Here is a 56,846-nt window from a genome sequence, read left to right as displayed (position 1 = left end):
GTCCAGCGCGCCGAGCGGTTCGTCCATCAGCAGGATGCGTGGCTCGTACACCAGCGCGCGGGCGATCGCCACGCGCTGCTGCTGGCCGCCGGACATCTGCGACGGCTTGCGGTGGGCGAATTTCTCCAGCTGCACCAGCTTGAGCATGGCGTCGACCCGCTTGTTGATCTCGGCGGCGCCGAGCTTGCGGATGGCCAGCGGGAAGGCGATGTTGTCGCGCACGTTCAGGTGCGGGAACAGCGAGTAGCGCTGGAACACCATGCCGATGTCACGTTTGTGCGGCGGCACGTTCACCAGCGACTGGCCCTCGACCAGGATCTCGCCGCTGCTGGGCGTTTCGAAACCGGCCAGCATCGACAGGGTGGTGGACTTGCCCGAACCGCTGGAGCCGAGGAAGGTGAGGAACTCGCCGTCCTGGATTTCGAGGTCCAGGTTGTCCACGGCGGTGAAGTCGCCGTAGTGCTTGTTCAGGCCGCGCAGGCTGACCAGGGTCTTGTTGTGCGCGTTGTCTTTGATCACTGCACTCATTGTTGTTGTCTCCGGGCACTCAGGCGTTGACTTCGGTGCGCCGGCGCAAGGCGGCGGCAATAACCATGACCATCAGCGACAGGCCGATCAGCAGCGTCGAAGCGACGGCGATCACCGGGCTCAGGTCCTGGCGCAGGGTGGTCCACATTTTCACCGGCAGGGTCTGCAGATCGGGGCTGGCCATCATCACGCTGAGCACCACCTCGTCCCACGAGACCAGGAAGGCGAACAGGCCGCCGGCGATCATCCCCGGGCGAATCGCCGGGAAGGTCACCTTGAAGATCGCCTGCAGGCGCGACGCCCCACAGATCACCGCGGCATCCTCGATCGACTGATCGAACAGCTTCAGCGAGTTGATGATCGAGATGATGGTGAAGGGCAGGGCGACGATTACGTGGCTGACCACGAAGGCGAACAGCGTGCCGGTGTAGCCCAGCTTGAGGAACAGCGCATACACCGCCACCGCGATGATCACCAGCGGCACGATCATCGGCATGGTGAACAGGCCGTAGAGCATCTCACGGCCGGGGAAGCGGCCGCGTACCAGCGCGAACGCGGTGGGCAGGCCCAGCAGCACGGCGAACACGGTGGTCAGTACGGCGACCTTGAGGCTGGCCAGGGCAGCGTCCATCCACTCCGGGTTGGCGAAGAACTGGGTGTACCACTTGAAGGTCCAGCCCGGTGGCGGGAACACCAGCCACTGGGACGAGCCGAACGACAGCAGCACGATGAACACCACCGGCAGCAGCAGGAACGCGGCGATGACCCCGGTGGTCAGGTACAGGCCCGTGCGCAGTGGGCGGCCCATGGCATTGGGTGACAGAAGCATGGCGGATTACCTCGCGTTGCCGACCGGGGATTCCGGCTGCAGCTTCAGGTACAGGTAGAAGAGCACCAGGGTGATCACCACCAGCAGTGCGGCGGCGGCGCTGGCCAGGCCCCAGTTGAGGAACGACTGCACCTGCTGGATGATGAATTCGGGCAGCATCATGTTCTGCGCACCGCCGAGCAGGGCCGGGGTGACGTAGTAACCGAGCGACATCACGAACACCATCAGCGCACCGGAGAACAGCCCCGAGCGGCACAACGGCAGGAACACCTTCCAGAAGTTGGTCCAGGGGCTGGCGCCGCAGATCGAGCCGGCCTGCAGCACCATCGGGTCGATGGCATGCATGGTCGCCTGCAGCGGCAGCACGATGAACGGGATCATGATGTAGCTCATGCCGATCACCACACCGGTCAGGTTGTGCACCATCTCCAGCGGGGTATCGATGATGCCCAGGGCCATCAACACCTTGTTGATCACCCCCGAGCTCTGCAGCAGCACCAGCCACGAGTAGGTGCGCGCCAACAGGCTAGTCCACATCGACAGCAGCACGATGTTCAGCAGCCAGCGGCCCCAGCCCTTGGGCACCAGGGTGATCGCCCAGGCCAGCGGGAAGCCCAGCAGCACGCTGATCAGGGTGACCACGCCGGCCACCGAGAAGGTGTTGAACAGCACCCGCGCATAGGCCGAGTTGGCGAACAGCTGCTCGTAGTTGCCCAGCCCCGGCACCGGTTCCAGCACGCCGCGCAGCAGCAGGCCGATCAGCGGGGCGAAGAAGAACAGACCAAGGAACAGCAGGGCGGGCAGCAGGTTGCGGCTGCCTTTCCAACGGCGGTTCAGCGGTTCGCGGCGAGGGGCCGCTCCCGGGGCGCCGGCGCCCGTGGGGGCACCTTGCGCGTTGTGCAGGGCGTTGATGGCGACTTTCATTTCACCAGCCACTCATTCCAGCGCGCGGCGATGGCCTGGCCGTTCTTCGCCCAGTAGGCGAAGTCCAGGGTGACCTGGTCCTGGGCGTAGGCGGTCGGCAGGTTTTGCGCGAGGTCTTTGTCGAGCTTGGTTACGCTGTCGATGTTCACCGGGGCGTAGGCGGTCTTGTTGGCGAACTCGGCCTGGCCCTCGGCGCTGCTGGCATTGGCCAGGAACTTCATGGCCGCGTCCTTGTTCTTGGCGCCTTTGGGGATGACCAGGAAATCGGCCATGACCAGGTTCTGCTTCCAGCTCACGCCCACCGGTGCGCCGTCTTGCTGCAGGGCGTAGACGCGGCCGTTCCAGAACTGGCCGAGCGAGGCTTCACCGGAGGCCAGCAGCTGCTGCGACTGGGCGCCGCCGCCCCACCAGACGATGTCTTTCTTGATGGTGTCGAGCTTCTTGAAGGCGCGGTCCAGGTCCAGCGGATAGAGCTTGTCGGCAGGGACGCCATCAGCCAGCAGGGCCAGTTCCAGCACGCCGGGGCTTGGCCACTTGTACAGGGCGCGCTTGCCGGGGTAGGTCTTGGTGTCGAACAGCGCGGTCCAGTCCACCGGCTTGTTGGCGCCGAGCTTGCCTTCGTTGTAGCCGAGCACGAAGGAGAAGAAGAACGAACCGACGCCATGGTCGGAGACGAAACGCGGGTCGATCTTGTCGCGTTGGATGGTGTTGAAGTCCAGGGGCTCGAGCAGGCCTTCGCTGGCGGCGCGCAAGGCAAAGTCGGCTTCGACGTCGACCACGTCCCACTGCACGTTGCCGCTCTCGACCATGGCCTTGAGCTTGCCGTAGTCGGTTGGGCCGTCCTGCACCACCTTGATGTCGGTCGCCTTGCTGAAGGGTACGGCCCATGCTTCTTTCTGGGCGTCCTGGGTGGTCCCGCCCCAGCTGACGAAGTTGAGGCTGTCGGCGGCCTGGGTGGCCTGACAAGCCAGGGTCAGCAGGCTGGCGGACAGCACTGCGGTTACACGTTTGCTCAACAGCATGGTTACGCCCTCGTTGCTTTTGTTATTCGAGGCGGGGCTGGGTGTGCGCCCGCCAACAGTATTCGGGGAGCAGCTCTGACAATGTGTGGTGGCCGTTTTTTGAGTCTAGGCGGCGGCCTGAGAATTCAAGGTCTACGGGATATCATATTATGGTATTCCAAACTTTTCGCAAGAGGGGGAGGCGACCGGCCATCACTCCGTGGGCTTTGGGCTTGCGCAGTCCCCTGTGGGAGCATCTCTTTTGCTTGTGGGAGCGGGCTTGCCCCGCGAACACCGGCGAAGCCGGTGCCATCCACCGCGCTGCCTGTTTCGCGGGACAAGCCCGCTCCCACAAGATCCCCGCCTATTCAGGTAGCCAAGGACGGCTCGAACGGAATGCTCTGCACCACCTCCAGCTCATACCCCGCCAGCCCCGCATACTTGAGCGGCGGCCCCAAGTGGCGCAGCTTGCCCACGCCCAGGTCCTGCAGAATCTGCGCGCCAGTCCCGACCTCCGAATACACCTTCGACTGCCCACGCTGGTACGGCCGCACGGGCTGGGTCAGTTGCGGCACCCGCTCCAGCAGTGCCTGCGAGGACTCGTGGTTGGCCAGGATCACCACCACCCCAACGCCTTCCTCGGCCACCTTCTGCAGCGCCGCCCACAACGTCCAGTTGGCCGGCCCTGCGTACTCGGCCCCGACCAGGTCGCGCAGCGGGTCGATCACATGCACGCGCACCAGCGTCGGCTGCTCGCGGCGGATATCGCCCATCACCATGGCCATGTGCACACCGCCTTCGATGCGATCCTCGTAGGTGACCAGGCGGAAGGTGCCATGCACGGTCGGCAGTTCGCGCTCGCCGATGCGCTTGATGGTCTGCTCGGTGCTCAGGCGGTAGTGGATCAGGTCGGCGATGGTGCCGATCTTGATGCCATGTTGGGCGGCGAATACTTCAAGGTCGGGGCGGCGGGCCATGGTGCCGTCGTCGTTGAGCACCTCGACGATCACCGAAGCCGGGGTAAAGCCGGCCAGGCGGGCCAGGTCGCAACCGGCCTCGGTGTGGCCGGCGCGGGTCAGCACGCCGCCTTCGCGGGCGCGCAGGGGGAAGATGTGGCCGGGCTGCACCAGGTCTTCGGGGCGGGCATCGGCGGCCATCGCCGCGGCCACGGTGCGCGCCCGGTCGGCGGCGGAGATACCGGTGGTGACGCCGCTGGCGGCTTCGATCGACACGGTGAAGGCGGTGCTGAACACGCTGCCGTTCGCCGGGACCATCTGCTCAAGGCCCAAGCGCTGGCAGTGTTCGTCGGTCAGCGTCAGGCAGATCAGCCCACGCGCTTGGCGGGCCATGAAGTTGATGGCCTGGGCGTCACAGCACTCGGCGGCGATCAGCAGGTCGCCTTCGTTTTCCCGGTCTTCGTCGTCCACCAGCAGCACCATCTTGCCTTGCCGGTAGTCCTCGAGGAGTTCTTCGATGGTGTTGAAAGCCATGCTGCACGCTCACTGTGATGGGGGTGGTTTTATGGTATACCATCATACACAAATAGTTTTGCAACAGGAGAGCAGCGGATGAAAGCCTATTGGATCGCCCATGTGGACGTGACCGACCCTGAGCAGTACCAGCAGTACACCCAGCGCGCGCCGGCGGCGTTTGCGGCATTTGGCGGCCGGTTTCTGGCCCGGGGCGGGCGTAGCGAGGCGATGGAAGGGCGGCAGACGCCGCAGCGCAGCGTGGTGATCGAGTTCGATTCGTATGAGCAGGCGGTGGCCTGTTATCGGTCCGAGCTGTATCAGGAAGCCTGCAGCCACCGGCAAGGGGTGGCGAAGGCTGAGGTGATCATTGTGGAAGGGTTCGAGTCTTGAGCCGTGCTTGATGGCCCTATCGCTGGCAAGCCAGCTCCCACAGATACTCCGCCGTTCTTGAAACCGGTGGTGTACCTGTGGGAGCCGGCTTGCCGGCGATAGGGCCAGCTCAGGCTATGCTTGCCCCATGAGCACACCTCCACCTCTACGCCAACCGTGCCCCCCTGGCGCCTGCGACTGCGGCCGAGAAAACCTGGCCGAGAGCCCGCCAGCGGCCCAGCGCATCCTGCTGCTTACCCGGCAGGAAGAAAAACGCCTGGTCGAACGCCTTGAGAATTTGAAGGATCTGGAAGACCTGCAGCGCCTGCAGGTGCGGATGTTCGAGAACCTTGGCATTCGCGTGCGCATTGCTCCGGGGTTCAACGAAGTGCGGACCATGCGCGGGATCGTCATCGAGCTCGATGCCCAGCCTGGGTTGTGCCGCAAGACCCGTCAATCGATTCCGGCGGCGATTCGGCGAGGGTTGGAACGCAATCCTGAGGTCGCGTTTCGGTTGCTGGATGCGCATGACTTGCTACGGGATGCGTGAGGGCTGGCGGGTGTTCGGCGGGCTTTTTGGGGTGGGGCGGAAATCGAGCGCCGCCCGCGCGGCGCATCGCGGATGAATCCGCTCCTACATTTGTTGCAACGCGCCTTTGTCTGATAGGCCATGGTTGCCTGCCTTGGTGGTACGACGCGATTTTTGTGGTTGGCGCGTGGCACGCCTCGAATTTTGGGCGGGCGCCAATGGTGGACAATCATGGCCTGACAGACCGTGGCACGTTGCAACAAATGTAGGAGCGGATTCATCCGCGATGCGCCGCGCGGGCGGCGCTTGATCTCAACCCCACCGCAAGACTCAAATCGAGCCCCTAATTTTTCCGAATCTTCCTACGTCTACCTGAGAGCCCTCCCACGCCAAGCGCGTACCGGCATCCCTCACTCAAGGAGACAGGCAATGACTTCCGTATTCGACCGCGACGATATCCAGTTCCAGGTAGTGGTCAACCACGAAGAGCAGTATTCCATCTGGCCCGACTACAAGGCGATTCCCAACGGCTGGCGCGCCGTGGGCAAGAAAGGCCTGAAGCAGGACTGCCTGGCCTACATCGACGAAGTCTGGACCGACATGCGCCCTCTGAGCCTGCGCCAGAAGATGGCCGAAGTCGCCGCCCAGTGACCCCCCTCAACCTGCTGTGCCTGCCGTATTCCGGTGCCAGTGCGATGGTCTACAGCCGCTGGCGGCGCAAGCTGCCGGCCTGGCTGCAGGTGCACCCGGTCGAGCTGCCCGGGCGCGGTGCGCGCATGGCCGAGCCGTTGCACACCGACCTGCAGGCCCTGGCCCGGCAACTGGCCGCCGAACAACGCCTGGCCACCGCCGCGCCCTATGCGCTGCTCGGCCACAGCCTGGGCGCGCTGCTGGCTTTCGAGCTGGCCCACGAGCTGCGCGCGTTGGGATGCCCGGAGCCGGTGGCGCTGTTCGCCTGCGGGACGGCGGCGCCAACCCGGCGTGAGGGCTATGACGGAAAGGACTGGCGCGAACCGAAGAGCGATGACGCGCTGAAAAGCGAGTTGCGCGCGCTCAATGGCACGCCGGAAGAAGTGCTGGCCAACGACGAACTGATGAGCCTGACCCTGCCCATCCTGCGCGCCGACTTCCTGCTCTGTGGCCGTTATGCCTATCGTCAGCGGCCCGCGTTGTCCTGCCCGCTGTATGTGCTGGGAGCAGATGCTGACCGCGCCAGTGAGGCGCAACTGTTGGCCTGGAGGCAGGAAAGCTGCGGCCATTTCTCGTTGGAAATGTTCCCCGGTGGCCATTTCTTCATTCATGAGCAGGAAGACGCAATCCTTGAGACATTGACCTTGCGCTTGCAATCCGCCCTTCAAGCAGCACCTCAGGTGTCTGTCATCTGACCAGGATTGCAGCGACATACGTGTGCTCGCCACACCGACTTAATGGCACCTCACTTGATCATGGCGAGGTACCTTCATGACGCTGCATCGCGCTGTTTCCCACCTTGGCTTGTTGAATGCTTCCTTGCCCCTGCCTGTTTGTTCCCCCAAAGGCTGTCGACTGCTGGCCATGGGTAACGTGCTGTATTGCTTCTACTTGGGTGACGGCAATGAGGTGATGATGACCTCAAGGCTCGCGACGGGTGCCTGGAGCGTCCCGGTCGATCTGAAGTTCCCGAGTCTTTCGGGATTGCCAGCAGTCTATGGCTACAACGGCCGCATTCATGTATTCACCAGTGCCGAAGCCAATAACCCGATCACCCGTACCAACGGGTCGAAAGTACTGCACTGGCAATCGGGCGAGGACATTCGGATTCATTTGAACCTGAGCATGAATGTCTTTGGCTCCCCATCCGTAGCCGAGCTCAATGGCAAATTGTATGTTTTCTGGCGAGAGCCTGGGTACGGCGAGTTACGGTGGGGCAACTCGACGACAGGAATTGACTGGCTCCGTCAGGGGCATGTGCATCCGGAGGGGCAGAGCAGACTGGCACGCTCGCTCTGGGACCCAGTCGTTTGTACCTACCAGCGGCTCCTGCATGTTTTCTACCAGAGTGAACAGGGCCTGTCGTTGATCAGGTTCGACGGTGACAGCGGCTGGAGCCGTGGGCAACTTTTGGTCGACAAACCCTACCACTGCATGCCTGCCGTGTTTGTGCATGATGGCCTGCTGACGCTGGCATACGCCAACCTGCAATCCGCTGATCAAACCCTGTCGGTGACCGCGCCAACCGAGCAAAGCATGGGCGATCTGCACGACGGAGACGTCGAGGGCACGCTAGACCTCTATCGTTATGACGGCAATGTGTTGGGCCGGGTCGACCGGAGTATTGGCATGGTGGTCAAAGGCGTCCCCGCTGCGGCAGTGGTGGATGGCGAACTGAACCTCATCTTCCCATCGGTCTGAGTCGATCACGCCTTTGAAAGCAGGAGTGGGTCATGCCAGTCAATATTCGCATTCGAGGGGGCGCCGGGCTTTTGCTGCGCTCGCTCAGCGACACCGAATTCAATGCCGAACTTGAGCGCCTTTTTCGTGAGTTGTTTCAACTGCTGACCACAGCCCCGGCCGATGCGCCTCATTCGGCGGCCTATGTCAGCTATCACATCTCCAGCGAGTTCATGCGCAGCAGCAACTGGGGTGAACAGGCAGATGCAGCACAACGCCTGACGACACTGTTGCAGCGCCTGTACAACGAGCCGGGCATCATCGCCGGACTTCAGGCGGCACGTCGTGAGCAGAGCCTGGCGGTGTTGCTGCGGGTGTACAACATTCATCAGGCATTGATCATGTCCGGGCTGCACAGCGACCATGGGCCGCAGAGGCTTGATTCCAGCGATGCATTGCGCCTGTTGCGGATTGCAGTCACCGCTGCCTGGGGGCCTTGGCGTGCGAGCATCGAACTGCGGGGAAGCATTACCCGTTACCACCGGACACGGCTGCACGACCCAGGCACCGGTGTGCAGGCGATAATCGGCTGGCAGCGCGGAACAAACCCGCCTGTTCAATTGCGTGCGGCAACCTTCAACATGCAAGGCACCTCGGCAACGCAGACCGACAAGTTCCGCGCTCATTTGCTACATCGTATTCGCCAGCACCATGTGATCGCGCTGCAGGAAGCGGGCGAGCCGCCAACCTCTGCCCGGCATGAGGCACAGCTCAGCGTCAGTGACCAGTTTGGTGGTGCGCATGAAGTCAATCGCTGGCGCTGGGAAGTCGGGACCTCCGGTCGCCCGGAGAACTACATGCTGTATTACCTGGAAGTCGGCAGGCAACGCGTGCGCGTGGCGATGATGGTGAACAGCGATGTGAGCGTGACGGGCGTGACGGTAATCGCCGACGGCGCCCAGTCACCCTCGGGGCTGCTGTCGCCAAGGCCGGTGCTGGGGCTGCGCATTCGCTTGCCAGGGCTGCGTACCGATATGACCGCCTACAGTTTCCATGCCATTTCTGGCGGTGGCCCGAACAGCCCGAGAGTGCTGCGTGAAGTGGTCTGGCACACGGATACACCTTTCATCTTGCTGGGCGACTTCAACCGTGACCCTCGTGAGCCAACACCTGAGCATCCAGACAGCAGGAACTGGATCGCTCCACAGGGTATTGCCGAGCTGGTGCTTGCCCAGGGCCCAACCCACCCGAGCAACCGACCGGTGTCCATGCTCAACTATTCGCTTACCTCTGACCTGGCGCAGGTACCTGAGCCTGGACAAGTGCTGGATCTGATGGACTCGGACCATCGCATGGTGTCATTCAACTTCATGCTCTGTGACTGATTGACGGCGTGCCCTGCCTGCGAGAGCCTTAGGCTTTTCAGGCAGGGTAGAGCATGTTGATCGATTACCAGAAGGCCGCGCTGCTGGCCGTCGACATTCAGGAAAAACTCATCGGCGCCATGAGCGACCCCGAAGGCACCCGTGCACGCGCACGCTGGTTGCTGGCGGCTTGCGCCGACCTGGAATTGCCGACAGTGATTTCCGAACAGTACCCCAAAGGCCTGGGGCACACGCTGCCTGAGCTGCTCGCGGTTGCTCCGAGCGCCAAGGTGGTGGAGAAAACCCATTTTTCCTGCGTGACTGCCCAGTGCCTGCCCGACAGCCTGCTGGCGCGCGAGCAGGTGGTCGTCTGCGGCATGGAAACCCATGTCTGTGTATTGCAAACCGTGCTCGGCCTGCTGGGCCTGGGCAAGCAGGTTTTCGTGGTCGAGGACGCTTGCGACAGCCGCACCCCGGCCAACAAGGCTGCAGGGCTGGCGCGCATGGCCCAGGCGGGCGCGCAGTTGGTGACCCGTGAAATGGTCCTGTTCGAACTGCTGGGCAATGCCAGCCATCCCCAGTTCCGCCACATCAGCAAGACCTACCTGGTCGGTGAGCAGCCCTGAACGCTCGGCTCCTCACCGCGGGCCTGACGGTCCTGGCGCTGCTGCAAGGTTGTGTCGGGCGGCGCGAAGAAGAAGTCGAAGCCGACCCTGCGAAAGTGCAGGCCCAGCTGTTGCGCCTGCTGCCGGCCCAGGCCAAGGACCGCGAAGGCTGGGCCAGGGATATCCAGCAGGCGTTCGAGGCCCAGCGCATCGCACCGAGCAAGCGCAACCTGTGTGCGGTGCTGGCGGTCACCGAGCAGGAGTCGACCTTCAACGCCGACCCGCAGGTGCCCAACCTGGGCCGCATCGCCCGCGCGGAAATCGACCGCCGTGCCGCAGGGATGCATGTGCCGCGCCTGCTGGTCGACGGTGCGTTGAACACCCCTTCAGGCAACGGCCAGACCTACCAACAGCGCTTGCTCGCGGTACGCAGCGAGAAACAGCTGAGCGCGCTCTACGACGAAGTCACCGCCCGCTTGCCGCTGGGCAAGACCTTGCTCGGTGGGCTCAACCCGGTGCACACGGGCGGGCCGATGCAAGTCAGCGTCGAGTTCGCCGAGCAACACGCCAAAGACTATCCCTACACCTATGAAGGCACGATTCGCCAGGAAGTGTTCACTCGCCGAGGTGGCATGTACTTCGGCATCGCTCACTTGTTGGGTTACCCCGCCTCTTATGAGCGTCAGCTCTACCGCTTCGCCGATTTCAATGCTGGCTGGTATGCCAGCCGCAACGCCGCGTTTCAGGCGGCGTTGAGCAAGGCGACGGGGATCAAGCTGGCGCTCGATGGCGACCTGATCGCGCCGGGCTCGATCATGCCCGGCAGCACCGAGCAGGCGGCGCGCAAGCTGGGGGTGAAGCTGGGGCTGCGCAATACGCAGATCCGCAACCAGCTGGAGCTGGGTGACCGCCTGGCGTTCGAGGACAGCAAGCTGTACAGCGGGGTGTTCGCCTTGGCCGATGCGGCCGCGGGCAAACCGGTGCCGCGGGCGGTGTTGCCGGGGATCGAGCTGAAGAGCCCGAAGATTACTCGCAAGCTGACTACCGCGTGGTTTGCTGGGCGGGTGGATGAGCGTTATCAGCGCTGCATGAAGCGCTAGCAGTCTGTACAGGCCCTTTCGCGGGACAAGCCCGCTCCCACAGGTACACCACTGCTCTCAAGGGCTGTGGGGTCCCTGTGGGAGCGGGCTTGTCCCGCGAAAGGGCCGGTGAAGGCGGCATCAACCCTCGCTCAATGCCCCAACCACTTGATCGACACTGGCCTTGAGCCCGGTCACGGCATCCTCCGGATCACTCTCCACCACCAGCAGCTTCGCCCCGCTGGCCTTGATCACCTCGGCCACCGCCGCCTCCGGCTGCCGATGGTCCAGCACCAGCGCCACATCCTGCTCCTTCAGGTTGTCGCCCAACGCCTTGAGCGCGGCCTCATCCCACTTGCCATCGGCCGGCAACGGCTGTTCCACCACATCCAGGTTCAGGCCGCTGGCCAGGTATCCCAGACGCTCGGACAAGCTCACCACAGACAGGTTATCGACCTGTGCCAACTGCGTCTGGCTGTCGGCCGTCAGCGCCAGCAACTGACGCTTGAGCCCCGCCAGGTTGCCCTGGATTTTGACCTTTTCGGCCGGCGCCAGGCGCTCCAGGTCGTTGGCCAGCACATCGGCCATGCGCCCCAGGTTGGTCGGATTCAGCCAAGGGTACGCACTGTAGGCATCGTCGCCGGTCACCGCGATGCCCGGTAACGCACCGTCCACCGGGCGCGCGGCGTCAATCTCGACGATGCGGATGTTGCTGCGCCTGGCCATCGGGTAAAGCGGGTCATCGCGCCAGATCGAACGCACGCCGATCACCGCGTCGGCCTGCTGCGCGGCCTTGGCCAGGCTGGCGCCACCACGGCTGCTGAAGTACGCAGGCTGGCGGCTGGCCGGCAGGTTGGCCGGGGCGGCGCGGGTGAGCGCTACCGACGTACCGGCGAGCAAGGCCGTGGCCAGGCTGTGAGTGACGGGCAGGGTGGTCAGCACTTGCGTGGCAGCGGCCAGCGAGGGCAGGCCGGCCAAGGCCAGGGCCAGGGTCAGTCGTTTCAGGTTCATGCCGGGTTTCCTTGCAGGCGTGGAACGAGGGCGCGCGCCAGGGCGGCGAGGGCGAAGCAGATACCCGCAACCAGAATGATCGCGGCGCCGGACGGCACCGGCAGGTCGAACATGATCGGCAGCAGAATGCCCAGCAGCGTGCTCAGGGTGGCGATCAGCACCGAGATGAAGAAAAAGCCCTTGAGCGACTGGCTGACCAGCCGTGCAGCCGCCGCTGGAATCACCAGCAAGGCTCCGACCAGAATCGCCCCGATCACCTTCACCGAGGCCACGGTGACCAGGGTCACCAGCACCACGAACAGGTAGTCCAGGGTCTTCACCGCCACGCCGCGCACCGCCGCCAGCTGCGGGTTGAAGCTGGCCAGCACGATGCGGTTGTACAGCGGCAGGGACAGCGCGAGCACCAGCACCGCGACGATGCCCAGTACTACCAGGTCCTGGGCACTGACGGTCAGTACCGAGCCGAACAGCACGTTCTCGAGGATGTGCACGTTGATCTTGCCGGCCAGCATCAGCAGCAGGCTGGCGCCCAGGGCCAGGGACACTGAAAGGAACACGCCGATCAGCGTATCGGGCGACAGTCCGGTGCGGTTACGCAGGAAGTTGAGCAGGATGCCGAACAGCAGGCAGTAGCCGAACAGGCTGCCGTAAGGGCCGGTGTAGGGTTCGCCGAGCAGGATGCCGATGGCAACGCCCGTCAGCGCGGCATGGCCGACGGCTTCGGAGAAGAAGGCAAAACGCTTGACCACCACCAGGGTACCCAGGCCGCCCAGCACCGGGCCGATCATCAGCCCGGCCAGCAGCGCGTTGATCACGAAACCGTAGGCCAGCGCCTCCGGCAGGTAGCCAGCGCCGGCCCATTCCTGGACCAGTTGGCGGAATGCTTCATAACTCATGAGGCGAGGCTCTCGCTGCGCGGGTGAACGGAGAACAGGCCGAGCAGGCGCTCGGGCGTCAGGGCCTGGGCGGGTGGGGCATCGAACAGCACCCGGCGGTTCAGCCCTGTGACCCGGTCGGCCAGGCGCAATACCGCTTCCAGGTCATGCTCGATCCACAACACGGTGGTGCCGGCCTGGCGCCAGCCATTGAGCAGCTGTTCGAACACTTGAATCCCGGCTTCGTCGAGCGCCGACATCGGCTCGTCGAGTACCAGCAATTGCGGCTCCGGGATCAAACCTTGGGCCAGCAGCACGCGCTGGCGCTCGCCGCCAGACAGTGCACCCATGCGCCGTTTGCGTTTGTCGAGCATGCCCACCCGCGCCAACGCTGCGTCGACGGCCGGCCGCACGTGGCGCGACAGGCCGAGGAAACCCGGACGGCGTTGGCACATGGCGGCCATGAAGTCGTCCACAGTCATCGGCAGGCCACGGTCGAACTCCAGCGCCTGGGGCACGTAGCCGACCACCTGGTGCTCGCCGGGCCAGTGCAGGGTCAGTTGGCCCTGGTGTGGCATCTGCCCGAGCAGGGTCTTGATCAGCGAACTCTTGCCCCCGCCATTGGGCCCGACGATGGCATGCACGCTGCCAGTGGCGACGCTGAAACTGACCTGCTCGAGGATGCGCGTGCGGCCCAGGGTCAGGTCGATGCCGGCGAAGTCGATGCGCGGGCCGCTGGACGTGACAAGGTTGGCGGCGGCGGTCATGCGCGGTTCTCCTGGATGGCGCGCACCACCGTGTCGAGGTTGCGCTTCATCTCCACTTCGTACTTTTCCTTGGTGTATTCGCCATAGGAAATGTGCGTCAGCGGGTACAGGCGCACGCCGGATTCGCGCTGGATGGTCTCGACGTAGGCCGACGGGAAATCCATCTCCGAGAAGATCACCTTGACGTCCAGCGCCTTGAGTTGGTCGATGGTCTTTTTCAGCTGTGCCGGGCTCGGCTCGATCCCGTGGGCCGGCTCGACCACTGCGGTCACTTCCAGGCCGAAGTCACGCACCAGGTAGTCGTAGGCGGCATGGATGGTGGCCACGCGAAAGGTGGCATCCGGGGCTTCGGTGACCTTGGCCAGCGCCTCGGCGCGCAGCGCGCGCAGGCGCTTGGCATAGGCGCGGGCATTTTGCGTGTAGAACTTGGCGTTGTCCGGGTCGAGCTTGCCCAGCTCGCGGGCGATGTTGTTGACTTGGGCGATGGTGGTGCTGATCGACAGGAAGGTGTGCGGGTTGACCACCTTGCCGGCGCCGCGGGCAGCGATGCCGGTGGCCGCCAGCAGCGGCACGTTCTGGTTGGCCTCGATGGTCTTGATGTCGGGTTTTTCGCTGGCGGCGATCATGCGGTCGGCGAAGTCGTCATGGCCGACGCCGTTGAGCACCACGACATCCAGGGTGCCGATGCGCTTGATGTCCTCGGCCCGTGGTTCATAGGCATGGGGGTTGAAACCCGCCGGAATCAGCGGCACCACCTCGGCCTTGTCGCCGACGATGTTGCTCACGTAGCTGTAGTAAGGGTGCAGGGTGATACCAATGCGCAGGGGTTTGCCGGTGTCGGCCAGGGCCATCAGGGGGAAGGCGCAGGCCAGCAGCAGGGCGAAGGCGGAACGGAACATGGAAGAATTCCTTGGGTTCAGTGACGGTGCTCGCGGGTTACCCCGGCGTCGTAATGGCTGACCACTTGCTGCCAGCCCGCGGCGATCAACGCTGCCTGGCCGAGGTCGTCCGGGGCCAGCGCTGCGCTGTCGCGGCGTAGCCAGACATCGACCTGGCCGTTGCTGTCGCTCGGCAGGATCAGCAGAAAGCTGCCCGCTACCTGCGGCGCCTTGCTCAGGCCGAGGTAGGCGCCGATCGGCAACCACGACCACCGGTGGCCACCACGGCTCTGGCTGCCGGCGTCCACCACGAACGGTGGCAGGCCTTCCTCGGCCAGCATGCCCACGGGGGGAATGCTGGCGGTTTCTTCGCGCAGCAGCTGGATCTCGTCGAACGCCACCCGCAGGTCGGTGTAGATGCCTTGCTCGGCGGCGCTCAGGTCACGGCGTGCGTCGATCTGGTGGCTGGCGATGACCTGTTCGTCCTCCCGTTCGCCACGCAGCAGCACCACCGTGGTGGCGAGGGCGACGATCAGCAGGCTGACCAGCAGCACATAAAGGGTTTCATGCCCGGCACCGGCGGGGCGTACCACCTGGGTACGGCTCAGGGTCGGGCCGTTCATTGTTGTGCGATGTCGGCGTAGTCGACTTCCACCACGTGCCCGGGGCCTGCGTCGAACAGCACGTAGAACTCGCCGTCGGGGCGTTTGAAGGTCAGGGTCGAGTCCTGGCCGAGCTTGCCGCCGACCAGTACCTGCTCGTCGTAGCCGATCACGTCCAGGGTTACCCCCGGCGCGCCGCTGCCATCGGAGAAGCCACCGGTGCATTTGACCTGGTCTCCCGCGACCTCTTCACATTCGCACATCGGGTTGTGGGCCAGGGCCGGGCCTGCGGCCAGGGCCAGCAGCGGCAGGGCGAGCTTGCGCATCAGGTGCTTCATTTCTTGCCTCCTTGTGTTTCGAGCCAGGCCACAGTGGCGGGGGACGCCTTGGCCAGGGGGACCGACGCCTGGTGCATGCTGCCGTCCCAGCCTTCGAGGGTGATCCAGACCTCTGCATCAGGCCGGGTGCGTGGCGGTATCGGCAGGTTGGTGCCCATGCGGTACGGGGCGCCGAAGAAGATGGTGCCGGCGGCGCGCAGGCTGCGTGGTTTGCCGATGCGCAGGTAGACGGCCTTGACGTCGTTGATGCAGGCCTTGCACAGGGCGGCGTTGAAGGCCTTGAAGTGGCCGGCCGGGCCGTCGGCGCGAGGGGCTTCGTTGCGCAGTTCGGCAAGATCCAGGCTATACGGGCCGACCTGGATGTCGCTGATCGGGTTGACGCCCAGGCCGGCATCGCCGCGAAACAGCGCTGCATCGGCAAAGTACTTGGGCATGAAGCCCAGCGGGATCAGGATCAGCAGGATGTTCAGGTGGAAGCGCCACTTCAGCCACCACTGTTTGAGCGGGCTGCTGGGCAGGGTCTGGGCGTGGCTCATTGGGGGATCTCCACGGTGGTTTCCTTACGGGCCTTGCGCGGCGCGCGTTCGCTGCGCTTGATGGCGGCGGCGGTGGCCTGGGCGGTGCGCTTGGTCCAGATCAGCAAGCCGCTGAACACCATCAGGGTCAGCACCAGGCCGAAGAAGAACCAGATCAGCTTGACCGGCAGGCCGCCGAAATCGCCGGTGTGCAGCGGGCGCATGGACTCGGTGACGAACTCCAGGGCGGAGCGGTCGCTGATCACGAACTGGCTGTCGACGTTGCGGGTATAGGGGTTGACGTCGGCGCTCTGGAACATCAGCGGATACCAGCCGGGTCCACCCAGGCTGATATGGCTGTAGGCGGTGGCCGGCAGCATGACGAAGTTGATGTCCAGGCCCGGTACCGCAAGGCCGGCCAGGCGCGCTGCTTCATCCACGTCGATGCGTGGGGCAGGGCTGCCATCGGCGGTTTGCGGTACATCTTCGCGTGCGATTACCGGCACGATCGGTTCGCTGGAAATCGAGATGTGGTTATCGGACAGGATGGCCTGGATCAGGAACCAGGTGCCGGTGATGGAAATGACCGCGATGAACCAGATCGACCAGACCCCCGCCAGGCGGTGCAGGTCACCCCAGAAGATGCGTGAGCCGTGGCCGGTGCGCACCGGTTTGAAGAAGCCCTTCCAGAACTTCTTGTACACCACAAGCCCCGTCACCAGCGACGCCAGCATCGGCAGGCCGAGCAACGACACCAGGTACCAGCCCCAGCTGAAGCCATTGGTGAAGGGCACCAGCCACCAGCCGTGCAGGGCGCGGGTGAACGCTTCGAAGTTGAAGTCCGGGACCTTGCCCTGGATCGCGCCGGTGTAGGGGTTCACATAAAGCGTGGGGCTGCTGCCGTCGGGGTAGGTCACGCCGGCATTGATGGCGAAGTGCGAACCGTCCGGCTGGCGCAACGTGCGCACCACCATGTCCGGTTCGGCCTTGTGCAGTTCATCGAGCACCTGCTGGAAGCTCAGGCGTTCGGCGCTGTCGTCAGGCTTGCTGGCCCGTACATCGGGGTTGGCCAGCCAGACGATTTCCTGGCTGACTACCGCGAGCATGCCGGTGAAGCAGACGATCAGGACGAAGAACCAGATCGGCAGGGCGAGCCAGCTGTGGACCAGGAACCACAGCCTGGACTTGGATTTTTTCGGTGATTTGGCCATCGGTCGTCTTCTGAAAATGAGGGTCGAGCACAGGCCCAACCACTGGGGCTGCATTAATAAAGACGAATGAGAATGAAAATCCTGCGTAGTTAATTGAAAGCAAATGTTTCAAGAAGTACAAAAACCGGCCAAGCGCGAGGCGCCTGGCCGGTTTTTGCGGTGCGTCGAGGGGTCAGGCGCTGGTGAGCGCTACTGGCGCTTTCAGGCTGCCATGCAGGTGGGACAGGTCGTGGTAGAGGGCCTGGCCGATCTCGGCCGCGCGCGACGGCAGTACCGACAGCAAGGTGTCGCTCAGACCGTGGCTGTTCTCGCAGAAACCTTGCAGGTAGACAGAGGCCTGCAGCTCGGGGCTGGCCAGCACCCGGTAGTTGCGGTCGACCGCGAAGTCTTCCAGGTAGCCGACCAACGGCGCCAGCAGGTCACGGTGCGAGCGGCGCTCGTAGCCGGTGGCGAGAATCACGGCGTCGTAACGGTGGGTTTGCTGCTGGCCGGTGGCGAGGTCGCGCAGGGTCAGCTCGATGCCCTCGCGGGTCGCCACCACCGCTTCCACCTGGCGGCGGCAGAGCACGTTGTGGCGGAACTGGTGGGCGACCTTCTGGCGGTAGAGGATGCCGTAGATGCGCTCGATCAGGTCGAGGTCGACCACCGAGTAGTTGGTGTTGTGGTACTCGCCCAGCAGCTTGGCGCGCTGGTCAGCCGGCTCGTTGTAGACCAGGTCGGTGTAGTCCGGGGAGAAGATCTCGTTGACGAACGGGCTGTCGTCGGCCGGCTTGAGCGCCGAACCGCGCAGCACCATGTCGACCTTCACCGACGGGTAGCTGTCGTTGAGATCGATGAACGCCTCGGCGGCGCTCTGGCCTGAACCAATCACTGCAATGCGCATCGGCTTGCCCTCGGTGCAGGGCAGTTTGTTCAGGCTGCTCAGGTACTGGGAGTGGTGAAAGACGCGCGGATCGTCCTTGAACGCGCCGAATTTTTCGGGGATTTTCGGCGTGCCGCCGGTGCCGACCACTACCGAACGGGTACGGCGGCTGACTTCACGGCCCTGGGCATTGCGCGACACCAGGCGCAGATGCTCCACGCGGCCGGCTTTTACTTCAGGTTCGATGCGCAGTACCTGCTCGCCGTACACCGCTTGGGTGGCGAAGTGCTCGGCGGCCCAGCGCAGGTAGTCGTTGTACTCCAATCGGCACGGGTAGAAGGTGCCGAGGTTGATGAAGTCGGCCAGGCGCTGCTTCTGGTGCAGGTAATTGACGAAGCTGTAGGGGCTGGTGGGGTTGCGCAGCGAGACCAGGTCCTTGAGGAAGGAGATCTGCAGCTCGCTCTGGGTGGCCAGGGTTTCACCGTGCCAGCGGTATTCCTGCTGCTTGTCGATGAACAGCGCGTCGAGGGCATGGCCCTGAGTCTGGGCGAGCTCTTCCAGGGCGATGGCCAAGGCCAGGTTGGACGGGCCGAAGCCCACGCCGATCAGATCTTTGATGGTTTCCGGGTTCGAAGACTGGCTCATGGCTGCGATTCCATAATGGTCGAATGTGGACGCCCGCCGGTACTCCGGCTCCTGCGTAGGTACATGGGTTGGAACGAGCCAAGGTGTGGGGAATTTACTGATCGGCCGTATGCCGGCTGGTCGCCAGTGCTAAAGGTCTGTGTGGGGCTGCCGATAGGGAAGTCGACGCAAGGACCATTTCAGCACAGGGACAAACACATGGTAGGTATCGCAGCGATCACCCTCAGCGGGGCCTCACCCGCCGCCACGGCTGCCGTCAGTAGCGAGGCGCAGAAGGTCGAAGGCGGGCAGGGCACCAGCGTTCAGGCCGACACTTCCAAGTTGCGCAAAAGCGACCAGGCGCAAAGCGCACAGGGCAGCGAAGACAGTGGCGAGCCCGCGCACATCAAGCAATTGCGCGAAATGATCAAGAAGCTGCAGAAGCAGTTGGCCGAGGAGCAGAAGCAACTGGCTGCACTGATGGCGCAGAAAATGGATGAGACGACCAAGTTGGCGGCGGTGGGGGCCAAGCAGGCCAGTATCGCCACGCTCAACGGCCAGATCTTGCAGGCGACCGCACAGTTGCTCGAAGCCTTGCAGACGACGGGCGGCAGCAGTGCTGGCGGGATGGTCAGCACCCAGGCCTGATCAGGCTCGCTTGATCGGTGTAGGAGCGGCCTTGTGTCACGAAAGGGCCGCGAAGCGGCCCCAGGGTTTTTGCAGCGCTGCTGATATTGCTGGGGCCGCTTCGCGGCCCTTTCGCGACACAAGGCCGCTCCTACAGCACGACCGCGTTGGCAGGTTACTCGGCCGCCAGGCGAGTCTTGGTCTGTCGATCCGACTTGTACTGCATGGCGACTGCCGGCGCAGGCTTCGCGGCACCGGTTTCCAGCCACTGACGCATGCGGCTGGCATCGGCGAAGTGGGTGTACTTGCCGAAGGCGTCGAGAATCACCATGGCCACCGGGCGGTTGTCCATGCGGGTCAGCAGCACCAGGCAATGGCCCGCTTCATTGGTGAAGCCGGTCTTGGTCAGCTTGATGTCCCAGTTGCTCTTGTTCACCAGGTGGTCGGTGTTGCGAAAGCCCAGCGTGTAGTTGGGCTTGCGGAAGGCAACGGTCTTCTCGCGGGTGGTCGACAGCTCGCTCAACAGCGGGTACTTGCGCGAGGCCATCAACAGCTTGCCGAGGTCACGTGCGGTGGACACGTTCAGCGTCGACAGGCCGGTAGGCTCGACATAGCGGGTATGGCTCATGCCCAGGCTGCGGGCCTTGGCGTTCATCGCCTTGATGAAGGCCGGATAGCCCCCGGGGTAGTGGTTGGCCAGGGTGGTGGCGGCACGGTTTTCCGATGACATCAGGGTAATCAGCAAGGTTTCGCGGCGGTTCAGCTCGCTGCCCAGGCGCACCCGCGAGTAGACGCCTTTCATCTCCGGGTTGTTGGCGATGGTCATGGTGAGCATGTCATCCATGGGCTGCTTGGCATCCAGCACCACCATTGCGGTCATCAGCTTGGTGACCGAAGCAATGGGTACCACACGGTCGGCGTGGCTCGAATACAGTTCTTGATTGGTATTCAGGTCGATCAGCAGGGCGCTGCCGGAAGCCAGGTGCAGCTTGGAGGGGTCGCGTTGAACCTGGGCTGGGGGTTGTGCAGCAGCGGTCGACGGAAGGGTCGCAGTTCCTGTGAGCAACAGCAGCAGGCTGAGGATGGACAGGGATGTTTTCACGTTGAGGCTCACTAAAGGTTGGTATGTCGTTGGCTGTGCAAGGGTTTTCCCCCAAAAAACGCTCGCATTCTGGAGTATGGCTCAGCGGCTGTCGATTGCTCGTTGCACCGGCCTGTCGAAATGAAAAAAGCTTCATGCTGTAACGGTTATCCTGCGTCCGTTCGTCGGTTAGTTCGGGGCAAAAAAAGACCCGCCAGAGGCGGGTCAGAAGAGGCGTAGGGAGCAACGCACAACAAATTCGGTCAAGCGAGCAGGCTATTGGCCTGGAGCTGTTCGGCCAGGGACTGGGCCGACGCGCGGGTGGTCAGCGGGCCACTCACGGCTTCGCCGTTGCGCATCAGGTACCAACATGCCAGCAGCCCTTGCTCACGCAGTGTAGACGGGACGGCGCTGCCGATGACGGACATGATCTGAATAGTGGCCATGGGGACCTCCTGTAAAACATGGCCCTACCTTACGCAGCAGCCAACGCGGTTTGAAATCAACTTGCTCAATAGTGCTCATCAGGTTTTTCAACGGTCACCAACGCGGCGGGCCGTAATACACCGGGGGCGGGCCGTAGACGCGATACACCGGTGGGGGTGGCCCCTGCACGTAGTACGGCTGGTAGTAAACCGGTGGCGGTGGCGGTGCCTGCACATACACCGGAGGCGGGCCGTAGTAGACCGGTTGGCGCTCTACATACACCGTGCGGTCGTGGCCAGCGGAAACCGTAGCCCCGACCACCGCCCCAACCACCGCTGCCCCGAGCAGCGGGCCTGGGCCATACCAGCCACCACCGCCACCGTGGGCGGATGCTTGCCCGCTGATGGCCAGGGCAACGACCAGCAGGGCGATTCCGGGGATGAGACGCTTCATGACGGTTCCTCGCAAGAAACCCCACGCTCGGGGTCCTACTACTATGAGCTGCGCTCTGTCAGCTGAGCACAGGGGAACGGTAAAGGTTGTGTAAGGGACGACCAGTGGTGGTCTCTGTTACGCTGAACAAACGTTTCAGTTATGAAAAAGGAGCAGTTTATGGCGACAACTCCCAGCAGAGACACGGTGCTGTGCATCTCCCTGGCCGGGCGGCCAGGCACGTTCGGCGTGCGCTTTCATAACCACCTCTACCGGCAGCTGGGCCTGGACTATTACTACAAGGCAATGACCACGGGCGACTTGCCGGCCGCCATCGCCGGCATGCGCGCGCTGGGCATTCGCGGCTGTGGGGTGTCCATGCCGTACAAGGAGGCGTGCATGGCCCTGGTCGACGAGATCGACCCGTCGGCGGCCGCCATCGAGTCGGTCAATACCTTGGTCAACACCGCTGGCCGGCTGAAGGCCTACAACACCGATTACCTCGCGGTGCGGCAGCTGATCGAGCAGCATCAGGTCGACCCAGGCACTGCATTCGCCCTGCGTGGCAGTGGCGGCATGGCCAAGGCGGTGGCCAGTGCCTTGCGCGATGCGGGATTGCGCGAGGGGGTGATCGTGGCGCGCAACGAGCAGGCGGGGCGGTAACTGGCGGATGTCTGCGGCTATCGCTGGGTGGCCGAGCTGGGCGACTTGTGCCCGCCCATGTTGGTGAATGTGACGCCGATCGGCATGGCGGGCGGGCCGGAGGCTGATCAGCTGGCGTTCAGCGAAAACGCCATTGACGCGGCCGAGCGGGTGTTCGATGTGGTGGCGATGCCGGCGCAAACGCCGTTGATCCGGCGTGCGCAGGCGTTGGGCAAGCCGGTGATTACCGGGTTGGAGGTGATTGCGCTGCAGGCGCTGGAGCAGTTCGTGCTGTATACCGGGGTTCGGCCGACGCCGGAGCAGGTCCAGGCGGCGGTGGCTTACGCGCGGGGTAGCTAGAGGGCGCCTGCCATGGCCCTGTCGCCGGCAAGCCGGCGACAGGGCCCTGCGGGCAGTCAGAAGGTTCTATGCCCCTTGTCCAATTGCTCGTCCACCAGTGCCCGCCCATGGGCCAGCGACACATGCTGGGCATTTTCCAGGTCGGAGAAGAACTTCATCGGCATCGGGATGCGCTTGCTGGTATGCCCTTCAGGATCGGTGATCAGGCAGCCGGCGGCATAGGGCAGGGGAGAGTCGGGATGGGGCATCACGCTGGCGGTGATGGTGTGGTCGCGGTATTCACAGTGAAGAGATTGCATCGTCCTTACCTCGCTGTGGCGTATGAAGCGGTTACCTTCATATACCACAGCGAGTGGCCAGGAGTTCCCGACCCGACGAGCGCGAGCCGATGAACGATCAGCCCTTGAGTTCGGCTGGCTGGATCACTTCGACCCAGTAGCCGTCCGGGTCCTTGATGAAGGCCAGGTGGTTCATGCGGCCGTCGGCCAGGCGCTTCTGGAACGGCACGTTCAGCGCCTCGAAGCGGGCGCAGGCTTCGCGCACGTCAGGCACGGAAATGCAGATATGGCCAAAGCCGCGCGGGTCGCTGTTGCCGTTGTGGTAGGCAAACTCAGGGTCGTTTTCGGTGCCGTGGTTGTGGGTCAGCTCCAGTACGCCCGGGATGGATTTCATCCACTGGTGGCGCTCGGCGTCGTCGGCGGGGATTTGCGCCGGGTCGACCAGGGCCAGGAAGTACAGGCTGAAGGCCGCTTCCGGGAAATCACGTTTGTCGACCAGGCGGAAACCCAGCACGCGGGTGTAGAAGTCCAGCGATTTCTCGATGTCCTTGACCCGCAGCATGGTGTGGTTGAAGACGAACTGGGCGGTGGCGGCGTCAGGTCGGGCGGTAACGCCCGGCAGGGTGTGCAGATCGTGCAGGCTCATGGGTACTCCAGAGACGAGGCTGGCGGCGGGGCCAGCGAAACAGACAGGAGGGCCATGATACGGCAGTGAAGCGATTGCGCAAACGAAAGCGCCCTGCACGAGGCAGGGCGCTGAAATAGAGGCCCGCATGTGCGGGCGCGTGGGGTCGCTAGTCCATTAGCTGCCTCGATACTGGGCCAGCGGTTGTGAAAAAAGTGTGAAGCTGGCGTTGACGTTTCATCAGCGTACCCAGCGTTCCACCGTGGCGGCGCCGTACTGTTCTTTCCAGGCCTTGAGGCCGCGGTGGTTGCCACCTTTGGTTTCGATCAGCTCGCCGGTATGCGGGTTTTCGTACACTTTCACCACGCGCGGGCGGCGCTGTTGTTTCGGCGCACTGGACGCGCCGCGCGTCGTAGCTTTCGGGTCGAGGATGGCGATGATATCGCGCAGACTCTTGTCATAGCTTTTCATCAGGCCGACTAGTTTCTGCTCGAATTCGATTTCGCGTTTGAGGCCGGCATCCTTTTTCAGCGCCTCCAGTTGTGCCATTTGTTCCTGGAGCGCTTTTTCGGCAGCACGAAACTCTGCAAGTCTGGACACTGTAATCACTCCTGTACGTCTTCCGTGGCAGGGCGTGACGAACATTGATAAGGCATAAACGCCGGCCACGCGGGTGGGTCTAACTGTTCGCTGATATCGAGTGTAGTCACTTGTCGGGCACCGGTAAACCGCAAACTTTTTAGTGTAATTCGGGAACTTTGCTAGTTTTTCGAGCGGTAAATTCGAAGCGTTTTCCAGGCGCGACCACTGCGTTCTAGACTATGGTCCAATGGCGCGTCCTAGAGCGTTTGCGCGATCATTTCAGATGATGGTTGGCGATTGTTCGGCCCTCCCGCATCCGCGCCGCCTTGTTCGGCGCGGATTTGTTTTTTGCCTTTCTTCTGGATGTTCCCTCGCATGTTTGCCCCTTTCCCTCTCGCCCCCGGGCGCCGTGTTGCCGGCCTGTTGCTGTTGTGTGCCGGTGCCCAGGCCCAGGCCGCCGGTTTCCTTGAAGACAGTACTGCCAAGGTCGAAGCGCGCACTGTCTATTTCAACCGGGATTTTCGTGACGGCCATAGCAGTTCCAGTCAAGGCGCGTCGAAGCGTGAAGAAGCGGCACAAGGTTTCATTCTGAATCTGCAGTCCGGTTATACCCAAGGCCCGGTCGGCTTTGGTGTCGATGCATTGGGCATGTTCGGTTTCAAACTCGACTCCAGCCCGGCAGACAGTAACAGCGGCTTGTTGCCTTCTTCCGGCCATGACCCACGCCACTCTGCCGACCAATACGCGAAGATGGGCCTGGCGGCCAAGGTCAAGGTATCCCAGACCGTATTGAAATACGGATCGTCGATGCCGGATGTTCCGCTGTTGAAGTACAACGATGGCCGTCTGCTGCCGACCATGTTCCACGGTGCCCTGTTGACGTCCGAAGAGATTCGCGACCTCAAGTTCACCCTGGCTCGCTTCAACCAGTACACCGCACGGGATTCCAGCGACCGCCAGGACCTTCGTGTGCACTGCAAGAACAAGCGTTATGCCTGCAACATCGAGGCAGACCACTTCGACCTGGCGGGCCTGGACTACCGCTTCAATGAGCACTTCAGCGCCCAGTACCAGGTCGGCGAGCTGGAAAACATCTACCGCCAGCACTTCCTGGGCTTCGTCGCCAACCAGCCACTGACGACCGGCAGCCTGTCGGCCGACCTGCGGCTGATCAAGAGTGATGATATCGGCAACGCCCATGCAGGCGAGATCGACCACCGTGCCTTCAGCGGCATGCTCGGCTACAGCCTGGGCGGCCACAAGGTCAGTGCCGGCTGGCAGCGCATGTACGGCGAAAGCGCCATGCCTTACCTGGATGGCACCAACCCGTACCTGGTCAACTACGCTCAGGTCAATGACTTCGCCGCTGCCCAGGAACGTTCCTGGCAATTGCGTTATGACTATGACTTCAAGGCGCTCGGCGTACCTGGTCTGACGTTCTTCACCCGCTACATCAACGGTGACCATATCAAGGTCCCGGGCAGCAACGCCGAAGGCAAGGAATGGGAACGCGACACCGAGTTCAAGTACCAGGTGCAGAGCGGCACGTTCAAAGATGTCAGCGTGCGCCTGCGTAACTCCACCTACCGCAGCAACTACGAGCAGTGGGCGCGGGACATGGACGAGACGCGGGTCATCGTCAGCTACAACTTCTCGATCTTCTGAGGTCGTTTTTGCCAAACTCCGGCGGCCGGCCGACAATGGCCGCTGGTTCCCTTCCAGGGTCAGGCGATGAAAGAGCTGCTGCTGATCGGTATCGGCCCGGGTGACCCACGGCAGGTCACCTATGAGGCTGTGGAGGCGCTGCGCCGTGCCACGGTGTTTTTCGTGCTCGACAAAGGGGCCGATAAGGACCAACTGGTACGTTTGCGCAAGGCCATCCTCGAGCGCTACCGACCTGAAGGCGGTTATCGCCTGGTTCAGGTCGCAGACCCACGGCGCGATGCCGAGGCCGTCGACTATGTCGAAGCGGTGCATGACTGGCATCGCCAGCGGGCCGCCCTGTACGCCCGCCTGATCAGCGAAGAAATGGGCGCCGAGGACATCGGCGCTTTTCTGCTGTGGGGCGAGCCGGGCTTGTATGACAGTACCCTGCGCATGCTTGACCTGGTCCGCGAACGTGGCGTCGCGCTGCGCCTGCAGGTGATTCCCGGGATCAGCAGCGTGCAGGCGCTGGCGGCCCGGCACCAGATTCCACTCAACCGTATCGGCGAGCCGCTGACCGTGCTGCCCGGGCGTCGCCTGGCCGAGCAGGGTGTGATCGACAACGTGGTGGTGATGCTCGATGGGCAGTGTGCGTTCGCCGCGCTCGATGATCCTGGGCTGGTGATCTACTGGGGGGCTTACCTGGGAACGGAGGACGAAGTGCTGATTGCCGGGCCTTTGCAGGCGGTGAAGCAGCGCATCGTGCAGGTGCGGGAGGAGGCGAGGTTGCGCAAGGGGTGGATCATGGATACCTACCTGTTGCGGCGGGAGCTGTGATCAGCGGATGCCGGTACCGGCCTCATCGCCGGCAAGCCGGCTGCCACAGGTACACCACAGCTCTCAAGCTCAGTGGGGAACCTGTGGCAGCCGGCTTGCCGGCGATGGCCGCAAAGGCGAATTCAAGGCGTACCCAGAATCCCTACCACCTTGTCGCGCAACTGTTCGATGCTGAACGGCTTGCCGATCATGTGCATCCCTTCCGGTACGTTCAGACTCTCGGCATAGCCACTGGCAAACAGCACCGGCAGCAGAGGCCGCAACACACGGGCCCTGGCCGCCAGTTCTTCGCCGCGCATGTCCGGCAGGCCCACATCGGTCATCAGCAGGGCCAAGGGCTGCCCCGGGTCTTCGAGGATACGCAGGGCGCTCGTGGCGTCTTGCGCTTCGATGGCCTTGTAGCCCAACTCGTCGAGCACTTCGACCATCAGCATGCGGACGATGTCGTCGTCTTCGACTACCAGAAGGTGCATGGTTCGTTTCCTGTTGAAAAAGGCATGTCTCTATTCTGTGCGCCAGTGGGTGACAGAAGTTCCCGAGGATACCGGCCATCGAACTTTCAGGGAACGATTCGCGCATGCAACCTTCAAATACTGGCTAAATGCCCTGCTGAAGCCGGCAAAGCTGGTTAGACTCGCTTGTTAACCGGTGAGCGCAGCGGCAGACAAATACAGGCTCCGGCCGCCACACTGAACAATGGATTTCTTCGCTCGGGCGTTTTCTCATGATTCAAGCAGCCTCAATGGACCAACGAAGCTTTCGCAAGCTGTTGAGCCGCAACATTGGCCTGCCGTTGGGCCTTGGCCTGCTCGGCGCAGTGGCCTTCGTCGCGGTGATCAACTACCTGCTGTCGGCCATGCAATGGGTCGAGCACACCGACCGGGTGATCGGCAATGCCAACGAAACGGTGAAGCTGTCGATCGACATGGAAACCGGCATGCGCGGGTTCCTGATCACCGGTGACGAGCGCTTCCTCGACCCCTACGAGGTCGCCAAACCGAAGATTTTCAGCAGCCTGCAGGGCATGCGCGGCTTGGTCGCGGACAACCCGCAGCAGGTCGACCGCATTGACCGGCTGGTCGCCCTGCAGCAGGCCTGGAACGACTTTGGCAAGGAGATGATCACCCAGCGCCGTAACGGCGGCGACTACCGCCAGGCCATCGGCAACGGCCGTGGCAAGCGCATCACCGACGAGATCCGCAAAGAGTTCGACGACCTGGTCGGCACCGAACAGCAACTGCGCATGGCCCGCAACGAAACGGTCAGCCGTGTTACGGTTACCGCCATCAGCGCCTTCGTGCTGTTCATCGTCGGCCTCAGCGGACTGCTGGCCTACCTCGGACGGCGCGACCTGCTGGCCTTGTCGAGCAGCTACGATGACAACCTCCAGGCCCAGCAGCGCTCGGCCGAGCGCCTGGAACACCAGGCCTGGCTGCGCAACGGCCAGACCCAGCTGGCCGAACAGGTGCTGGGGCAACTGACCCTGCCCATGCTGGGCGACAACATCCTGCGCTTCTTTGCCAGTTACCTGGGCAGCGTGGTCGGCGCCCTGTACGTGCGTGACGGTCACGGTCGCCTGGTACGTGTGGCCAGCTATGGCCTGGATGCCGAACAACAAGCCCGTGAACAGGTGCTGGCCAGCCACGATGGCCTATTGGCCCAAGCGGTACGTGAAGGCCGTCTGCTGCGCCTGGAGGACTTGCCGGAGGACTACTACCGCTTGAGCTCTGGCCTGGGCAGCGGGCTGCCGCGTAGCGCCCTGCTGATGCCGGCCAGCGACGATGGCCAGATCAACGGGGTGATCGAGCTGGGCTTCTTGCGCCCGTTGCAGGTCCGCGACGACGAGCTGATGGAGCGGGTCGCCGGCAACCTCGGCATGTCCATCGAAAGCGCCCGCTACCGCCAGCGCCTGCAGGAAGTGCTGGCCGAAACCCAGCAGCTCAACGAAGAGCTGCAGGTGCAGCAGGAAGAACTCAAGACCGCCAACGAAGAGCTCGAAGAGCAGTCGCGCGTGCTCAAGGAGTCCCAGGCGCACCTGGAGACCCAGCAGGCGGAGCTTGAACAGACCAACGAGCAGTTGTCCGAGCGCACCGACGCCCTGGACCGCAAGAACGACGAGCTCAGCCAGGCTCAGGAAGAGCTGCAGGCCCGCGCCGACGACCTGCAGCGTTCGAGCAAGTACAAGTCCGAGTTCCTCGCCAACATGTCCCACGAGCTGCGCACACCGCTCAACAGCTCGCTGATCCTGGCCAAACTCCTGGCCGAGAACGGCGAAGGCAACCTCAGTGGCGAGCAGGTCAAGTTCGCCGAATCCATCTATTCGGCTGGCAACGACCTGCTGAACCTGATCAACGACATCCTCGACATCGCCAAGGTCGAGGCCGGCAAGCTCGACGTGCGCCCCGAAATCACCCATCTGGAGCGTCTGGTCGAAGGCCTGCGCGGCATGTTCCTGCCGCTGGCCGAGCACAAGGGTTTGAGCTTCGAGGTCAAGGTCGAAGGGCAGGTACCGGCCACCCTGTTCACCGACCGCCAGCGCCTGGAGCAGATCCTCAAGAACCTGTTGTCCAACGCCGTCAAGTTCACCGACCACGGCCAGGTCAGCCTGGCCATCAGCTACCAGGCCGGCACCGGCATCGTCTTCGCCGTGCGCGATTCCGGCATCGGCATTGCCGCCGACCAGCAGCAGGCGATTTTCGGCGCTTTCCACCAGGTCGATGGCAGCAGCAACCGCCGTTATGGCGGCACCGGCCTGGGCCTGTCGATTTCCCGCGACCTGGCGCATTTGCTGGGTGGGCAGATCAGCGTCGACAGTAGCCCCGGCCAGGGCAGCGTGTTCAGCCTGATCCTGCCGGAGCATTTTGAGGCGCAAGCCGAGGAGGTCGAGGCCCTGAGCCTGCGCCCGGCAGTCGATACACTGCCGCCCGCGCCCCAGGTGCCCGCATCACCTGCGCCGAAGCTGTCGCCACTGGCCTTCGCCGACGACCGTGAGCGGGCACCCTTCGCCAACCGTTGCATCCTAGTGATCGAGGACGAGCCGAACTTCGCCCGCATCCTCTTCGACCTGGCCCACGAGCTGGGCTACAGCTGCCTGGTGGCCCAGGGCGCGGACGAAGGCTTCGCCCTGGCGGCGCAGTTCATCCCCGATGCGATCTTGCTGGACATGCGCCTGCCCGACCATTCCGGCCTCACCGTGCTACAGCGCCTCAAGGAGCAGGCAGGCACCCGGCACATCCCGGTGCACATCATTTCGGTCGAGGACCGTGTCGAAGCGGCCATGCACATGGGCGCGGTCGGTTACGCGGTCAAGCCGACCAGTCGTGAACAGCTCAAGGAAGTGTTCGCCCGTCTGGAAGCAAAGCTGACGCAGAAGCTCAAGCACATTTTGCTGGTCGAGGACGACGACCTGCAGCGCGAGAGCATCGCCCGTCTGATCGGCGACGACGATGTCGAGATCACCGCCGTGGCCATGGCCCAGGAAGCCTTGGCGCTGCTGCGCGAGAACGTCTACGACTGCATGATCATCGACCTCAAGCTGCCGGACATGCTCGGCAACGAGCTGCTCAAGCGCATGACTGCCGAAGACATCCGGTCTTTCCCGCCGGTCATCGTCTACACCGGGCGCAACCTGACCCGCGAAGAAGAGACCGAGCTGCTCAAGTATTCACGCTCGATCATCATCAAGGGCGCCCGCTCGCCCGAGCGTCTGCTCGATGAAGTGACGCTTTTTCTGCACAAAGTCGAATCGCAGCTGTCCCATGAGCGTCAACGCATGCTCAAGACCGCGCGTAGCCGCGACAAGGTGTTCGAAGGCCGCAAGATACTGCTGGTGGATGACGATGTGCGCAACATCTTCGCCCTCACCAGTGCCCTGGAGCACAAGGGCGCGATCGTCGAGATCGGCCGCAACGGGCGCGAGGCCATCGAGCGCCTGGAGCAGCACGACGACATCGACCTGGTGCTGATGGATGTGATGATGCCGGAAATGGACGGTTTCGAGGCTACCCGGCTGATTCGCCAGCAACCGCGCTGGCGCAAACTGCCGATCATTGCCGTGACCGCCAAGGCCATGAAGGACGACCAGCAGCGTTGCCTGCAGGCCGGCGCCAATGATTACCTCGCCAAACCGATCGACCTGGACCGTCTGTTCTCGTTGATCCGCGTATGGCTGCCGCAACTGGAGCGAATTTGACTAGCGAACGCAACACCGACATCGAGATCCGGCTGCTGATCGAGGCGATCTACCTCAAGTACAGCTACGATTTTCGCGATTATTCCGGCGCCTCGATCAAGCGCCGGATCCTTCATGCGCTGCGCCAGTTCGAGTGCCACACGGTGTCGGCCCTGCAGGAGCGGGTGCTGCACGACCCGGGCATGTTCATGCAGTTGCTGCAGTTCCTGACGATCCCGGTGAGCGAGATGTTCCGCGACCCCAGCCACTTCCTGGCGCTGCGCAACGAGGTGGTCCCGCTGCTGCGTACTTGGCCGTCGATCAAGATCTGGATCGCCGGCTGCAGCACCGGGGAGGAGGTGTATTCGATGGCCATCCTGCTGCGCGAAGAGGGCCTGCTCGAACGCACCATCATTTATGCCACCGACATTAACCCACGCTCGCTGGACAGGGCCAAGCAGGGTATCTACTCGATGCAGAGCATGCGCGAGTACGAGGAAAACTACCGCCGCGCCGGTGGCCGTCGGGACTTTTCCGAGTACTACACGGCCGCCTACGGCAACGCCATCATGGACAGCAGCCTGCGCGACAACGTGACCTTTGCCGACCACAGCCTGGCCACCGACAGCGTGTTCTCCGAAACCCAGTTGGTGTCCTGCCGCAACGTGCTGATCTACTTCAACAAGGCACTGCAGGACCGAGCCCTGGGCTTGTTCCACGAGTCCTTGTGCCATCGCGGCTTCCTGGTGCTGGGCAGCAAGGAGTCGGTGGATTTTTCCGCTTACAGCGAGCGCTTCGAGCCGCTGGTCAAGCCTGAACGGATCTACCGCAAATCATGAACGGCGTACGTGCGATCGTGATCGGCGCTTCGGCGGGCGGCGTGGCGGCCCTGCTGCAGGTGCTCGGTGGCTTGCCGGCAGCGTTTGCCACGCCGGTGCTGTGCGTGCTGCACCTGCCCGATGACCGCCACAGCCAGTTGGCTGAAGTGCTGCAGCGGCGGGTACACCGGCCGGTGAGCGAGGCGCATGACAAGGAGCCCATCGCCCCCGGCCAGATCTACGTGGCCACGCCCCGCTACCACCTGTCAGTGGAAGCCGACTTGAGCCTGTCGCTGAGCCAGGAAGACCCGGTGCATTTCTCCCGCCCGGCGATCGACGTCCTGTTCATGTCGGCGGCCGATGCATATGGCGACGGTCTGCTCGGCATCCTCCTCACCGGGGCCAACGAAGACGGCGCCGCAGGCCTTGCCTACATCAAGAACAGCGGCGGCCGGACCGTGGTCCAGGACCCCCGCGATGCACAAGTGGCGTTGATGCCGGAGGCCGCCCTGGCCCTGCATCGACCCGACCATATACTTTCTCTGAGCGGGATCGAGCAGTTGCTCGCCACCCTGGAATCCAGCGCATGCTAAGCCTCACCACCGCCAAACTGCTGATCGTCGACGATCTGCCGGAAAACCTGCTGGCCCTCGACGCCCTGATCCAGGGCGAAGGCCGCGAGGTGCACCAGGCCCAGTCGGCTGAAGCGGCATTGTCGCTGTTGCTTGAGCACGAATTCGCCCTGGCCATTCTCGATGTGCAAATGCCGGGCATGAATGGTTTCGAGCTGGCCGAATTGATGCGTGGCACGGAAAAGACCCGCCATATTCCGATCGTCTTCGTCACGGCGGCCGGCCGCGAGATGAACTACGCCTTCAAGGGCTACGAGAGCGGTGCGGTGGACTTCCTGCACAAGCCCCTCGACACCATGGCGGTGAAAAGCAAGGTGTCGGTATTCGTCGACCTGTACCGCCAGCGCAAGGTGCTTGACCGGCAGTTGCAGGCCCTGGAGCACAGCCGCCAGCAGCAGGAACAGCTGCTGGCCCAGTTGCAGGTGGCGCAGGGTGAACTGGAACATGCGGTGCGCATGCGCGACGACTTCATGTCGATCGTTTCCCACGAGGTGCGCACGCCGCTCAACGGCCTGATCCTGGAAACCCAGTTGCGCAAGATGCACCTGGCCCGTGGCAACCTCGACGCGTTCAGCGCCGACAAGTTGCAGGCCATGGTCGAGCGCGACGAGCGGCAGATCAACAGCCTGATCCGGCTGATCGAAGACATGCTCGATGTGTCGCGCATCCGTACCGGCAAGCTGTCGCTGCGGCCGAAACCGTTCGATCTTGGCCAGTTGGCCCGCGCCCTGGTGGAGAATTTCACTGCCCAGGCCACGGCGCTGGAGACCCGTATCGAATTGCAGTGCTGCGAGGCGCTGCAAGGCGCGTGGGACGAGTTTCGGATTGAACAAGTACTGGCCAACCTGTTGTCCAATGCGTTGCGCTATGGCGAACGGCGCCCGGTGCAGGTACGGGTGTTCGCTCAGGAGGGCATGGCTTGGGTGCAAGTGCAGGACCAGGGTATCGGCATCAGTGCCGCCAACCAGCAGCGGATTTTCCAGCAGTTCGAGCGGGTGGCGGCGCAGCAGGCCAGCAATGGCCTGGGCCTGGGGCTGTATATCTCGGAACAGATCGTCCAGGCCCATGGCGGGCGTATCCTGGTCGACAGCGAGGAGGGCAAGGGTGCAACCTTCAGCCTCCTGTTGCCACTGGTGGCACCGGCAGAACAAAACGACCAGGCGCGGGCAACCTCTGCATAAGCCTGGGGTCAGATGGCCAACTGTATGAATTTCAAGGCGTTGTAGTCATGAGTGAAGATGCACAAGACGTGGTACTGGTGGTCGAGGACGAGCCGGCGATTCGCATGATCCTGCGCGACTACCTGGCCGGCGAGGGCTACCACGTGCTGGTGGCCGAAGACGGTGAGCAGGCGTTCGCGATCCTGGCGAGCAAGCCGCACCTGGACCTGATGGTGACGGATTTTCGCCTGCCGGGCGGGATTTCCGGGGTGGAGATTGCCGAGCCTGCCGTGAAGTTGCGACCGGATTTGAAGGTGATCTTCATCAGTGGGTATCCGGCTGAGATCATCGAGTCGGGCAGCCCGATCGCGCGCAAGGCGCCGATCCTGGCCAAGCCGTTTGACCTGGATACGTTGCATCAGCAGATTCAGACCCTTCTGCGCTGAGACAGCCGGCACTGATCGCCGGCAAGCCGGCTTCCACAGGGTGCTCCACTGTACTCAGCCTCAGTGGGGTATCTGTGGGGCGCTTCCACGTCGGTCACGCCGTATTCTGGAAAAATGGATGACGCGAAAGTCGCGTAAAACTTACTGGGATTTTCCTGGGGTTATGTTTCCTGGCTAGCAAATGTGCTAGTCGTTTCAAATGACGCCCTCACGTACTTTCGGTGCTATCGAAGTACGGGCGTCATAATCAATGGCGCTCTTTTGATGGAAATAACGAACTCACTTTCGAGTTCTTCTTTGTCATAGGGTATTGCCATGCCTAAACACTATTCTGAACAGCTTCAATCCTTGATCGATAACGGCAGCTGCGAGTCATTGGCATGCATCGGTGAACTTTCCCTCGAGGAATTGCGTGAGCAACTGGGGGAGCGGGCGGATTCAACTGACCTCACTGAGTTGCACAATGAAATACGCGGGGCCTGCGATCTTGAGATGATTGAAAAGAAAAACGCCATCATCGGTGCGTCGCCACTGGTGCCGAGCGCACTGCGATACGGTGATGACCAGCCCATCGAAGCCATACCTGAAGACGCTGTCGCCCATGAAGACGTCAGCACGCGGGCGCACGACATCCCCGCTGATGAAGACTGGCGCCAAGACCGCTCGAAGCAATATTGCAGCCCTGGGGACGTATCCTCGATGTTCTCCCCGGCCGCGTACCTGACCGCGTTGTATCGACAGGCGAGGGCGCTATACCCAGAGCAGAACCCCTGGCATATCGACCAACGCCGCCCAGACCTGAGGCAGCTCCTGCTGGGGCAGGAAAACCTGGACACGCCAATCGCTGCCCTGAGCCTGTCCAACGAAATTCTGCTCAGTCGGGCGCGCACGGCGCTTGCTACACCGGCTAGCCCAGTGCTGAGCGACGATAAAGTGCTGGAGTCGCTGGCAAGCGATGTCGGCACCAGTGGCACGCCCTACCATTTTCAACACAATCGGCTACGCCAGGTATTTGCCCTGCGCGATGAGGATTTCTCCCGACTGCACGCGGCGCCGCAGTTTGCCAAGCACCTGGATGATACCGCGCTGGCCTGCCTTCGCTATGACATCCCGCCGGCACTGCGCAGCTTGCTGACGGATGAGATCAACGGGAGCAACGCTGAGGAAAAATTCACCCGGTACTTCCCGGGGGTAACGCCGGAGTTGATGATGGAGCCGGCGCGCCTGCGCAGTTGGTTTGGCCTGCCGGATGCTGACCTGCAAAGGTTCATGGGCGCATTGGATAACGCGCAATACGATAAAAACGTGCTGACGACCCGGGTCGGCTATGAAGTCATGAAACTGACATTGAGTGGCCCCTCTTCATTCTTGAATTATGTCCGACTCTTCCCCTTGGGTGACGGTGCATGGCAACTGGCTTTCAATCTCAAAGTCAGTCGTGTTGCCCGATTCAACGTCAGCGGGGCGTTTTCCCTGAATATAAGAGCGGAAGACTATGGGGTCGCGGAATTATTACCCAATACAGAATATCGCCAACGTTTCGAGTGGAAGGAAGTTCCCGCCGCTTTCACGTTTCGCACACAATGGGTGAAGTCGCGCGATGGCGGCGGTGGTACCCATCCCCACTCGTTCAATGCCAGCTACCAGCGCCAGTCGGTAGCGGCCTATCTACTCACCCTGAACAAGATCGTTCGCCTGTACAAGGCCACGGGTCTTCCCATGGCTGTATTGCAAGACATCATGCACAGCGTCGACCCTCTGCGGATCACCGACGAGACGCTGGCCGTCATCTACCGTACTGCGCAACTGGTTGCACGTCATGCCATCGACCATCAGGAAGCGTTGCTGATGGCCCGGGGGCTGATCTCCCAGACAGCCGATAACGGTGAAATAAGCCAGTTCGATCGCCTGTTCAATGACCCGCCGTTGGTCGAGGGCGGTTTCAGCACCTCCACTACGCGACTTTTGCTGCATCCTGGCCAAGCCAGCGTGAATTCCGACATCAAGGCGACCCTCAAGCGCGCATTCCACACGGATGACCAGGGCTTGTACGAGCTGGGTCGGTTAATGAGCGGCGCTACGCCGAACAGTATCGCTATCGATGCCAACTTGTCTCAGCTGTCTGGGCTCTACACCCTGAGCCTGTGGGCGCGGCATCACGGGCTGACCCCTGGCGAACTGCGCCAGCTGTTGCAGATGCTCGGCGCACCCCATCCGATGCATTCGCTGAAAAGCAGCGATTGGCAACAATTGTTGCAAGCACTGTGCAGCACCCATGACTGGATGAGGGAACGCGGCTGGACTGTTCAGGACTTGCACTTGATGACCCGTGCCGTGCGGTCGGTTCCGGTCAGTACCGAAATCGTCAATCTATTGAATGACCTCAGGAGCACCCTGGACGTCGCGCAGCTATCCGACAATGCGGCCGTGGAAGACCTGATCGATGTGCTCTCGCCACTGATCGTGTCGACGTTCAATCTCAGCAGTGATGCGCTCGCCAAGTCCCTGTTGGTTTGGGGGAACTTGGCAAAGCCTGGCGGGCTGACCCTGCAGCAGGCATGCGCAAGCCTGCGCAAGACCGCTGCGTCGGCGAGTTATGCACGTAACGTGGTCGATTTCGCCTATGGCCTTGCGCAAATGGCGCTGATTGTCCATGCCTGCGGGGTGACGGGTGATGTGCTGCGCCTGTTGGTGAAAAAACCACAGCTGCTGTCGACCAGGGCAGGGCGCATTCCCGGCGCTGGCTTGCCGAGGGACCTGCAGACCATCGTCTCGCTCGGCAACTTCAGTGCATGGCTGGCCAGGCTTGCTGACCCATCGGGTGCTGGCGGTGGCTTGCTGGGGGGCCTGGAAAGGGGCGTTGCATTGGCTGAGCTTGCGATGGCGACTGGCGTTTCCTCGCAAGCATTGCAGCAGGCAGCCACCTACGCACATGGCAAGAATGACCTGATATCGGGGACCAGGGTAGGCAGCTGGGAAGAGATCGACGTGCTGCTGCAGTGGGCAACGCTGGCCGAAACCTATGGTGTGATGCCGGCAACGCTGGAGGCACTGCTTGCCCTGGATGCCAATTGGGCCAACTGGCAGCCGGTGGCGGATGCTTTTCAGGCGGGCCTGAGGCCGGCGCAGGCAAAAGTGGCGCATGCCGCCACCGAGCGGCCGCTCAGCCTGGCGCTCACCGGCGTGCTGACCGCGCGGCAGAACTTCACCGTTCAAGGGCTGAACCAGCATCTGTTGGTGGATGTGCTGAACGCCGAGCAAGTGGTCAGCAGCCGTATCGCCGAAGCCCTGGCGGCCCTGCAGCAGTTCATTCATCGCACCCTGTCCAAGCCTGAAGACCCGCGAGGTGTGCGACAGGCGGTGCTGAGCCGTCAGTTCTTCCTTGACTGGACGCGCTGGAACGCCACCTATGCAACCTGGGCGGCGGGGCAGATGTTGATGTACTACCCGGAAAACTACATCGATCCGACGCTGCGACTGGGGCAGACGCAGGCGATGGACGACATGCTCCAGGCCCTGGGCCAGGCGCAGATCAACGACGACACGGTGGGCGACGCCTTCCACGGTTACCTTAGTGCGTTCGAGGAGGTGGCCAACCTCGAAACGATCAGTGCCTATCACGACAGCCGCGATGCCAACGAGGGCAAGTCCTGGTTTGTCGGGCGCAGCCGTGGCGAACCTCACCATTACTGGTGGCGCACGGTGAACGAAACCAAGCGTGGCGCGCAAGGCGTGCTGCCAGCCAATGCCTGGAGCGCCTGGACGAAGATCGAACTGGCCCCGCAGGTGCAGGGGCGCCTGATACGGCCAGTGGTGTTCAGGGGCAGGCTGCACCTGGGGTGGGTCGAACGCCAGGAGCAGATCATTACCCGCAACAGCCAGGGGCAGCCGGCGCTGCGAGAATGGCGCTGGTCCTTCAAGCTTGCCTGGCTGCGCTACGACGGCAAGTGGAGCGCGCCTATCGACTACCCGCTCGCCATCAATGCCAGCGCCGAGTCTCGCCTGAACAACCTTTCGCTGTTCCTTGTCGCGTGGCCGGAGCGCGAAGGGTTGTTGATGGGCATCTATGATCGCGCCGAGGCCAACGCCTCCGAAGCTTCGTCCATTGCCGGCCTGCACATTATGGAAAACTTCAGCAGCCGAAACCTGGCGAGTATCGCTCCCTACCTGGCCCGGGTTCATCACTGGCTGGATACTGCTGAAGAAACCGGTACATGCGCGGTCTTCGAAGGGCTAGGGATACCGAACGCGGAAAAGCGCATGCCCGTGGCTAGCGGCTCGGCAACCCCCGCAGGGTTTGCTCGGTTTGATGCGCAGCTTGCGCATGCCCAGGTTTCAGCGGCGGATGGCAACACCTACAGCTTGTCCTTGCGCAGCGAGTTGTCGGTCAACGCCCGGCGCCCAGCCATCGAGAACAAGTGGGTAGCAGCATTGGTCGCGCAGTACCCGGCGCTCGGTAACACGGGCGTTGCAATCCCGGGGCTGCTGCGCAGTGGTCATGGTGCATTTCTGGTGCGCAATGAAGGAGGGCAGTTCTGGGGATACCTGTGCATCAGCAGCGAACGTATGAATAGGCATTTTCAATACTCACGCGCGCCCCAGCATGTGGGTGATGCAGCGCCCAATACGGAGTTGGCCGAATGGCGGATGGTTTCGAGTACTGCCGGCGAAGCCTACATGGGGCGCTACAAGATAGACGTCGGGAACTATCCGCTGACGGGCATGAGGCTGATCTTCGCCTCCAGAGCACTCGGTCTGACCGTGCGTCATCCACCTGTCAGTATCACCGAGGCGCTGGCTTACCCTGGTGGGATTGGACAGGAGAATATCGTTCCCAGGGATTATGGGCTCAACCTGGGAAAGGTACCCGCTGCCCAGGTGTTCTGCAGGATCTACAGCGTTGATGGCAAACGCTCGATAACCATGCGGGCAACGCAAGAATACGACTTGGCGAAGGGCCAGGCGCTGGTGCACTTCAATACGACTGCCCGGATCGGGGATATAGCCGAGTGGGGCCGCGCCAACGAGGCCATGCACCGAATCGAGTTCCAGTTCGGTAACGGCAACGCCCGCTCCTACACCGTGAAGGTGTACAAAGATGCCGACGTGCTCCAGACCGCCATCATCGGTACCACTGGCCAAGGTGCACAATACCTGGCGCACAGAGGGCACATGACTCGCCTCAACACCCTGTTCGCTCGGGAGCTCACGGTAAGGGCCGTTGCGGGTATCAGCACCATACTCAGCCATGACACCCAACAGATACCCGAGCCTGACCTTGGCGTGATGGTGCGTCTGACCCTGCCTGCATACAAGCCGACCTTCCATGGCAATGCGCGCTGGGCAAAGGTCTGGTTGGCCACCGCACAGCACTCGCGAACCTTGCTCTGGTCCGACGAGCTCCGTGACAACGTCACGGTACTGGCCGATGTGCTGATTGGGCCGGGGCTGGTGTATGGCACTCAACAGGCCTATCACCTGGAAATTGAATACCAGTCGGGGCGCCGAGAGGCTCGCAACAACCTGAGCATCGTGATCGACAGCCAGACCCTGCAAATTCTGCGTGACTCTGATGTCCGCGCCTCGTCTGTCGGGGGTAGCAGGCTGCACAAGGACATTGTGGTCAGCGTCCAGGCATTCGGCCGCAACGCCAGTAATCGCATGGACTTCACCGGCGCCAACGCGCTCTATTTCTGGGAGTTGTTCTACTACACGCCGATGATGGTGATGCAGCGCTTCCTCCAGGAAGAACGCTTCGACCTTGCCGAGCAGTGGCTCAAGTATGTCTACGATCCGGCAGGTTCTGCCCAGGCAGGCAGCAGCACGCAGCGGATGTGGAAGGTGCGGCCGCTAGAAGAGAACAGCAGTTGGAACGATGAACCGCTGCTGGCGCTGGACCCGGACGCCGTGGCCCAGAACAACCCGCTGCACTACAAGCTCAATGTCTTCATGCGTCTGCTGGACATTTGCATCGGCCGTGGCGATGCGGCCTACCGCAAGTTGCAACGCGACACCCTCAGCGAAGCCAGCATCTGGTACCAGCGCGCCTTGAGCCTGCTCGGTGACGCACCCTGGACACCGCCGGACAGTGCATGGATCGAACCCATGCTGGGCCAGGCCGCAGCCTCCGGCGGCAACAACCGGTTCCTGCCCGAGGTCAACCGGGTGATGCTCGGCTACTGGGAGGGGCTGCGAATCCGTCAGTACAACCTGCGCCACAACCTGACGCTCGATGGCCAGCCGCTGAGCTTGCCGCTGTACGCTACCCCCGCCGATCCGAAGGCGCTGCTGGCGGCAGAAATTGCAGCACAGGCCGGTGGCGAGCGTGGGCTGCCCCAGGTTAACGACGTGCCGGCGCTGCGCTTCAGCGTCTTGCTCGAAGGGGCCCGTAGCATGGCTGCCCAGCTCATTCAGTTTGGCAGCACGTTGCAAGGGATTCTCGAACACCAGGATGCTGAGGCATTGGCCGGTCTGCTGGCCAGCCAGGGCGCGGAGCTTGCCGACAGCAATGTGGGGCTGTACAAGCAGACCCTCAGGGAGTTGGCCGCCGACCGCGTCACTCTGGAAAGTTCGCTGGCGGCGGCAACGGTCAGTCGTGACCACTACCTGGGGCTCTATGAAGGCCATATCAGTGACAGGGAAAACCAGGCACTGAAACTGCAAATTGCATCTGGATCAGCAGCGGCCGGGGAAGTCGTGGCCATGGCCGGTTCGGCGGTCATTGCCGCGTTCCCCAGCATCTTCGGTCTCGCCAACGGTGGCGCCAGGCCAGAGGAAGGACTCAAGGCGGTCGCCTATGGCTTTGCCACGCTGTCGAAATCGTTGGGCATAGCCGCTAACCGGATTACCCAGGAAGAGATCTATGCACGCCGTCGTGTCGACTGGAAGTTCCAGTGCGAATCGGCGCAAAAGCAGATGGAAACGCTTGAGGCACAACTCCAAGCCCTGGCCGTGCGTGAAACCTCCGCGCAGATGCACCTCGCGCACCTGCAGGCCCAGGCCGCCCATGCCCAGGCCCAGCTTGCCCTGTACCAGGGCAAGTTTACCGGCAAGGCCATGTACAGCTGGCTGCGCGCGCGCCTGGCGAGCATCTTCTACACCTACTACGACCTTACGGTGTCGCGCTGCCTGATGGCGCAAAAGGCCCTGCAATGGGAGAAAGGTGACAGCGCGACCTACTTGCGCACCGGCACCTGGAACAGCGCCTGGGCGGGCTTGCTGTGTGGCGAAGGGCTGATGCTGGCGTTGGGGCAGATGGAAACCGCCTGGGTGAAGTGGCACAAGCGCGAACTGGAAGTGACCCGCACGGTGTCCCTGGCCAAGCTGTTCGAAGGCAAGCTCACCGTGCGGGGTGAGGCCGTCAGCCTGGGCGCCGCAGTCAAGGCGATAGTGGCCGGCAATACGGTGGAGGTCGCCTCCGCGCAATCCCCCGGTCGCCTCGCGCTGGCGGCAGGCGGCGTGCTGTCGATCCAGTTCGACCTGAAGGCCTTGAACCTGGCGGCAGGCTTCGAGACCGCCGCGGCGCGACGCATCCGCAGCATCGCGGTATCGCTGCCGGCATTGCTGGGGCCTTATCAGGACGTGCATGCGCGATTGCTGACCAATGCCCGGGGCCTCCCCGTCGGCTGCGAGCAGTGCAGTCTCTCGCATGCCGTACAGGACAACGGCCAGTTCAGCCAGCTCAACGGTTACCCGTTCATGCGCCAAGGTGCGCAGTTGCTGCCGTTCGAAGGGCTGCACATTGCCAAGGCCGATGACCGCGACGACCAGACGACGCTGACCTTGAACTTCGCCCAAGCCAAGGGCGAACAGCGGGCACTGCTGGAGCGGCTGAGCGACATCATCCTGCACGTGCAATTCACCGTTCGCTAACAACCTGTGCGAAGGCACTCAGGTGCCTTCGCCGCGAGGCTGTCTTCCTATTTCCTGACCTTGACGCCGAGGCGTGAGGGTCATCGAGGAGCATTATCATGATCGATCTATCTGTCACCCCGGCGGGTGCCAGTGGCGAACCTGTGTTCAGCCCACCCGCGCTGCCCAAGGGCGGAGGTACCGTTTCGGCGGGCGGCGGCATGCTGTCTGTGGGCAGCGCCGATGGCGCTGCAGGCTGGTCACTGCCATTGCCGTTACCGGTTGGGCGCGAGCTGACGCCGCAATTGAGCCTGACCTACCGTTCTTCAGGCGGCAACGGTGCATTTGGTGCCGGTTGGCACTGTGCGCCGCCAGCCATCTGCTGCATCGACCGTCTGGGTATCCCCCGTTACACCCGCAGTGACCGCTGGCAAGGGCCGGACGGTGAGGAAATCCTGCTCGACAAGGGCGCTGCGCGTCAGGTCGCCAGTTTGCCATTCTCCGACGTGCCCGCCGTGCATACGGTCACTGCCTGGGTGCCGCGCAGCGGCGGCCGCGACCAACGCCTGGAGCACTGGTGTGCGCAAGCCAGCCCCGATTCGCCGGGCTTCTGGCTGCAATACCATGCCGACGGCAGTATTACCCTGTTTGGCTGGTCGGCCTCGGCACGAGTGGCCGAGCCCGGTGCACCGGCGCATGTGGCGTGCTGGTTTGCCGAGGAGACGGTCAGTGCCACCGGTGAACATGTGGTCTACCGCTATCGCCGCGAAGACCAGGTCGGTTGCGATGAGCATGAACGGTCGATGCACCCGCAGGTGGCCAACACCTACCTGGTTGCAGTGCATGCCATGAATGCCACTGCGCGCCAGGCCTTGCTCATACCAGAGCAGGCGTTTCGTGAAGAGGATTTCATGACGGTCATGCAACTGGACTACGGCGAGCGGGGCGTGGACGTGAACACGCCGCCCGCATTTGCGGTACAGACGCCTTGGGCCGTGCGCCGGGACTGCTTTTCATACTGGCGCTGGGGCTTCGACAAGCGGGTAAGGCGCCTCTGTCACGAAGTATTGCTCTGGCATCGAACCCGGATGATGGCGGGTCAGCAGGACCCCCGTCCCGAGTTGGTCTCGCGCTTGCACCTTGAGTATGACGCTTCGGGTGTTGCGTCGGTGTTGGTGGCGGCGCAACAGGTCGCATATGAAGCAGACGGCACACCGCAGTCATTGCCACCGGTGGAGTTCGAGCCGAGCCGCCCGGGGCGCGTGAATCCAGGCTGGGAAGCATTGCCCGACCTCGATGGCTTCAGTGCGCCGCAGTGGCAGTTGGCGGACTTGCACGGGGAGGGCCTGCCCGGCTTGCTGTACCAGGATGCAGGCGCCTGGCTGTATCGTGCGCCACAGCGTAACAGCGATGCCGGTGGCGATGCCGTGACCTGGGGGCCGGCGCAGGCATTGCCCGGTGCGCCACGCCCAGGCACGGGCGTACTGGCCGACCTCGACGCTGACGGCCAACCGCAATGGTTGATCAATTTGCCGGGGCTGCGCGGCAGCTTCACCCTGGCGCCGGACGGCCAGTGGCGCGATTTCATTGCTGCCGAAGCGATGCCGGTCGAGCTGGCCCACGGCGCTGCGCAACTGGTCGACCTGACCGGTGACGGGCTGCAGGACATGGTCATGATCGGGCCGCGCAGCGTGCGCCTGTCCACCCGGGTACGGGGTACCGGCTGGCAGCCTGCGCAGGACATCCGACCCGGCCCCACATTGCCCCTGGCGGGGGGGGAGCACCGTCTGGTGGCCTTTGCCGACCTGGCAGGAACCGGCTTGCAGCAGTGGGTCGAAGTGACTGCCGAGGGCGTCACCTACTGGCCGATGCTCGGCCATGGCCGCTTTGCCAACCCTGTGCAAATGCCCGGTTTTGCCATCGAGCATTTCAACGCCGCGCGCGTATTGCTCGGCGATACCGACGGCAGCGGTACCACGGACCTGCTTTATGTAGAGCCTGATCGCATACGCGTATTCATCAGCCATAACGGCAACCGCTTTGTCGAAGCTGAACCCATCGCGGCCCCTGACGGCGTTGTTCTGGATTCGACCTGCAAGCTGCAACTGGTCGATTTGCGCGGCCAGGGTACTGCAGAGCTGGTGCTCAGCGTGCCACACGTGGTGCCGCGCAGTTGGGCGCTGCGCTTCAATGATCGACGCCCGTGGTTGCTCGCCGAGGTGTGCAGTAACACCGGCAGCCGCACCTTGTTCGACTACCGCAGCTCCGCGCAGTGCTGGCTGGATGAGAAGCTGGAGCTGCAGCGTCAGGGCCGCAAGGCGGTCAGCCGCTTGCCTTTTCCGGTGCACACGGTGTCCCAGATCACCACGGTGGATGATATCAGTGGGCTGCGCACGGTCAGTGGCATGCACTATCGGTGCGCGGTGTGGGACGCCGAGGAGCGCGAGTTCCGCGGTTTCATGCAATTGGTGCAGACCGACACGCTGAGCGATGCCCAAGGCACGGCAGCCGAGCGCTCACCACCAGCGCAAGTGCGGCGCTGGTTCTTCAGTGGGGTAGAGGAGCCGGACGGTATCCCTGCGCAGGGTTATGCCGGGCAACGCAGCGCAGAGCGGGCCTTTGCCTTGCGGGCCACGCGCTTCACCCGTCTTGAAGGTGATCGGGATGTTGCCTACGTACCGCAGGGCGCGGCCCGCCGTTGGCTGCTCCGGGCCTTGAGGGGCGCACAGGTGCGCAGTGAAACCTACGGCCTGGACGGCAGTGAACGTGCTGATGTGCCGTACAGCATCGAGCGCCAGCGCTGGCAGGTACGTGTCTACGAGACCGCGCACGCCGACAGGCCTGCCGCCTTGGTCACGGCAGTGGAAACGTTGGCATTGGGCACCGAGCGGATTGCCGAGGACCCACGCATCACCCAGACGCTGGTGCTGCGCCAGGACAGGCACGGTCATGTATTGCAGCACGCCCAGGTGCATTACCCGCGGCGGGCCGCCGTGATCCCGTCGCCTTATCCTGCCACGCTGCCTCAGGGGCTGGAGGCCGATGCCCGCGATCCGCAGCAGAACATCCTGTGGCTGGAAGTATGGCGGCATCGGGTACGCCACCTGGAACGCGGCCACGAGCACCGCTGCGGTCTGCTTGAGGCGATCCGCAGCGATGTGCTGACGGTGCCAGCCCATGCGCTGGCGCAGGATGGGTTTTGCGTAGAGCATCTGCTGGCGCCAGGCAGTCCACTGGAACACCTGGGTGATGCCACCTTGACGGGTTATCAGCGCCAGCAATGGTGCGATGCCCTGGGGCAGTCGACTCCGCTGCCGAACCGCCAGGCCTTGGTGGCCTACCGCGAAATCGCCGTACTCGAGCAGGCGACGCTGGAAGTGCTGGAGGCCAGCCTGTCGCCGCAGGAAGCGGCACTGTGGCATGCCGAGGGCGGTTATCACCTGGTTACCTTGGCGGAAGATGGCAAGCGCGTGCATGTCGGCCGCCACGACCTGGCCCGGTACCAGAGTGCGCAGCGGTTCCATCGCCTTGCCGCGCTTCGTGCCCATGAACAAGCAGGCGAGCTTCTACTCGACTGGAGCCCGCACGCGGTAGAGGTGCACAAGCTGGTCGATGCCGCGGGTCTGGAAACCCGTGTGCAACATGACTGGCGTTTCCTGAGCCCGGTGACGTTGACCGATGCCAACGACAACCTGCACCAGGTGAGCCTCGATGCCTTGGGGCGGGTGACGCAAAGCCGTTTCCGGGGTACCGAGCATGGCCAGCCGGCCGGCTATAGCAGCGTCAGGGCATTCACCCTGCCGGCGACGGTGGAAGGCATCCTGGCCCTGAAGGGCGGCGAGGTGCCGGTAGCCATGGCGCATCGCGTGGTGGCCGACAGCTGGATGCCACGCGCACGTGACAAGCAGGGGCGCCCGCTGCCTGGCCGAATGGGCGAGTTGGCCCTGCGTCGCCTGCTCAAGGCTGGCCATTTGCCCGCCGTTGACCTGAGCGATGAGCGCGAGCCCTCGCATGTCATCAGCCTGCAGACCGACCGCTACGACGGCGACCCCGCGCAACAGTTGCGCCTGAGCGTCACCCACAGCGACGGCGCAGGACGCCTGCTGCAGACCGCCGTACTGAGTGCGCCGGGTGACGCCCTGGTGCGTAACGCTGCCGGCGGGCTCGAACGCGATGCCACGGGCGCCGCGCTGATCCGCCCGACGCAGCGGCGCTGGGCGGTCAGCGGCAAGACCGAATACGACAACAAAGGCCAGCCCGTGCGTACCTGGTTGCCGTATTACCTCGATGACTGGCGCTTCATCCAAGACGACAGCGCCCGCGCGGGGTTGTACGCCGACACCCACCTGTACGACGCCCTGGGGCGGGTTCGTCGCGTGCTCACCGCGGCCGGCTGGCAGCGGCGTACCGGTTATTACCCCTGGTTCACGGTGGCCGAAGACGAGAACGATACGGCCTGAGTGCGACCTTGATGGCGTGCGCAACCACGCACGCCATGCGGCTCACTTCAATGCAGATTTCAAGAACAGGAGGCACCTGATGCCTGCTCCTACGGATAACGCTGTACATCGCAATACACCCACCGTGACGGTGCTGGACAACCGCGGCCTGGTGGCCCGAACCATCGACTACCACCGTCACCCGGATACCCTGTCGCTGACCGAGCCTCGGATATCGCGTCAGCGCCATGACGCCAAGGGTTTCATGAGCCACAGCAGCGATCCGCGCCTGCATGCCAGCGGCAGGGTCAACTTCACCTGGCTGACCGACCTGGCGGGGCGCCAGGTGTGCACGCAAAGTGCCGACGCTGGTGTGTCGATCAACCTCGGCGACGCGGCCGGGCGGCCGTTGCTGCTCGTGACCCGAATCGCCCTTGACGAGCATGGCAGGTACGACCGCAGCGAGGCGGTCACCCGTACCTGGCACTACGAAAGCGCCGATCTGCCCGGACGCTTGTTGGGCATCAGCGAGCAGGTCAACGGCCTTTCGCCCCGTCGACTGGAACGCCTGGTCTATGGGGAAAACGCTGAGGCGCAACAAGCCAACAACCTGGCTGGCCGGCCTTGCCTGCACTATCACACGGCAGGTCTGCTGAGCACGCACAGCTACAGCTTGACGGGCGAGCCTCTTGCCACCACACAACGTCTGCTGGCTGCGGCAGACAACCCGCTGACCAGGCCCGATTGGCACGGTCAGCACCCGGCACAATGGGATGCCCAACTGCAGCCGCCTAGCGAAGCCAGCAGCACGACAAGCACGGTCGATGCGACCGGCGCATGGCTGACCCAGCGCGATGCTGCCGGGCACCTGCGTCGTCAGGCCTACGATGTGGCCGGCCTGCTCCAGCGCAGTTGGCTGACGCTTGGAAGTGGCCGTGAGCAGGTCATAGTCGATTCCCTGCGTTATTCGGCGGCCGGGAAAAAACTGCAAGAAACCCATGGCAACGGCCTGGTTACCCATTACCGACATGAGCCGCGCACCCAGCGCCTGGCGGCGGTGCGCACTGAGCGACCGGCAGGGCATGCGCGTGGCGCCAAGGTCCTGCAGGACTTGCGCTATACCTACGACCCGGTCGGCAATGTGGTGAATGTGCGCGACGCTGCCGAGCCCGTTCGCTACTGGCGCAATCAGAAAGTCGAACCGCAAAGCACCTATGCCTACGACAGCCTGTACCAACTGGTCGGTGCCAGCGGGCGCGAGATGGCGAACGCCGGCCAGCAGGGCGTCAAGTTGCCAGCCCTGGCCAGGCTGGATAATGTCACCTACACCCGTTACAGCCGCACCTATACCTATGACAGCGCTGGCAACCTGACCCGCATGCGCCATAGCGCGCCAGCCAGTAACCACAGCTACACCACCGATCTCACAGTCAGTGACCGCAGCAACCGGGCCGTGCACAGTTCGCTCACGCGCGCCGCCTCCGCCGTCGAGGCGTTGTTCACTGCCAGTGGCGAGCAGAAAACCTTGTTGCCGGGCCAGCAACTGGCCTGGACACCCCGTGGTGAGTTGCACTCGGTAACCCCGGTGCGGCGCGAGGGGGAGGAGGACGATGGTGAGCGTTACCGCTACGACATTGGCAACCAGCGCGTGCTCAAGATCAGTACCTGCAAGACCGCGACCGGGCAGCGCACGCAGCGTGTGCAGTACCTGCCCGGCCTGGAGCTGCGCAGTACCCTGCAGGGCGAGAGGCTGACGCAAGCGTTGCAAGTGGTGGACCTGGGCGGTAACGGGCATGCCCAGGTGCGGGCTTTGCACTGGGCAACAGGCAAACCGCCCGAGCTACCGGACGCTCAGTTGCGCTACAGCTATGCCGACCAGTTGGGCAGCGGTTGCCTGGAGGTCGATGGCAGCGGTGCCGTCATCAGCCAGGAGGCGTATTACCCTTACGGGGGCACGGCGGTATGGGCGGCGGGCAGCGAAATGCAGGGGCGCTACAAGTTCGTGCGTTATTCGGGCAAGGAGCGTGACGCCACCGGGCTCTACTATTACGGCCATCGCTATTACCAGCCTTGGCTGGGCCGTTGGTTGAGCGCGGACCCTGCAGGGGCGGTGGATGGCCTGAACCTGTTCTCGATGGTGTGCAACAACCCGCTGACGATGGTCGACGAGCAGGGTTTGATGCTCAGGAGTGTGGCCAGTCTACTCGGCTTCAGCGTAGCGTCGGCACAGGCCCAGAGCGACAGCGAGAGCGAAGGTGAATCGAGCGGGGCCCCTTCACCCTCGGTTTCATCAGCGCCGGGGAGTGAGGGTGCCAGCTCCGGCGCCGTCGACCCTGCGCCCGCTGCAGACCCGCCTGCCCCCGATGGCGAGGCTAAAGTGGCAAGCCTTTTCGCTGAAAAGCATCGAAAGGAACTCGAGGCACGCAAGGCAAAGAAACAGAGGATGAAGGCCAACAAGGCGGCCAAAACTGCGGCTATGGAAACGATAGAAAAGAGACAGCAAACCAAACGGGCGCCGGCTGCGCCCGTGAGGGAATTTGGCACACGCCAGTACAACAGAGAAGTCTATGACAGGCTCCAGTCACGTCTGCCCACTGACAGAAAGGCCAGTGGAGAAAGCATTCTGGCCATCGGGCAACGGCAAAATGAAAAGACAGGGAAAACAGAGGTTGTGTTCGTCGACCGAGGTACCAGCAAGGAGGGCTTCAAGCATATAACCGAAGAGCACCGTGCCGATTTCAAACAGCAGGGCATCAGTACCGACAAAATGATCCTTGAATTGGTGATGTCGGCCTTGGTCTACGGTGCAATTGTGGGCATTCAAGGTAAAGAAGCAGGCAAGTCGGGGCGACCGATTTATGAAGTCACTTTTGACGGCAAGGTGCAACACGTAGCCGTACAACTCAAAGATGACAACAGTGTCCTGGGCGCCAACCCTAAACAGCGCGGTGTCAGCCATCGGGAAAGGGAGGCCTTGAAGCCGCAACCCCTGTTGCGATAGATGACTTGACCAGGTCCCCAAAGGCTCCTGCATGCAATCAAGCGGATGCGCATCCATAGGGTGGATGCGCATACCGCCCTGCCGGCTAGCCCAGCGTCCGCTCGATGCCCCCGACCAGCAGGTTCTCCATCAACCCCAATCCTTGCTCTTGCGGCAATGCCTTGAGCATCCCCGGCAGCTGGTTGAGCAAGGTCGCCACCACCTGCGCCGTCGCCGCCAACCCCTCCCCAGGCATTTTCGCCCCTGGGGCGATCAAGCGCAGCAAACCCGCCTCATAGCGCTTGCGCAACGCCGCCAGGCGTTCCTGCTGCGCCTCGCTCAAGCAACAGAAATCCCGCTCGGCCAGGCGAAACTGCAAGGGCCTTTCGGCATGCAGCTGCCAATGCGCCGCGATCAGGCATGAAAGTGCCGAACCACCACGGGCCATGGCGCGACGGCCAAGTTCCAGGGTGGCCTGCAGTTCCTCGTACAGCTCCTCGATCAAATCGAACAACAGGTCCTGCTTGCTGGGGAAATGGTGGTACAGCGAACCTGCGGTCAACCCCACATGCGCCGCCAACTCGCGCATGCTGACCTGGCCGAAGCCTTTCTCGGCAAACAGCGCCATGGCCCGGTCTCGTCGCTCTTCAAAGCTGGTGCAGCGCATTGCGGCATTGACCAAGGCCATGGCGTTCGCTCCTCAGTAGCTGTAGAAACCGCGGCCGGTCTTGCGTCCCAGCCAGCCGGCCGCGACCATTTCCTTGAGCAGTGGGGCAGGGCGGTACTTGCTGTCGCAGAAGCCGTCGTGGAAGGCCTCCATGATCGCCAGCAAGGTGTCCAGGCCAATCAGGTCGGCCAGGGCCAGCGGGCCAATCGGCTGGTTGCAGCCCAGGCGCATGCCGGTGTCGATGTCTTCGGCACTGGCCAGGCCTTCCTGACGCACCAGGATCGCTTCGTTGATCATCGGCACGAGGATGCGGTTGACCACGAAACCTGGGCGGTTGCCAGCGGTGATCGGCGTCTTGCCCACCTTCTCGGTGACCACCAGGGCTTGCGCGTAGGTGCTGTCGCTGGTCTGCAGGCCGCGAATGATCTCCACCAGTGCCATCATCGGCACCGGATTGAAGAAGTGCACGCCGATGAAGCGCTCAGGGTGCTCGATGCTCGCGGCCAGCTGGGTGACCGACAGCGACGAGGTGTTGGTGGCGATCAGGCAGGTGGCTGCCACATTGGCCGCCACCTGCTGCAGGATGCGCTGCTTGAGCTGCAGGTTTTCGGTAGCCGCCTCGATCACCAGTTGCGCTGCGCCCAGCTGGGCATAGTCGGTGCTGGTGCGGATGCGCGACTTGGCTGCCTCGGCACGCTCGGCATCGAGGGTGCCCTTGTTGACCTGGCGCTCCAGGTTCTTGCTCAAGGTGGCCACACCGCGCTCCAGCGCGGCATCGGAAACGTCCACCAGCAGCACCTGGTAGCCGGCGACCGCGCACACCTGGGCAATACCGTTGCCCATGGTGCCGGCGCCGATCACGGCGATCTGTTCAATGCTCATTGCAAACTCCCTCAGACGCGCTCGAACACCACGGCGATGCCTTGGCCGCCGCCGATGCACATGGTGGCCAGCGCGTAGCGGCCCTGGATGCGCTGCAGCTCATGGATGGCCTTGGTGGCAATGATCGCGCCGGTGGCGCCGACCGGGTGGCCGAGAGAAATGCCCGAGCCGTTCGGGTTGACCTTCTCCGGGTCGAAGTCCAGGGCGCGGGCGACGGCGCAAGCCTGGGCGGCGAAGGCTTCGTTGGACTCGATCACGTCCAGGTCATTGATGTTCAGGCCGGCTTTTTCCAGCACCTTGCGGGTGGCCGGGATCGGGCCCAGGCCCATCAGCTCAGGCTCGACGCCGGCGTGGGCGTAGGCCATCAGGCGCGCCAGGGGCTTGAGGCCCAGGCGACGCACGGCGTCACCGCTGGCCAGCACCAGACCGGCAGCGCCATCGTTGATGCCGCTGGCGTTGCCGGCGGTCACGGTGCCGTCCTTCTTGAACACGGTCTTCATGCCGGCCAGTTGCTCGGCGGTGACGTCGCCACGCACGTGCTCGTCCACGGCGAACTGCACGACGCCTTTGCGGGTTTTCAGCTCCACCGGCACGATCTGGCTGTCGAAGCGGCCTTCGGCGATGGCGCGGGCGGCGCGGCGCTGGCTGGTCAGGGCCAGCTCATCCTGCATTTCGCGGGTGATACCATTCTTGGCCGCAACGTTTTCGGCAGTGATGCCCATGTGGAAGTGTTCGAAGGGGTCATGCAGTACGCCGACGGTGTAGTCGATGCCTTGCAGATCGCCCATGCGCGCGCCCCAGCGGGCTTGCGGCAGCAGGTACGGGCCACGGCTCATGGATTCGGCACCGGCGGCCACGGCCACGTCGGCATCGCCGAGCAAGAGGCACTGGGTGGCCGAGACGATCGCCTGCAGGCCCGAACCGCACAGGCGGTTGACGTTGAAGGCCGGGGTTTCCTTCGGGATACCGGCATTCATCGCGGCAACCCGCGACAGGTAGGCATCGCGCGCTTCGGTCGGGATCACGGTGCCCATGACCATATGGCCGATCTGCTCGGCGGCCACGCCCGAGCGCTCGATGGCGGCGCGGGTCACGGTGGTCGCCAGGTCGGCCAGCGGCAGGTCCTTGAGGGATCCACCAAAACCACCGATGGCGGTACGGACGGCACTGACGACGTAGATTTCTGGGCTGCTCATAAAGGCTCCGATAGCTTAGGCATGGCGGGAGCGGGCCAGGCTCTGCGAGAATGGCCGGCGATCCCGGATGGGGTCCGAGTCTAGGCAAAGGCTCTGTTGCAGCCTATGCCGATTCTGTTCAGTCAACCTGGCACTTTTTGCCACTCAGCATAGACAGCGAATTCCGCCATGCGCGATACCGATACGGTCGCCGTGTACTTTCTCAATGCCATGCTGCACGCCCTGCGCGAGCAGCCCGAGGCGCGCGATGCCCACCTGCATGCGGTGGGCATCGCGCCGAGCCTGCTTGCGCAACCGCAGGCCCGGGTGCCGGCCAAGGCCTTCGCGCAGTTGTGGCTGGCGCTGATCCATCAGCTGGACGATGAGTTCTTTCGTCTCGACAGCCATGGCATGCCGCTGGGCAGCTTTGCTCTGATCTGCCGTGGGCTGATTCAGGAGCCGAATCTGGAAAAGGCCCTGCGCCAGTGCATGGGCAATTTCGCCCTGTTCCTGCGCGACCTGCGCGGCAGCGTGACGGTGCGCGCAGGAAGGGCGGTGATCAGCGTGCAGTCGCAGATTGCCGACCCGCTGACCCGGGTCTACGCCGAGGAAACCTACCTGGTGCTGATGATGGGCCTGTTGTGCTGGCTGGCCGGTCGGCGCATCGCCATCGACCGCACCGAACTGGCGGTCGCGCGCCCGGCCCAGGACGATGACCTGTTGCTCTGGGGGCCGGATCTGCGCCTGGGCAGCGGGCGTACCGAAGTGGAATTCGACAGCGCCTACCTGCGCCTGCCGGTGGTGCAGGACCTGGCGGGCCTGAAGAGCTTCCTGCGCAGTGCACCACAAGGGCTGGTGATCCGTTTTCGCAACCAGAACGGTCTGGTTGCCGAGGTCTACCGGCACCTGCGAGCCCGGCGCTATGGGCAATGGCCGACGCTGGAGGCTTTGGCCAGGCAGCAAGGCATCAGCCCCAGCACCTTCCGCCGGCAGTTGGAGCGTGAAGGGCGCTCGTATCAGCAGATCAAGGACGAGGTGCGCCGGGCCATGGCCTTCGAGCGCTTGCGAGAAGGGGTGTTGAGTGTTGCCGAAATCGCCGAGCAGACGGGGTTTCAGGAGCCCAGTGCGTTTCATCGGGCGTTCAAGAAGTGGACGGGGCAGAGCCCGGGGAGCTATCGGGCCAAGCTGACTGCTCGGTAGTGGTACGCCTGTACCGGCCCTTTCGCGGGCTTGTCCCGCGAAAGGGCCGGTACAGGCTATCGACCCGCTATCAGGCGGGCACCATCGCAAACCCGACGCCAAACCGGTTCCAGGCATTGATGGTAGCAATGGCCAGGGTCAGGTTGACCACCTCCGCCGGCTCGAAGTGCTGCTGCAGCGCCTCGTACTCCGGTTGCGGCGCGCCACGCTCGGGCAGGCGGGTCAAGCACTCGACCCAGGCCAGCGCCGCACGCTCACGCGGGGTGAAGTAGTGGGTTTCCTGCCACACGCTCAACGTCTGCAACCGCGCTTCGGTCTCGCCAGCCTTGCGCGCGTCATTGGCATGCATGTTCACGCAATAGGCGCAGCCGTTGATCTGCGAAGCACGCAGGCGCACCAGCTCCAGCAGCGAGTTCTCCAGGCCGCTCTTGGCCAGGGCCTGCTCCAGGCCGACCATGGCCTTGTAGGCTTCAGGGGAGTGTTTGGCCCATTCGATACGGTTGTGCATGGTGTTCTCCGAGAGGGATTCAGTGTGGACATGGCACTACCTTAACGCCGCCCAGCCAGCGGCCCGATAGCCAATCACGCACTTTGCCTGGAGGCCAATCAGGGCCATTAAGGAGGCCACTGACAGGCATCCAATCTCTTCATTTCAGCCGCGGTCGAGGAGGCGGGATAATGATCGGGTCTTGCACCAGGAGATCCGATTCATGTCCGAAGAACGCTACATGCGCGAAGCCCTCGACCTGGCCCGCGCCAATATCCAGGCCGGTGGACGGCCCTTCGGCGCCGTGCTGGTGTACCAGGGCCAGGTGATCGCCCGCGCCGTCAACGAGATCCACAGCACCCAGGACCCGACTGCCCACGCCGAGCTGCAGGCCATTCGCAAGGCCGCCCAGGCCTTGGGCCGGACGCGCCTGGACGGTGCCGAGATCTATGCCACTGGCCATCCTTGCCCAATGTGCCTGGCAGCCATGCACCTGTGCGGCATCGAGCGTGCCTGGTTCGCCTACGACAACGACGAAGGCGAGCCCTATGGCTTGTCCACCGCCGCCGTCTATGCGCAGATGGCCCGCCCGCCGCAGCAGCAGAGCCTGCCGTTGCGTCCGCTCAAGCCTGCAGGGGAGGCAGACCTGTACCTGCAATGGAAGCAGGCGAACGCGCAATGAGAGGGCCGTTGAACTTGCTGTTGGTGGTGCTGCTGGCCCTGAACCTGCGGCCGATCCTGACCAGCATCGGGCCGTTGCTCGAACCGATGCGCGCCAGCACCGGCCTGGGCTACCAGCAAGCCGCGTTGCTGACGGCGCTGCCGGTGCTGTGCATGGGCCTGGTGCCGTTGCTGCAGCCCTGGCTGCGGCGCTGGATCAGCGAGCATGGCGGCATGCTCGGCGGCCTCGCCGCCATTGCCCTGGCCTGCCTGTGGCGCCTGCAGCTGGACAGCGCATGGGCACTGCTCGCCAGTGCAGTGCTGGCCGGCCTCGGCGTGGCGGTGGTGCAGGGCATGATGCCCGGCTTGGTCAATCGCTGGTTCCCCGGCCGCCTGGCCGCGGCCATGGGCCTGTATTCGGCTGCGCTGATGAGTGGCGGCGGGCTGGCCGCAGTACTGGGGCCGCACATCAGCGGGCACTTTGGCCACTGGCAGGCGGGCCTTGGCGTCTGGGCAATGCCGGCGCTGCTGGCGGTGCTGGCCTGGGCCATGCTACGTCCGCGTGATGCTGCGCCAAAACTGGCCGGCGCTGCCGGTGGCCACTGGTTCGGCACGCGTCGGGCATGGCTGCTGGCGTTGTACTTCGGCCTGATCAACGGGGGCTACACCAGCATGGTCGCCTGGTTGCCGGCCTATCATCTGGAGCATGGCGGCACCGCCCAGGGCGGTGGTGACCTGGTTGGCCTGATGACCATTTTCCAGGTGGCCGGTGCGCTGGGCCTGCCATTGTTGCTGCGCGGCTGGGCGGATCGTCGGCCAGGGCTGTGGCTGGCGCTGGCGATCCAGTTGGCGGGCTTCCTTGGCTTGTTGCTGGCGCCGAACGGGGCCATGGGCGTCTGGGTGGCGATGATCGGTTTTGGCCTGGGAGCTTGCTTCAGCTTGAGCCTCACCTTGACCCTGGAACATCTGAAGACGCCGGCAGAGGCGGGGAGCCTCGCGGCGTTCGTGCAGGGGGTCGGGTTCATCATCACCGGAATCGTGCCTTACATCACCGGTTGGCTGCGCGATGTGAGCGGCGATTTCCAGGCTTCGTGGACGCTGTTGACCGTCACCGTGCTGGCCATGCTGCTGGTCACTACCTGCTTTGCCCCGCGCGGTTACGCTGCCGCCATTGCCCGGCGGGGGCAGGGCGGCGGGGCGGCAGCCGTCAACTGAGGCGCTGCAGGGTATCGCGGACCCGGTCCAGTGCCGGGTCGATGTCCAGCAGCTCGATGGCGCCGAAGCCCAGCAGCAATCCAGGGCGCACAGGCGCTTCGTCGAAGAACGGCGCCAGCGAGTAAAGGCCAACCTCTACCTTGCGTGCGAGGTTGGCCAGCAGCTCGACATCCACGCCAGGTTGCGCCAGTGCGCTGAGGTGAAACCCGGCACTGGCCGGTATCGCGTTGAACCAGGGTGCCAGGTCACCGTCCAGGCGGGTGAGGATGCGCTCGCGCCGGGCACTGTAGATGTCATGGCAGCGGCGAATGTGCTTGTTCAGGTGCCCTTCGCCGATGAATCGCGCCAGCGCCCATTGCAGCAGGGTGGGGCTGTGCCAGTCGCTCAGGTGCTTGGCTACGCAGGCCGCGTCGAGCACGGCGGGCGGCAGCACGGCATAGCCCAGGCGCAGCTCCGGCAGCAGGGTTTTCGAGAACGTTCCGACGTAAGCCACCAGCCCCTGACGGTCGAGCCGTTGCAGAGCATCCGCTGCCGGGCCCTGGTAGCGAAACTCGCAGTCATAGTCGTCTTCGATGATCAGCGCGCCGAGCTCGGCGGCCCGAGCCAGCAGGGCGTGGCGGCGCTGAATGCTCATCGGCATGCCGAGGGGGAACTGGTGCGAAGGCGTCACGTAGATCAGCCGGGTGCCGTCGGCGATTTGCTCCACGCACAGGCCTTCGTCATCCACCGGCACGGATTGCAGTTTTGCACCCAACGCCAGAAACAGCTGCCGCGCTGGCGGGTAGCCGGGGTCTTCCATGGCCACCGGGCAGCCGGGTTCGATCAGTACCCGGGCGATCAGGTCCAGGGCCTGCTGGGCGCCGTTGCACACCAGTACCTCGGCCGGGTTGCAGTGCACACCTCGCGTGTAGGCAACGTGGTGGGCGATGGCCTCGCGCAGTTCCGGGAGCCCCTGGGCGGTGAACTGCCGCTCGGGGTGGCGCTGGCTGCGGCGCAGGGCGTAGTTCAGGCAGCTGCGCCACTGGTCGAAAGGGAACTGCGACTTGATCGACGCGCCGCCGACGAAGTCGTAGCGCGATGGGGCTTCCTGGGTGCGCCTTGCCAATACCGTGGCGCGCTGTTGCCAGCGGCCCAGCGAGGCGGCTGCGGCCAGGGGGACTGTCTGGGCTTCGTTGCTGCGCACGGGTTGGCGTGGGGTAATGAACGTGCCGCGGCCTACCACGCCGCTGAGCAGGTTGTCGTAGGTCAGGCGCGAGTAGGCTTCGGCCACGGTCTTGCGTGACACGCCCAGCTGTTCGGCCAGCAGGCGGGTAGGGGGTAGCTGTGAGCCGGCGGCCAGGTGGCCGCTGTCGATGCCGGCGCGCAGCTGTTGGTAGAGCTGGTCGGCCAGGCCTTTGCGGCCTTCGAGGCGGATGTGCAGTTCCATGGTGGGGGCCGGGCGCAGGAGTGCTGAGAATAGCGGATTTTTATTGAATTCTACCGCTGCCCTCACGCAACGCGATGTCAAAGCATCCCCCATAAGCACAACGCGATTCTGCTTTTCGCTTTTCGCTTTTCGCTTTTCGCTTTTCGCTTTTCGCTTTTCGCTTTTCGCTTTTGCTTTTAAGCGCACGGTAGTTCAGGCACCGCAAATTGCGACTTCAGGAGGCCGAACGGAGGTCTTGCGGAGGGAGGCGACGGGCATGGATGCCCGTCGAGCGCTGGGCCCCAGGATGGGGCCTGCAGCGCGGTCCTCCCGGGAGCAAGACCGGAGTGAGGGAACCCCGGAGCGAAGCG

The 56,846-nt window shown here is 63.5% G+C and carries 48 protein-coding genes and 1 pseudogene (1 of these 49 running past the window's edge); 23 read left to right on the top strand and 26 right to left on the bottom strand.

All coding sequences use genetic code 11. The features are described 5' to 3' along the window. The 5 genes from ACIPZG_RS24705 to ribBA all read right to left on the bottom strand — a co-directional run. Positions 1 to 528, bottom strand: the 5' portion of a protein-coding gene (locus ACIPZG_RS24705) for an ABC transporter ATP-binding protein (protein WP_400717756.1). It extends 621 nt beyond the left edge of the window; the window shows 528 of its 1,149 coding nt (coding positions 1-528); it begins with the start codon at positions 526 to 528; its stop codon lies beyond the left edge, outside the window. A 19-nt stretch (positions 529 to 547) separates the two neighbouring features. Beyond that, entirely contained in the window at positions 548 to 1,357 is an 810-nt protein-coding gene (locus tag ACIPZG_RS24700) for an ABC transporter permease (protein WP_400717754.1), read from the bottom strand. A 6-nt stretch (positions 1,358 to 1,363) separates the two neighbouring features. Beyond that, positions 1,364 to 2,281, bottom strand: coding sequence for an ABC transporter permease (locus tag ACIPZG_RS24695; RefSeq protein ID WP_008099926.1), 918 nt, complete (start codon positions 2,279 to 2,281; stop codon positions 1,364 to 1,366). Then, entirely contained in the window at positions 2,278 to 3,303 is a 1,026-nt protein-coding gene (locus tag ACIPZG_RS24690) for a polyamine ABC transporter substrate-binding protein (protein WP_400717752.1), read from the bottom strand. Before ACIPZG_RS24690 ends, ACIPZG_RS24695 begins: the two co-directional genes overlap by 4 nt. A 347-nt stretch (positions 3,304 to 3,650) precedes the next feature. Further along, positions 3,651 to 4,772, bottom strand: coding sequence for a bifunctional 3,4-dihydroxy-2-butanone-4-phosphate synthase/GTP cyclohydrolase II (ribBA, locus tag ACIPZG_RS24685; RefSeq protein WP_400717750.1), 1,122 nt, complete (start codon positions 4,770 to 4,772; stop codon positions 3,651 to 3,653). A gap of 78 nt (positions 4,773 to 4,850) precedes the next feature. Here ribBA and ACIPZG_RS24680 point away from each other — a divergent pair, with 78 nt between their 5' ends. The 8 genes from ACIPZG_RS24680 (at position 4,851) to ACIPZG_RS24645 (ending at position 11,091) form a co-directional block, all read left to right on the top strand. After that, positions 4,851 to 5,144 carry a DUF1330 domain-containing protein gene (locus ACIPZG_RS24680; protein WP_400717748.1) on the top strand — a complete coding sequence of 98 codons (294 nt, stop codon included), beginning with the start codon at positions 4,851 to 4,853 and terminating at the stop codon, positions 5,142 to 5,144. A gap of 127 nt (positions 5,145 to 5,271) precedes the next feature. Then, entirely contained in the window at positions 5,272 to 5,673 is a 402-nt protein-coding gene (locus ACIPZG_RS24675; RefSeq protein ID WP_400717746.1) for a hypothetical protein, read from the top strand. Between the two features lie 408 nt (positions 5,674 to 6,081). After that, the gene (locus ACIPZG_RS24670) at positions 6,082 to 6,303 is read left to right on the top strand and encodes an MbtH family protein (protein WP_400717743.1); all 222 of its coding nucleotides are present in this window, start codon (positions 6,082 to 6,084) and stop codon (positions 6,301 to 6,303) included. Then, positions 6,300 to 7,037, top strand: a complete 738-nt coding sequence (locus tag ACIPZG_RS24665; protein ID WP_400717741.1) for a thioesterase II family protein — start codon at positions 6,300 to 6,302, stop codon at positions 7,035 to 7,037. The genes ACIPZG_RS24670 and ACIPZG_RS24665 overlap by 4 nt, the downstream gene beginning before the upstream one ends. 76 nt (positions 7,038 to 7,113) lie before the next feature. Further along, a complete protein-coding gene (locus ACIPZG_RS24660; protein WP_400717738.1) occupies positions 7,114 to 8,043 on the top strand; it encodes a hypothetical protein in 930 nt (309 codons plus the stop codon). 32 nt (positions 8,044 to 8,075) lie between these two features. Continuing rightward, entirely contained in the window at positions 8,076 to 9,407 is a 1,332-nt protein-coding gene (locus ACIPZG_RS24655; RefSeq protein ID WP_400717735.1) for an endonuclease/exonuclease/phosphatase family protein, read from the top strand. Positions 9,408 to 9,460: 53 nt separating this feature from the next. Further along, complete coding sequence (locus ACIPZG_RS24650) at positions 9,461 to 10,012, top strand: hydrolase (RefSeq protein ID WP_400717733.1); 552 nt, start codon at positions 9,461 to 9,463, stop codon at positions 10,010 to 10,012. Next, positions 10,009 to 11,091 carry a DUF1615 domain-containing protein gene (locus tag ACIPZG_RS24645; protein WP_400717819.1) on the top strand — a complete coding sequence of 361 codons (1,083 nt, stop codon included), beginning with the start codon at positions 10,009 to 10,011 and terminating at the stop codon, positions 11,089 to 11,091. Before ACIPZG_RS24650 ends, ACIPZG_RS24645 begins: the two co-directional genes overlap by 4 nt. Positions 11,092 to 11,211: 120 nt before the next feature. Here the strand turns inward: ACIPZG_RS24645 and ACIPZG_RS24640 are convergent, their stop codons facing one another. The 9 genes from ACIPZG_RS24640 to ACIPZG_RS24600 all read right to left on the bottom strand — a co-directional run bounded on the left by ACIPZG_RS24640 (position 11,212) and on the right by ACIPZG_RS24600 (position 18,774). Next, positions 11,212 to 12,081, bottom strand: coding sequence for a metal ABC transporter solute-binding protein, Zn/Mn family (locus tag ACIPZG_RS24640; RefSeq protein WP_400717731.1), 870 nt, complete (start codon positions 12,079 to 12,081; stop codon positions 11,212 to 11,214). Then, positions 12,078 to 12,977, bottom strand: coding sequence for a metal ABC transporter permease (locus tag ACIPZG_RS24635; RefSeq protein WP_400717729.1), 900 nt, complete (start codon positions 12,975 to 12,977; stop codon positions 12,078 to 12,080). The genes ACIPZG_RS24640 and ACIPZG_RS24635 overlap by 4 nt, the downstream gene beginning before the upstream one ends. Beyond that, positions 12,974 to 13,723 carry a metal ABC transporter ATP-binding protein gene (locus ACIPZG_RS24630; RefSeq protein ID WP_400717727.1) on the bottom strand — a complete coding sequence of 250 codons (750 nt, stop codon included), beginning with the start codon at positions 13,721 to 13,723 and terminating at the stop codon, positions 12,974 to 12,976. The genes ACIPZG_RS24635 and ACIPZG_RS24630 overlap by 4 nt, the downstream gene beginning before the upstream one ends. Next, the gene (locus ACIPZG_RS24625; protein WP_400643346.1) at positions 13,720 to 14,622 is read right to left on the bottom strand and encodes a metal ABC transporter substrate-binding protein; all 903 of its coding nucleotides are present in this window, start codon (positions 14,620 to 14,622) and stop codon (positions 13,720 to 13,722) included. Before ACIPZG_RS24625 ends, ACIPZG_RS24630 begins: the two co-directional genes overlap by 4 nt. 17 nt (positions 14,623 to 14,639) lie before the next feature. Beyond that, positions 14,640 to 15,209: a DUF6162 family protein gene (locus ACIPZG_RS24620; protein WP_400717817.1), complete on the bottom strand. Its 570-nt coding sequence runs from the start codon at positions 15,207 to 15,209 to the stop codon at positions 14,640 to 14,642. A gap of 11 nt (positions 15,210 to 15,220) precedes the next feature. Then, positions 15,221 to 15,541 carry a hypothetical protein gene (locus ACIPZG_RS24615; protein ID WP_400717724.1) on the bottom strand — a complete coding sequence of 107 codons (321 nt, stop codon included), beginning with the start codon at positions 15,539 to 15,541 and terminating at the stop codon, positions 15,221 to 15,223. Continuing rightward, positions 15,538 to 16,077: a thiamine pyrophosphate-binding protein gene (locus ACIPZG_RS24610; protein ID WP_400717722.1), complete on the bottom strand. Its 540-nt coding sequence runs from the start codon at positions 16,075 to 16,077 to the stop codon at positions 15,538 to 15,540. Before ACIPZG_RS24610 ends, ACIPZG_RS24615 begins: the two co-directional genes overlap by 4 nt. Further along, positions 16,074 to 17,267, bottom strand: coding sequence for a PepSY-associated TM helix domain-containing protein (locus ACIPZG_RS24605; RefSeq protein ID WP_400717720.1), 1,194 nt, complete (start codon positions 17,265 to 17,267; stop codon positions 16,074 to 16,076). Before ACIPZG_RS24605 ends, ACIPZG_RS24610 begins: the two co-directional genes overlap by 4 nt. Before the next feature lie 172 nt (positions 17,268 to 17,439). Further along, positions 17,440 to 18,774 (bottom strand): lysine N(6)-hydroxylase/L-ornithine N(5)-oxygenase family protein, encoded by a 1,335-nt coding sequence (locus tag ACIPZG_RS24600; RefSeq protein ID WP_400717717.1) that lies wholly within the window; start codon positions 18,772 to 18,774, stop codon positions 17,440 to 17,442. A gap of 198 nt (positions 18,775 to 18,972) precedes the next feature. On the opposite strand from ACIPZG_RS24600, the gene ACIPZG_RS24595 reads away from it, so the two are divergent. Next, entirely contained in the window at positions 18,973 to 19,401 is a 429-nt protein-coding gene (locus tag ACIPZG_RS24595; protein ID WP_400717715.1) for a hypothetical protein, read from the top strand. A 154-nt stretch (positions 19,402 to 19,555) separates the two neighbouring features. Here ACIPZG_RS24595 and pbpG read toward each other — a convergent pair whose 3' ends face one another. The 3 genes from pbpG to ACIPZG_RS24580 all read right to left on the bottom strand — a co-directional run bounded on the left by pbpG (position 19,556) and on the right by ACIPZG_RS24580 (position 21,340). Further along, entirely contained in the window at positions 19,556 to 20,482 is a 927-nt protein-coding gene (gene pbpG, locus ACIPZG_RS24590; protein ID WP_400717712.1) for a D-alanyl-D-alanine endopeptidase, read from the bottom strand. Positions 20,483 to 20,724: 242 nt separating this feature from the next. After that, a complete protein-coding gene (locus tag ACIPZG_RS24585; protein ID WP_400643352.1) occupies positions 20,725 to 20,907 on the bottom strand; it encodes a hypothetical protein in 183 nt (60 codons plus the stop codon). Positions 20,908 to 21,001: 94 nt separating this feature from the next. Continuing rightward, the gene (locus ACIPZG_RS24580; RefSeq protein ID WP_400717710.1) at positions 21,002 to 21,340 is read right to left on the bottom strand and encodes a hypothetical protein; all 339 of its coding nucleotides are present in this window, start codon (positions 21,338 to 21,340) and stop codon (positions 21,002 to 21,004) included. Between the two features lie 159 nt (positions 21,341 to 21,499). Here ACIPZG_RS24580 and ACIPZG_RS24575 point away from each other — a divergent pair. After that, positions 21,500 to 22,321: pseudogene (locus ACIPZG_RS24575) on the top strand (shikimate 5-dehydrogenase). A 56-nt stretch (positions 22,322 to 22,377) separates the two neighbouring features. On the opposite strand, the gene ACIPZG_RS24570 reads toward ACIPZG_RS24575, so the two are convergent. The 3 genes from ACIPZG_RS24570 to ACIPZG_RS24560 all read right to left on the bottom strand — a co-directional run bounded on the left by ACIPZG_RS24570 (position 22,378) and on the right by ACIPZG_RS24560 (position 23,824). Next, positions 22,378 to 22,620 carry a hypothetical protein gene (locus ACIPZG_RS24570; protein ID WP_400717708.1) on the bottom strand — a complete coding sequence of 81 codons (243 nt, stop codon included), beginning with the start codon at positions 22,618 to 22,620 and terminating at the stop codon, positions 22,378 to 22,380. A gap of 97 nt (positions 22,621 to 22,717) precedes the next feature. Then, positions 22,718 to 23,245 carry a lactoylglutathione lyase gene (gene gloA, locus ACIPZG_RS24565; protein WP_400717706.1) on the bottom strand — a complete coding sequence of 176 codons (528 nt, stop codon included), beginning with the start codon at positions 23,243 to 23,245 and terminating at the stop codon, positions 22,718 to 22,720. Between the two features lie 219 nt (positions 23,246 to 23,464). Continuing rightward, entirely contained in the window at positions 23,465 to 23,824 is a 360-nt protein-coding gene (locus ACIPZG_RS24560) for a histone-like nucleoid-structuring protein, MvaT/MvaU family (protein WP_400717814.1), read from the bottom strand. A gap of 357 nt (positions 23,825 to 24,181) precedes the next feature. On the opposite strand from ACIPZG_RS24560, the gene ACIPZG_RS24555 reads away from it, so the two are divergent. Then, a complete protein-coding gene (locus ACIPZG_RS24555; protein ID WP_400717704.1) occupies positions 24,182 to 25,471 on the top strand; it encodes an OprD family porin in 1,290 nt (429 codons plus the stop codon). Between the two features lie 66 nt (positions 25,472 to 25,537). Next, positions 25,538 to 26,287: a precorrin-6A synthase (deacetylating) gene (gene cobF / locus ACIPZG_RS24550; RefSeq protein WP_400717701.1), complete on the top strand. Its 750-nt coding sequence runs from the start codon at positions 25,538 to 25,540 to the stop codon at positions 26,285 to 26,287. A gap of 122 nt (positions 26,288 to 26,409) precedes the next feature. Here cobF and ACIPZG_RS24545 read toward each other — a convergent pair whose 3' ends face one another. Next, complete coding sequence (locus ACIPZG_RS24545; protein WP_008101134.1) at positions 26,410 to 26,760, bottom strand: response regulator; 351 nt, start codon at positions 26,758 to 26,760, stop codon at positions 26,410 to 26,412. A 251-nt stretch (positions 26,761 to 27,011) separates the two neighbouring features. Between ACIPZG_RS24545 and ACIPZG_RS24540 the strand changes: the two genes are divergently transcribed. The 8 genes from ACIPZG_RS24540 (at position 27,012) to ACIPZG_RS24505 (ending at position 48,805) form a co-directional block, all read left to right on the top strand. After that, a complete protein-coding gene (locus ACIPZG_RS24540; protein WP_400717699.1) occupies positions 27,012 to 30,479 on the top strand; it encodes a response regulator in 3,468 nt (1,155 codons plus the stop codon). Beyond that, positions 30,476 to 31,297, top strand: coding sequence for a CheR family methyltransferase (locus tag ACIPZG_RS24535; RefSeq protein WP_400717697.1), 822 nt, complete (start codon positions 30,476 to 30,478; stop codon positions 31,295 to 31,297). Before ACIPZG_RS24540 ends, ACIPZG_RS24535 begins: the two co-directional genes overlap by 4 nt. Beyond that, the gene (locus ACIPZG_RS24530) at positions 31,294 to 31,869 is read left to right on the top strand and encodes a chemotaxis protein CheB (protein ID WP_400717694.1); all 576 of its coding nucleotides are present in this window, start codon (positions 31,294 to 31,296) and stop codon (positions 31,867 to 31,869) included. The genes ACIPZG_RS24535 and ACIPZG_RS24530 overlap by 4 nt, the downstream gene beginning before the upstream one ends. After that, entirely contained in the window at positions 31,863 to 33,089 is a 1,227-nt protein-coding gene (locus ACIPZG_RS24525; protein WP_400717692.1) for an ATP-binding protein, read from the top strand. The genes ACIPZG_RS24530 and ACIPZG_RS24525 overlap by 7 nt, the downstream gene beginning before the upstream one ends. 47 nt (positions 33,090 to 33,136) lie before the next feature. Then, on the top strand, positions 33,137 to 33,514 hold the full coding sequence (locus tag ACIPZG_RS24520) for a response regulator (protein ID WP_400717690.1): 378 nt from the start codon (positions 33,137 to 33,139) through the stop codon (positions 33,512 to 33,514). Positions 33,515 to 34,006: 492 nt separating this feature from the next. After that, complete coding sequence (locus ACIPZG_RS24515; RefSeq protein ID WP_400717687.1) at positions 34,007 to 41,386, top strand: neuraminidase-like domain-containing protein; 7,380 nt, start codon at positions 34,007 to 34,009, stop codon at positions 41,384 to 41,386. Positions 41,387 to 41,484: 98 nt separating this feature from the next. Continuing rightward, positions 41,485 to 45,825: a SpvB/TcaC N-terminal domain-containing protein gene (locus tag ACIPZG_RS24510; protein ID WP_400717685.1), complete on the top strand. Its 4,341-nt coding sequence runs from the start codon at positions 41,485 to 41,487 to the stop codon at positions 45,823 to 45,825. A gap of 79 nt (positions 45,826 to 45,904) precedes the next feature. Beyond that, a complete protein-coding gene (locus ACIPZG_RS24505) occupies positions 45,905 to 48,805 on the top strand; it encodes an RHS repeat-associated core domain-containing protein (protein WP_400717683.1) in 2,901 nt (966 codons plus the stop codon). Between the two features lie 85 nt (positions 48,806 to 48,890). On the opposite strand, the gene ACIPZG_RS24500 is transcribed toward ACIPZG_RS24505, so the two are convergent. From ACIPZG_RS24500 to ACIPZG_RS24490, 3 genes are read right to left on the bottom strand one after another with little or no spacing between them, the layout of a single operon-like run. Further along, a complete protein-coding gene (locus ACIPZG_RS24500; protein ID WP_400717681.1) occupies positions 48,891 to 49,472 on the bottom strand; it encodes a TetR/AcrR family transcriptional regulator in 582 nt (193 codons plus the stop codon). A 12-nt stretch (positions 49,473 to 49,484) separates the two neighbouring features. After that, positions 49,485 to 50,333: a 3-hydroxybutyryl-CoA dehydrogenase gene (locus ACIPZG_RS24495; RefSeq protein WP_400717679.1), complete on the bottom strand. Its 849-nt coding sequence runs from the start codon at positions 50,331 to 50,333 to the stop codon at positions 49,485 to 49,487. A gap of 11 nt (positions 50,334 to 50,344) precedes the next feature. Beyond that, on the bottom strand, positions 50,345 to 51,529 hold the full coding sequence (locus ACIPZG_RS24490; RefSeq protein ID WP_400717677.1) for an acetyl-CoA C-acyltransferase family protein: 1,185 nt from the start codon (positions 51,527 to 51,529) through the stop codon (positions 50,345 to 50,347). A 168-nt stretch (positions 51,530 to 51,697) separates the two neighbouring features. Here ACIPZG_RS24490 and ACIPZG_RS24485 point away from each other — a divergent pair, with 168 nt between their 5' ends. Continuing rightward, entirely contained in the window at positions 51,698 to 52,708 is a 1,011-nt protein-coding gene (locus ACIPZG_RS24485) for an AraC family transcriptional regulator (protein ID WP_008098551.1), read from the top strand. 70 nt (positions 52,709 to 52,778) lie between these two features. Here the strand turns inward: ACIPZG_RS24485 and ACIPZG_RS24480 are convergent, their stop codons facing one another. Further along, on the bottom strand, positions 52,779 to 53,216 hold the full coding sequence (locus ACIPZG_RS24480; RefSeq protein ID WP_008098498.1) for a carboxymuconolactone decarboxylase family protein: 438 nt from the start codon (positions 53,214 to 53,216) through the stop codon (positions 52,779 to 52,781). A gap of 202 nt (positions 53,217 to 53,418) precedes the next feature. Between ACIPZG_RS24480 and ACIPZG_RS24475 the strand changes: the two genes are divergently transcribed. Both ACIPZG_RS24475 and ACIPZG_RS24470 read left to right on the top strand, forming a co-directional pair. Next, a complete protein-coding gene (locus tag ACIPZG_RS24475; RefSeq protein ID WP_008098496.1) occupies positions 53,419 to 53,877 on the top strand; it encodes a nucleoside deaminase in 459 nt (152 codons plus the stop codon). Continuing rightward, on the top strand, positions 53,874 to 55,070 hold the full coding sequence (locus ACIPZG_RS24470) for a CynX/NimT family MFS transporter (RefSeq protein WP_400717675.1): 1,197 nt from the start codon (positions 53,874 to 53,876) through the stop codon (positions 55,068 to 55,070). The genes ACIPZG_RS24475 and ACIPZG_RS24470 overlap by 4 nt, the downstream gene beginning before the upstream one ends. Here ACIPZG_RS24470 and ACIPZG_RS24465 read toward each other — a convergent pair. Beyond that, positions 55,063 to 56,496, bottom strand: a complete 1,434-nt coding sequence (locus ACIPZG_RS24465) for a PLP-dependent aminotransferase family protein (protein WP_400717673.1) — start codon at positions 56,494 to 56,496, stop codon at positions 55,063 to 55,065. The two genes, ACIPZG_RS24470 and ACIPZG_RS24465, sit on opposite strands and share 8 nt — an antisense overlap. Positions 56,497 to 56,846 lie beyond the last annotated feature (350 nt).

The organism is Pseudomonas sp. NPDC089395 (genome assembly GCF_044749525.1).
Taxonomy (GTDB): Bacteria; Pseudomonadota; Gammaproteobacteria; order Pseudomonadales; family Pseudomonadaceae; genus Aquipseudomonas.
This window is presented reverse-complemented; position numbering and strand designations above follow the sequence as displayed.

What these genes read in the sequence shown, in the direction of transcription:
- ACIPZG_RS24700 (WP_400717754.1), bottom strand. Translation starts at nt 1,357, where the DNA reads ATGCTTCTGTCACCCAATGCCATGGGCCGCCCACTGCGCACGGGCCTG.
- ACIPZG_RS24695 (WP_008099926.1), bottom strand. Translation starts at nt 2,281, where the DNA reads ATGAAAGTCGCCATCAACGCCCTGCACAACGCGCAAGGTGCCCCCACG.
- ACIPZG_RS24690 (WP_400717752.1), bottom strand. Translation starts at nt 3,303, where the DNA reads ATGCTGTTGAGCAAACGTGTAACCGCAGTGCTGTCCGCCAGCCTGCTG.
- ribBA (WP_400717750.1), bottom strand. Translation starts at nt 4,772, where the DNA reads ATGGCTTTCAACACCATCGAAGAACTCCTCGAGGACTACCGGCAAGGC.
- ACIPZG_RS24680 (WP_400717748.1), top strand. Translation starts at nt 4,851, where the DNA reads ATGAAAGCCTATTGGATCGCCCATGTGGACGTGACCGACCCTGAGCAG.
- ACIPZG_RS24675 (WP_400717746.1), top strand. Translation starts at nt 5,272, where the DNA reads ATGAGCACACCTCCACCTCTACGCCAACCGTGCCCCCCTGGCGCCTGC.
- ACIPZG_RS24670 (WP_400717743.1), top strand. Translation starts at nt 6,082, where the DNA reads ATGACTTCCGTATTCGACCGCGACGATATCCAGTTCCAGGTAGTGGTC.
- ACIPZG_RS24660 (WP_400717738.1), top strand. Translation starts at nt 7,114, where the DNA reads ATGACGCTGCATCGCGCTGTTTCCCACCTTGGCTTGTTGAATGCTTCC.
- ACIPZG_RS24655 (WP_400717735.1), top strand. Translation starts at nt 8,076, where the DNA reads ATGCCAGTCAATATTCGCATTCGAGGGGGCGCCGGGCTTTTGCTGCGC.
- ACIPZG_RS24650 (WP_400717733.1), top strand. Translation starts at nt 9,461, where the DNA reads ATGTTGATCGATTACCAGAAGGCCGCGCTGCTGGCCGTCGACATTCAG.
- ACIPZG_RS24640 (WP_400717731.1), bottom strand. Translation starts at nt 12,081, where the DNA reads ATGAACCTGAAACGACTGACCCTGGCCCTGGCCTTGGCCGGCCTGCCC.
- ACIPZG_RS24635 (WP_400717729.1), bottom strand. Translation starts at nt 12,977, where the DNA reads ATGAGTTATGAAGCATTCCGCCAACTGGTCCAGGAATGGGCCGGCGCT.
- ACIPZG_RS24630 (WP_400717727.1), bottom strand. Translation starts at nt 13,723, where the DNA reads ATGACCGCCGCCGCCAACCTTGTCACGTCCAGCGGCCCGCGCATCGAC.
- ACIPZG_RS24625 (WP_400643346.1), bottom strand. Translation starts at nt 14,622, where the DNA reads ATGTTCCGTTCCGCCTTCGCCCTGCTGCTGGCCTGCGCCTTCCCCCTG.
- ACIPZG_RS24615 (WP_400717724.1), bottom strand. Translation starts at nt 15,541, where the DNA reads ATGAAGCACCTGATGCGCAAGCTCGCCCTGCCGCTGCTGGCCCTGGCC.
- ACIPZG_RS24610 (WP_400717722.1), bottom strand. Translation starts at nt 16,077, where the DNA reads ATGAGCCACGCCCAGACCCTGCCCAGCAGCCCGCTCAAACAGTGGTGG.
- ACIPZG_RS24605 (WP_400717720.1), bottom strand. Translation starts at nt 17,267, where the DNA reads ATGGCCAAATCACCGAAAAAATCCAAGTCCAGGCTGTGGTTCCTGGTC.
- ACIPZG_RS24600 (WP_400717717.1), bottom strand. Translation starts at nt 18,774, where the DNA reads ATGAGCCAGTCTTCGAACCCGGAAACCATCAAAGATCTGATCGGCGTG.
- ACIPZG_RS24595 (WP_400717715.1), top strand. Translation starts at nt 18,973, where the DNA reads ATGGTAGGTATCGCAGCGATCACCCTCAGCGGGGCCTCACCCGCCGCC.
- ACIPZG_RS24585 (WP_400643352.1), bottom strand. Translation starts at nt 20,907, where the DNA reads ATGGCCACTATTCAGATCATGTCCGTCATCGGCAGCGCCGTCCCGTCT.
- ACIPZG_RS24580 (WP_400717710.1), bottom strand. Translation starts at nt 21,340, where the DNA reads ATGAAGCGTCTCATCCCCGGAATCGCCCTGCTGGTCGTTGCCCTGGCC.
- ACIPZG_RS24570 (WP_400717708.1), bottom strand. Translation starts at nt 22,620, where the DNA reads ATGCAATCTCTTCACTGTGAATACCGCGACCACACCATCACCGCCAGC.
- gloA (WP_400717706.1), bottom strand. Translation starts at nt 23,245, where the DNA reads ATGAGCCTGCACGATCTGCACACCCTGCCGGGCGTTACCGCCCGACCT.
- ACIPZG_RS24555 (WP_400717704.1), top strand. Translation starts at nt 24,182, where the DNA reads ATGTTTGCCCCTTTCCCTCTCGCCCCCGGGCGCCGTGTTGCCGGCCTG.
- cobF (WP_400717701.1), top strand. Translation starts at nt 25,538, where the DNA reads ATGAAAGAGCTGCTGCTGATCGGTATCGGCCCGGGTGACCCACGGCAG.
- ACIPZG_RS24545 (WP_008101134.1), bottom strand. Translation starts at nt 26,760, where the DNA reads ATGCACCTTCTGGTAGTCGAAGACGACGACATCGTCCGCATGCTGATG.
- ACIPZG_RS24540 (WP_400717699.1), top strand. Translation starts at nt 27,012, where the DNA reads ATGATTCAAGCAGCCTCAATGGACCAACGAAGCTTTCGCAAGCTGTTG.
- ACIPZG_RS24530 (WP_400717694.1), top strand. Translation starts at nt 31,294, where the DNA reads ATGAACGGCGTACGTGCGATCGTGATCGGCGCTTCGGCGGGCGGCGTG.
- ACIPZG_RS24525 (WP_400717692.1), top strand. Translation starts at nt 31,863, where the DNA reads ATGCTAAGCCTCACCACCGCCAAACTGCTGATCGTCGACGATCTGCCG.
- ACIPZG_RS24520 (WP_400717690.1), top strand. Translation starts at nt 33,137, where the DNA reads ATGAGTGAAGATGCACAAGACGTGGTACTGGTGGTCGAGGACGAGCCG.
- ACIPZG_RS24515 (WP_400717687.1), top strand. Translation starts at nt 34,007, where the DNA reads ATGATTGAAAAGAAAAACGCCATCATCGGTGCGTCGCCACTGGTGCCG.
- ACIPZG_RS24510 (WP_400717685.1), top strand. Translation starts at nt 41,485, where the DNA reads ATGATCGATCTATCTGTCACCCCGGCGGGTGCCAGTGGCGAACCTGTG.
- ACIPZG_RS24505 (WP_400717683.1), top strand. Translation starts at nt 45,905, where the DNA reads ATGCCTGCTCCTACGGATAACGCTGTACATCGCAATACACCCACCGTG.
- ACIPZG_RS24500 (WP_400717681.1), bottom strand. Translation starts at nt 49,472, where the DNA reads ATGGCCTTGGTCAATGCCGCAATGCGCTGCACCAGCTTTGAAGAGCGA.
- ACIPZG_RS24495 (WP_400717679.1), bottom strand. Translation starts at nt 50,333, where the DNA reads ATGAGCATTGAACAGATCGCCGTGATCGGCGCCGGCACCATGGGCAAC.
- ACIPZG_RS24490 (WP_400717677.1), bottom strand. Translation starts at nt 51,529, where the DNA reads ATGAGCAGCCCAGAAATCTACGTCGTCAGTGCCGTCCGTACCGCCATC.
- ACIPZG_RS24485 (WP_008098551.1), top strand. Translation starts at nt 51,698, where the DNA reads ATGCGCGATACCGATACGGTCGCCGTGTACTTTCTCAATGCCATGCTG.
- ACIPZG_RS24480 (WP_008098498.1), bottom strand. Translation starts at nt 53,216, where the DNA reads ATGCACAACCGTATCGAATGGGCCAAACACTCCCCTGAAGCCTACAAG.
- ACIPZG_RS24475 (WP_008098496.1), top strand. Translation starts at nt 53,419, where the DNA reads ATGTCCGAAGAACGCTACATGCGCGAAGCCCTCGACCTGGCCCGCGCC.
- ACIPZG_RS24470 (WP_400717675.1), top strand. Translation starts at nt 53,874, where the DNA reads ATGAGAGGGCCGTTGAACTTGCTGTTGGTGGTGCTGCTGGCCCTGAAC.
- ACIPZG_RS24465 (WP_400717673.1), bottom strand. Translation starts at nt 56,496, where the DNA reads ATGGAACTGCACATCCGCCTCGAAGGCCGCAAAGGCCTGGCCGACCAG.